This window comes from Idiomarina baltica OS145 (genome assembly GCF_000152885.1).
Taxonomy (GTDB): domain Bacteria; phylum Pseudomonadota; class Gammaproteobacteria; order Enterobacterales; family Alteromonadaceae; genus Idiomarina; species Idiomarina baltica.
This window is the reverse complement of sequence record NZ_CH672405.1, coordinates 162,658-220,328: the sequence shown is the minus strand read 5'-3', so window position 1 is coordinate 220,328 and position 57,671 is coordinate 162,658. Positions and strand designations below refer to the sequence as shown.

At 47.1% G+C, this 57,671-nt stretch carries 54 protein-coding genes (1 of these 54 running past the window's edge); 34 read left to right on the top strand and 20 right to left on the bottom strand.

Annotated features, from left to right (window positions below):
* Positions 1-56: the start of a M16 family metallopeptidase gene (locus OS145_RS06905; protein ID WP_006955553.1), read on the bottom strand. Its footprint begins 2,722 nt before the window's first position; the window shows 56 of its 2,778 coding nt (coding positions 1-56); the start codon lies at positions 54-56; the stop codon falls past the left edge of the window.
* 189 nt (positions 57-245) lie between these two features.
* Here OS145_RS06905 and udk point away from each other — a divergent pair, with 189 nt between their 5' ends.
* Together udk and OS145_RS06895 are read left to right on the top strand one after the other, a co-directional pair.
* Positions 246-878, top strand: coding sequence for a uridine kinase (gene udk / locus OS145_RS06900; RefSeq protein ID WP_006955552.1), 633 nt, complete (start codon positions 246-248; stop codon positions 876-878).
* Between the two features lie 13 nt (positions 879-891).
* Positions 892-2,100, top strand: coding sequence for a NupC/NupG family nucleoside CNT transporter (locus OS145_RS06895; RefSeq protein WP_006955551.1), 1,209 nt, complete (start codon positions 892-894; stop codon positions 2,098-2,100).
* Positions 2,101-2,168: 68 nt separating this feature from the next.
* Here the strand turns inward: OS145_RS06895 and tesB are convergent, their stop codons facing one another.
* On the bottom strand, positions 2,169-3,029 hold the full coding sequence (gene tesB / locus OS145_RS06890) for an acyl-CoA thioesterase II (protein WP_006955550.1): 861 nt from the start codon (positions 3,027-3,029) through the stop codon (positions 2,169-2,171).
* A gap of 260 nt (positions 3,030-3,289) precedes the next feature.
* Here tesB and acnA point away from each other — a divergent pair, with 260 nt between their 5' ends.
* Positions 3,290-5,965 carry an aconitate hydratase AcnA gene (acnA, locus tag OS145_RS06885; protein WP_006955549.1) on the top strand — a complete coding sequence of 892 codons (2,676 nt, stop codon included), beginning with the start codon at positions 3,290-3,292 and terminating at the stop codon, positions 5,963-5,965.
* 70 nt (positions 5,966-6,035) lie between these two features.
* On the opposite strand, the gene OS145_RS06880 is transcribed toward acnA, so the two are convergent.
* Both OS145_RS06880 and folK read right to left on the bottom strand, forming a co-directional pair.
* Entirely contained in the window at positions 6,036-6,743 is a 708-nt protein-coding gene (locus tag OS145_RS06880) for an SDR family NAD(P)-dependent oxidoreductase (protein ID WP_006955548.1), read from the bottom strand.
* Between the two features lie 2 nt (positions 6,744-6,745).
* Positions 6,746-7,111, bottom strand: coding sequence for a 2-amino-4-hydroxy-6-hydroxymethyldihydropteridine diphosphokinase (gene folK, locus OS145_RS06875; protein ID WP_006955547.1), 366 nt, complete (start codon positions 7,109-7,111; stop codon positions 6,746-6,748).
* Between the two features lie 202 nt (positions 7,112-7,313).
* On the opposite strand from folK, the gene OS145_RS06870 reads away from it, so the two are divergent.
* From OS145_RS06870 to asnB, 5 genes are read left to right on the top strand one after another with little or no spacing between them, the layout of a single operon-like run.
* On the top strand, positions 7,314-7,784 hold the full coding sequence (locus tag OS145_RS06870) for a hypothetical protein (protein ID WP_006955546.1): 471 nt from the start codon (positions 7,314-7,316) through the stop codon (positions 7,782-7,784).
* Positions 7,777-9,198: a sodium:solute symporter family protein gene (locus OS145_RS06865; protein WP_006955545.1), complete on the top strand. Its 1,422-nt coding sequence runs from the start codon at positions 7,777-7,779 to the stop codon at positions 9,196-9,198. The genes OS145_RS06870 and OS145_RS06865 overlap by 8 nt, the downstream gene beginning before the upstream one ends.
* Positions 9,195-9,317: a hypothetical protein gene (locus tag OS145_RS13645; RefSeq protein ID WP_006955544.1), complete on the top strand. Its 123-nt coding sequence runs from the start codon at positions 9,195-9,197 to the stop codon at positions 9,315-9,317. The genes OS145_RS06865 and OS145_RS13645 overlap by 4 nt, the downstream gene beginning before the upstream one ends.
* 4 nt (positions 9,318-9,321) lie before the next feature.
* Positions 9,322-10,389 carry an aspartate/ornithine carbamoyltransferase family protein gene (locus OS145_RS06860; protein ID WP_040487880.1) on the top strand — a complete coding sequence of 356 codons (1,068 nt, stop codon included), beginning with the start codon at positions 9,322-9,324 and terminating at the stop codon, positions 10,387-10,389.
* Positions 10,390-10,406: 17 nt separating this feature from the next.
* Entirely contained in the window at positions 10,407-12,422 is a 2,016-nt protein-coding gene (gene asnB, locus OS145_RS06855) for an asparagine synthase (glutamine-hydrolyzing) (protein ID WP_006955542.1), read from the top strand.
* Positions 12,423-12,427: 5 nt separating this feature from the next.
* Here asnB and msrB read toward each other — a convergent pair whose 3' ends face one another.
* Positions 12,428-13,561 carry a peptide-methionine (R)-S-oxide reductase MsrB gene (gene msrB, locus OS145_RS06850; RefSeq protein ID WP_006955541.1) on the bottom strand — a complete coding sequence of 378 codons (1,134 nt, stop codon included), beginning with the start codon at positions 13,559-13,561 and terminating at the stop codon, positions 12,428-12,430.
* Between the two features lie 49 nt (positions 13,562-13,610).
* On the opposite strand from msrB, the gene OS145_RS06845 reads away from it, so the two are divergent.
* Positions 13,611-14,603, top strand: coding sequence for a hypothetical protein (locus tag OS145_RS06845; protein ID WP_006955540.1), 993 nt, complete (start codon positions 13,611-13,613; stop codon positions 14,601-14,603).
* Here OS145_RS06845 and OS145_RS06840 read toward each other — a convergent pair.
* The 5 genes from OS145_RS06840 to OS145_RS06820 form a co-directional block, all read right to left on the bottom strand.
* On the bottom strand, positions 14,600-16,333 hold the full coding sequence (locus OS145_RS06840; protein WP_006955539.1) for an ExeM/NucH family extracellular endonuclease: 1,734 nt from the start codon (positions 16,331-16,333) through the stop codon (positions 14,600-14,602). The genes OS145_RS06845 and OS145_RS06840 overlap by 4 nt on opposite strands.
* The gene (locus OS145_RS06835; RefSeq protein ID WP_006955538.1) at positions 16,330-16,815 is read right to left on the bottom strand and encodes a MarR family winged helix-turn-helix transcriptional regulator; all 486 of its coding nucleotides are present in this window, start codon (positions 16,813-16,815) and stop codon (positions 16,330-16,332) included. Before OS145_RS06835 ends, OS145_RS06840 begins: the two co-directional genes overlap by 4 nt.
* A 29-nt stretch (positions 16,816-16,844) precedes the next feature.
* Positions 16,845-17,951, bottom strand: a complete 1,107-nt coding sequence (locus tag OS145_RS06830) for a CsiV family protein (RefSeq protein WP_006955537.1) — start codon at positions 17,949-17,951, stop codon at positions 16,845-16,847.
* 16 nt (positions 17,952-17,967) lie between these two features.
* Complete coding sequence (gene mfd / locus OS145_RS06825) at positions 17,968-21,447, bottom strand: transcription-repair coupling factor (protein ID WP_006955536.1); 3,480 nt, start codon at positions 21,445-21,447, stop codon at positions 17,968-17,970.
* Between the two features lie 66 nt (positions 21,448-21,513).
* Positions 21,514-22,128, bottom strand: coding sequence for a hypothetical protein (locus OS145_RS06820; RefSeq protein WP_006955535.1), 615 nt, complete (start codon positions 22,126-22,128; stop codon positions 21,514-21,516).
* Between the two features lie 85 nt (positions 22,129-22,213).
* On the opposite strand from OS145_RS06820, the gene OS145_RS06815 reads away from it, so the two are divergent.
* The 3 genes from OS145_RS06815 to OS145_RS06805 are packed head-to-tail and all read left to right on the top strand — an operon-like array spanning position 22,214 to position 25,345.
* A complete protein-coding gene (locus OS145_RS06815) occupies positions 22,214-23,437 on the top strand; it encodes a lipoprotein-releasing ABC transporter permease subunit (protein WP_040487925.1) in 1,224 nt (407 codons plus the stop codon).
* On the top strand, positions 23,430-24,119 hold the full coding sequence (gene lolD / locus OS145_RS06810; protein WP_006955533.1) for a lipoprotein-releasing ABC transporter ATP-binding protein LolD: 690 nt from the start codon (positions 23,430-23,432) through the stop codon (positions 24,117-24,119). Before OS145_RS06815 ends, lolD begins: the two co-directional genes overlap by 8 nt.
* Positions 24,119-25,345, top strand: coding sequence for a lipoprotein-releasing ABC transporter permease subunit (locus OS145_RS06805; RefSeq protein ID WP_006955532.1), 1,227 nt, complete (start codon positions 24,119-24,121; stop codon positions 25,343-25,345). Before lolD ends, OS145_RS06805 begins: the two co-directional genes overlap by 1 nt.
* On the opposite strand, the gene OS145_RS06800 is transcribed toward OS145_RS06805, so the two are convergent.
* Positions 25,342-25,866 carry a DUF2062 domain-containing protein gene (locus OS145_RS06800; protein WP_040487877.1) on the bottom strand — a complete coding sequence of 175 codons (525 nt, stop codon included), beginning with the start codon at positions 25,864-25,866 and terminating at the stop codon, positions 25,342-25,344. The genes OS145_RS06805 and OS145_RS06800 overlap by 4 nt on opposite strands.
* 87 nt (positions 25,867-25,953) lie before the next feature.
* Here OS145_RS06800 and OS145_RS06795 point away from each other — a divergent pair, with 87 nt between their 5' ends.
* The 5 genes from OS145_RS06795 to kdsB are packed head-to-tail and all read left to right on the top strand — an operon-like array spanning position 25,954 to position 31,967.
* Entirely contained in the window at positions 25,954-28,227 is a 2,274-nt protein-coding gene (locus tag OS145_RS06795) for a DNA internalization-related competence protein ComEC/Rec2 (protein WP_040487875.1), read from the top strand.
* Positions 28,228-28,275: 48 nt separating this feature from the next.
* The gene (gene msbA, locus OS145_RS06790; protein WP_006955529.1) at positions 28,276-30,024 is read left to right on the top strand and encodes a lipid A export permease/ATP-binding protein MsbA; all 1,749 of its coding nucleotides are present in this window, start codon (positions 28,276-28,278) and stop codon (positions 30,022-30,024) included.
* The gene (gene lpxK / locus OS145_RS06785; RefSeq protein ID WP_006955528.1) at positions 30,025-31,005 is read left to right on the top strand and encodes a tetraacyldisaccharide 4'-kinase; all 981 of its coding nucleotides are present in this window, start codon (positions 30,025-30,027) and stop codon (positions 31,003-31,005) included. It begins immediately after the preceding gene.
* Positions 31,006-31,014: 9 nt separating this feature from the next.
* A complete protein-coding gene (locus OS145_RS06780) occupies positions 31,015-31,212 on the top strand; it encodes a Trm112 family protein (RefSeq protein ID WP_006955527.1) in 198 nt (65 codons plus the stop codon).
* Positions 31,209-31,967: a 3-deoxy-manno-octulosonate cytidylyltransferase gene (gene kdsB / locus OS145_RS06775; protein WP_006955526.1), complete on the top strand. Its 759-nt coding sequence runs from the start codon at positions 31,209-31,211 to the stop codon at positions 31,965-31,967. Before OS145_RS06780 ends, kdsB begins: the two co-directional genes overlap by 4 nt.
* 18 nt (positions 31,968-31,985) lie before the next feature.
* On the opposite strand, the gene OS145_RS06770 is transcribed toward kdsB, so the two are convergent.
* Together OS145_RS06770 and gltA are read right to left on the bottom strand one after the other, a co-directional pair.
* Entirely contained in the window at positions 31,986-33,359 is a 1,374-nt protein-coding gene (locus OS145_RS06770; protein WP_006955525.1) for a KamA family radical SAM protein, read from the bottom strand.
* Between the two features lie 226 nt (positions 33,360-33,585).
* A complete protein-coding gene (gene gltA, locus OS145_RS06765) occupies positions 33,586-34,866 on the bottom strand; it encodes a citrate synthase (protein ID WP_006955524.1) in 1,281 nt (426 codons plus the stop codon).
* A gap of 315 nt (positions 34,867-35,181) precedes the next feature.
* Between gltA and sdhC the strand changes: the two genes are divergently transcribed.
* The 8 genes from sdhC (at position 35,182) to sucD (ending at position 45,062) form a co-directional block, all read left to right on the top strand.
* The gene (gene sdhC / locus OS145_RS06760) at positions 35,182-35,556 is read left to right on the top strand and encodes a succinate dehydrogenase, cytochrome b556 subunit (protein ID WP_040487923.1); all 375 of its coding nucleotides are present in this window, start codon (positions 35,182-35,184) and stop codon (positions 35,554-35,556) included.
* Positions 35,550-35,897, top strand: a complete 348-nt coding sequence (gene sdhD, locus OS145_RS06755; RefSeq protein WP_006955522.1) for a succinate dehydrogenase, hydrophobic membrane anchor protein — start codon at positions 35,550-35,552, stop codon at positions 35,895-35,897. Before sdhC ends, sdhD begins: the two co-directional genes overlap by 7 nt.
* A complete protein-coding gene (gene sdhA, locus OS145_RS06750; RefSeq protein WP_006955521.1) occupies positions 35,898-37,664 on the top strand; it encodes a succinate dehydrogenase flavoprotein subunit in 1,767 nt (588 codons plus the stop codon).
* Positions 37,665-37,679: 15 nt separating this feature from the next.
* Positions 37,680-38,393: a succinate dehydrogenase iron-sulfur subunit gene (locus OS145_RS06745; protein ID WP_006955520.1), complete on the top strand. Its 714-nt coding sequence runs from the start codon at positions 37,680-37,682 to the stop codon at positions 38,391-38,393.
* A 108-nt stretch (positions 38,394-38,501) separates the two neighbouring features.
* On the top strand, positions 38,502-41,306 hold the full coding sequence (locus tag OS145_RS06740; RefSeq protein ID WP_006955519.1) for a 2-oxoglutarate dehydrogenase E1 component: 2,805 nt from the start codon (positions 38,502-38,504) through the stop codon (positions 41,304-41,306).
* 13 nt (positions 41,307-41,319) lie between these two features.
* Positions 41,320-42,885 carry a 2-oxoglutarate dehydrogenase complex dihydrolipoyllysine-residue succinyltransferase gene (gene odhB, locus OS145_RS06735; RefSeq protein ID WP_006955518.1) on the top strand — a complete coding sequence of 522 codons (1,566 nt, stop codon included), beginning with the start codon at positions 41,320-41,322 and terminating at the stop codon, positions 42,883-42,885.
* 138 nt (positions 42,886-43,023) lie between these two features.
* A complete protein-coding gene (gene sucC / locus OS145_RS06730; protein ID WP_006955517.1) occupies positions 43,024-44,190 on the top strand; it encodes an ADP-forming succinate--CoA ligase subunit beta in 1,167 nt (388 codons plus the stop codon).
* Positions 44,190-45,062: a succinate--CoA ligase subunit alpha gene (gene sucD, locus OS145_RS06725; protein ID WP_006955516.1), complete on the top strand. Its 873-nt coding sequence runs from the start codon at positions 44,190-44,192 to the stop codon at positions 45,060-45,062. The genes sucC and sucD overlap by 1 nt, the downstream gene beginning before the upstream one ends.
* A 74-nt stretch (positions 45,063-45,136) precedes the next feature.
* On the opposite strand, the gene OS145_RS06720 is transcribed toward sucD, so the two are convergent.
* On the bottom strand, positions 45,137-46,147 hold the full coding sequence (locus tag OS145_RS06720) for an alpha/beta fold hydrolase (protein WP_083773246.1): 1,011 nt from the start codon (positions 46,145-46,147) through the stop codon (positions 45,137-45,139).
* Positions 46,148-46,286: 139 nt separating this feature from the next.
* On the opposite strand from OS145_RS06720, the gene OS145_RS06715 reads away from it, so the two are divergent.
* Genes OS145_RS06715 through OS145_RS06705 form a run of 3 tightly spaced genes read left to right on the top strand, consistent with a single transcriptional unit; the run spans position 46,287 to position 49,378 of the window.
* The gene (locus OS145_RS06715) at positions 46,287-47,525 is read left to right on the top strand and encodes an acyl-CoA dehydrogenase family protein (RefSeq protein WP_006955513.1); all 1,239 of its coding nucleotides are present in this window, start codon (positions 46,287-46,289) and stop codon (positions 47,523-47,525) included.
* Entirely contained in the window at positions 47,515-48,597 is a 1,083-nt protein-coding gene (locus OS145_RS06710; RefSeq protein WP_006955511.1) for a phosphotransferase family protein, read from the top strand. Before OS145_RS06715 ends, OS145_RS06710 begins: the two co-directional genes overlap by 11 nt.
* 13 nt (positions 48,598-48,610) lie before the next feature.
* The gene (locus OS145_RS06705) at positions 48,611-49,378 is read left to right on the top strand and encodes an SDR family oxidoreductase (RefSeq protein ID WP_006955510.1); all 768 of its coding nucleotides are present in this window, start codon (positions 48,611-48,613) and stop codon (positions 49,376-49,378) included.
* Here OS145_RS06705 and OS145_RS06700 read toward each other — a convergent pair whose 3' ends face one another.
* Positions 49,379-49,831: a hypothetical protein gene (locus tag OS145_RS06700; protein ID WP_006955509.1), complete on the bottom strand. Its 453-nt coding sequence runs from the start codon at positions 49,829-49,831 to the stop codon at positions 49,379-49,381.
* Between the two features lie 112 nt (positions 49,832-49,943).
* On the opposite strand from OS145_RS06700, the gene OS145_RS06695 reads away from it, so the two are divergent.
* The 6 genes from OS145_RS06695 to glnS are packed head-to-tail and all read left to right on the top strand — an operon-like array spanning position 49,944 to position 54,811.
* Complete coding sequence (locus tag OS145_RS06695; RefSeq protein WP_006955508.1) at positions 49,944-50,204, top strand: hypothetical protein; 261 nt, start codon at positions 49,944-49,946, stop codon at positions 50,202-50,204.
* 11 nt (positions 50,205-50,215) lie between these two features.
* Complete coding sequence (locus tag OS145_RS06690; protein ID WP_006955507.1) at positions 50,216-50,620, top strand: hypothetical protein; 405 nt, start codon at positions 50,216-50,218, stop codon at positions 50,618-50,620.
* Between the two features lie 13 nt (positions 50,621-50,633).
* Positions 50,634-51,410: a 5-oxoprolinase subunit PxpA gene (locus OS145_RS06685; protein ID WP_006955506.1), complete on the top strand. Its 777-nt coding sequence runs from the start codon at positions 50,634-50,636 to the stop codon at positions 51,408-51,410.
* A gap of 20 nt (positions 51,411-51,430) precedes the next feature.
* Entirely contained in the window at positions 51,431-52,132 is a 702-nt protein-coding gene (gene pxpB, locus OS145_RS06680) for a 5-oxoprolinase subunit PxpB (protein WP_006955505.1), read from the top strand.
* Positions 52,129-53,070, top strand: a complete 942-nt coding sequence (locus tag OS145_RS06675) for a 5-oxoprolinase subunit C family protein (RefSeq protein WP_006955504.1) — start codon at positions 52,129-52,131, stop codon at positions 53,068-53,070. Before pxpB ends, OS145_RS06675 begins: the two co-directional genes overlap by 4 nt.
* 58 nt (positions 53,071-53,128) lie before the next feature.
* On the top strand, positions 53,129-54,811 hold the full coding sequence (gene glnS, locus OS145_RS06670) for a glutamine--tRNA ligase (RefSeq protein WP_006955503.1): 1,683 nt from the start codon (positions 53,129-53,131) through the stop codon (positions 54,809-54,811).
* A gap of 36 nt (positions 54,812-54,847) precedes the next feature.
* Here glnS and OS145_RS06665 read toward each other — a convergent pair whose 3' ends face one another.
* The 5 genes from OS145_RS06665 to OS145_RS06645 all read right to left on the bottom strand — a co-directional run bounded on the left by OS145_RS06665 (position 54,848) and on the right by OS145_RS06645 (position 57,485).
* Entirely contained in the window at positions 54,848-55,891 is a 1,044-nt protein-coding gene (locus tag OS145_RS06665) for a saccharopine dehydrogenase family protein (protein ID WP_006955502.1), read from the bottom strand.
* Between the two features lie 2 nt (positions 55,892-55,893).
* Entirely contained in the window at positions 55,894-56,337 is a 444-nt protein-coding gene (gene fur / locus OS145_RS06660; protein WP_006955501.1) for a ferric iron uptake transcriptional regulator, read from the bottom strand.
* A 61-nt stretch (positions 56,338-56,398) separates the two neighbouring features.
* Positions 56,399-56,926 carry a flavodoxin FldA gene (gene fldA, locus OS145_RS06655; RefSeq protein WP_006955500.1) on the bottom strand — a complete coding sequence of 176 codons (528 nt, stop codon included), beginning with the start codon at positions 56,924-56,926 and terminating at the stop codon, positions 56,399-56,401.
* A gap of 3 nt (positions 56,927-56,929) precedes the next feature.
* Complete coding sequence (gene ybfE, locus OS145_RS06650) at positions 56,930-57,277, bottom strand: LexA regulated protein (protein ID WP_006955499.1); 348 nt, start codon at positions 57,275-57,277, stop codon at positions 56,930-56,932.
* Positions 57,270-57,485 (bottom strand): DUF2788 domain-containing protein, encoded by a 216-nt coding sequence (locus OS145_RS06645; protein WP_006955498.1) that lies wholly within the window; start codon positions 57,483-57,485, stop codon positions 57,270-57,272. The genes ybfE and OS145_RS06645 overlap by 8 nt, the downstream gene beginning before the upstream one ends.
* Positions 57,486-57,671 lie beyond the last annotated feature (186 nt).

Here is a 57,671-nt window from a genome sequence, read left to right as displayed (position 1 = left end):
CCCCCCAGCAATACGGATGCAACGGCCATCGCCGTGAGCGTTTTTACCATTTTCATGTTGTGTCATCCTAATTGTTGTATGTTACATCACTATATTAAACAGCGTTAAATGAACTATGTAGCTTTAGATGTTTAAAAATTGTAACTAAATTAGACAAGATGGATTTTAATGCAAGGGTTTTAATTAGCGGTGGAATCAAGGATAATTGCGCGCGGTCAGAGAGGTTACAAGGAAATGACAGGGTTGTGAGTAAAACGACAGTTATTGCTATTGCGGGGGCATCGGCCTCGGGTAAGAGTCTTTTTGCATCGACAGTTTATCAGGAACTGGTTGCAGAGTTAGGTAGTGACGGCATTGCGATTTTAGCCGAAGATGCATACTACAGAGACCAAAGCCACATGACGATGGAGCAGCGCGTGTTGACGAACTATGATCAACCGTCTGCATTTGAACATGACTTACTAAAGCAGCATATTCGCGATCTGCGTGATGGCAAAGCCGTCGAAATGCCGCAATATAGTCATACCACTCACACGCGACTGCCTGAGAGTATTCCTGTAGCCCCGGCGAAAGTCATTATGGTTGAGGGCATTTTACTCCTGACAGATCCTTCTTTAAGAGAAGAGTTCGATATCTCGGTATTCATGGATACGCCTCTTGATATTTGCTTACTGCGCCGTATTAAGCGCGATATCGAAGAGCGTGGTCGCAATTTGCAATCGGTCACAGAACAATATGAAAAATATGTTCGTCCAGCCTTCTTCGACCATATATTTCCTTCCAAGCAGTATGCTGATCTCGTAGTAACCCGAGGCGGGCGAAACGAAATTGCGATTGATATAATAAAAACAAAAATACGCCAGCTGCTGGCTGAATAACTCACGGTCCTTTATGAATAGTTTACTTGGCATTGCCGTTATTTTCTTCGTTGCTTTCTTATTGTCCACTAACCGCAGAGCCATTCGCTGGCGCACGGTTATTGGCGCATTTTCGATTCAACTTTTACTTGCTTGTTTTGTACTGTATGTACCGGTCGGACGAGAAATGTTATTTGGCTTTGCCCAAGGCGTTTCGACAGTGATTGGCTACACTGGAGCGGGCATTAACTTTCTATTTGGCTCGCTTGCCAGTGAAGACTTTGGTTTTGTTTTCGCGATTCAAGTATTGAGTGTCATTGTTTTCTTCTCATCGCTTATTTCGGTGCTTTACTATTTAGGCATTATGAAGTGGGTTATTAAAATTTTAGGCGGCGGGTTGCAACGCTTGCTTAATACCAGCCGTCCCGAATCGATGTCTGCTGCAGCAAATATTTTTGTTGGCCAGACTGAAGCGCCGATGATGGTGCGGCCATTTATCGGTACGATGACGCGTTCAGAGTTATTTGCTGTGATGGTCGGGGGCATGTCTTCTGTATCGGGTTCTGTATTAGCGGGTTATGCCGGTGTGGGGGTAGAGCTGAAGTATTTGATTGCTGCGAGCTTTATGGCTGCTCCCGCCGGTTTTTTAATGGCCAAGATGATGATTCCGGAAACGGAAAAACCACGCAATGACCTGACCGAAGTCGAGGTTGATGATCAATCGGCTAACGTGATTGATGCGGCGGCAACAGGAGCTTCAAGCGGTCTACAACTAGCGATGAACGTCGGGGCTATGTTGCTGGCGTTTGTGGCACTAATTGCACTGGTAAACGGTATATTTGGCTGGGTCGGTGGCTGGTTTGGTTATCCCGAGCTGACTTTACAAGAAATATTTGGTTATGTATTTCAGCCAGTCGCCTATGTTTTAGGCGTGAGCTGGGATGAAGCACAGCTGGCCGGTAGTTTTATCGGACAAAAGCTGGTGATCAATGAATTTGTTGCTTACCTTGATTTCGTTAATTACAAAGATCAGTTGAGTGAGCATTCGCAAGTTATCATTACCTTTGTTCTGTGCGGTTTTGCTAATTTCTCATCGATTGCTATTTTGCTTGGTGGTCTCGGTGGTATGGCTCCGAGTCGACGTCACGATATCGCACGATTAGGTATGCGCGCTTTATTGGCGGCAACGCTCGCTAATATGATGAGTGCAGCCATTGCAGGCTTCTTTATTGGACTAAGCTAGCATGTAATTGACACGAATTAAGAAGCCGGCTGTTAAGCCGGCTTTTTTGTGTCTAAAGATTAGCGTGGTTAGCTGCGGTCGCGGATCATGCCCTCTTGTATTGTCGATGCAACTAAGGTGCCTTCACGGTTAAATAGTTGACCGCGAACTAAGCCGCGTGCACCACTCGCAGAAGGACTGTCAATCGCATACAGTAGCCAATCATCCATGCGAAAATCACGATGAAACCACATCGCATGGTCGATGGTCGCGACCTGCATTTTGGGTTGGGCGAAACTCTTACCGTGTGGCTGTAATGCGGTGGGCAAAAAGTTAAAGTCCGAAGCGTAGGCGAGTAAGTATTTGTGCACGCGAGGGTCATCAGGCATGGCGCCATTAGCGCGTAGCCAAACGTAACGTTTCGGCTCGTCTTTTTCGGGTTTAAATGGATTGTATGAGGTAACAAAGCGCATTTCGATGGGCTTTTCGCTGATGAATTTGTTACGCAGCGGTGCAGGGATCAGTTCTTCGTGTTCACGATAAATATCAATGTCCGAGACTAACCCTTCAGGACCGGGAACATCAGGCATAGCGTCTTGGTGCTCAAAGCCCTCTTCATGTTGTTGGAACGATGCTGTCATGTAAAAAATTGCTTTGCCGTGTTGAATCGCTTTAACCCGACGAGTGGAAACACTGTTGCCGTCGCGAATAACCTCGACATCATAAACGATAGGTTTCTTTGCATCGCCCGGGCGCAAGAAGTAGCTGTGAAATGAATGACAAAGACGTTCAGGAGGTAAAGTTTCTTTAGCCGCTGATAAGGCTTGACCGATCACTTGACCACCAAATACCGCGCCAAAGCCCAGATCTTGACTGTTTCCACGGTATAAACCTTGTTCAATTGTTTCCAAGCGAAGTAAATCAAGGAGGTTATCCAATACTTGGCTCATTGCCTATTTCCTTTGTTTATGATTAATATCAATGCAGTTAGTTTAACGAAATGATCTGATTTAGTCTTTAATCACTACTTATATAGACACAATTATTCGTAAAAATAGATGGTTATGAGTGAAATTTGAGCGCTTGTTGGTAGCTCTTTACAGCGCAATATGTTTGCATAAATTAAAAGGCTTGGTTGAACCTAGCCTCATTGACTATATTAATAAAAACCTATCAGCTTAACTAACGCAAGAGCGAACGGGAGAGTACTATGTCAGGCAAAGACAGTCTGAATACGTTAAGTACATTGGATGTTAATGGTAACTCGTACGAGTATTACAGTTTACCGAAAGCAGCCAAGGAGCTCGGCAATATCGATAAATTGCCCGCTTCAATGAAAGTACTGTTAGAAAATCTACTTCGTAACGAAGATGGGGAAACCGTCACTCGTGAAGACCTTTCTGCAATGGCGGACTGGTTGAAAGAGCGCAAAATTGATCGCGAAATCCAATATCGTCCAGCACGTGTCCTGATGCAGGATTTTACAGGCGTGCCAGGCATTGTTGATTTGGCAGCGATGCGTGATGCGGTCAGTAACGCAGGGCAGAACCCTGAACAAATCAATCCGCTCTCGCCTGTCGACTTGGTTATTGACCACTCAGTGATGGTTGATAAGTACGCGTCCCCCGAGGCGTTCAAAGAAAACGTTCGCATCGAGATGGAGCGTAATAAAGAGCGCTATGAGTTCCTACGTTGGGGGCAGAAAGCGTTTGAAAACTTCCGCGTTGTACCGCCGGGCACCGGCATTTGTCACCAAGTCAACCTTGAGTATCTTGGTAAGAGTGTTTGGACCAAAGAAGAAAATGGGAAAACCGTTGCGTACCCAGATACGTTAGTTGGTACGGATTCTCACACCACCATGATCAACGCGCTTGGCGTATTAGGCTGGGGTGTTGGCGGTATCGAAGCCGAAGCCGCTATGCTCGGACAACCGGTGTCAATGTTGATTCCGGAAGTTGTCGGTTTCCGTATGACAGGCAAGCTGAACGAGGGCGTGACGGCAACTGACTTAGTGTTGACGGTAACGCAAATGCTACGCGAGAAAGGCGTAGTGGGTAAATTCGTTGAATTTTATGGTCCAGGTTTGGATAACTTGCCACTGGCGGACCGTGCAACCATTTCAAACATGTCGCCAGAATACGGTGCGACCTGTGGCTTTTTTCCAGTAGATGAAGAAACTATCAACTACATGCGTTTGTCAGGACGTGATGAAGAGACGCTGGCGCTGGTTGAGTCCTACTGTAAAGAGCAAGGCTTGTGGCGTAGCAATGACAACGAGCCAGAGTTTACTGATACGCTTGAGTTGGATCTGAGTGAAGTGCGCGCATCGCTTGCGGGACCTAAGCGTCCACAAGACCGTGTGAACATGGAGCAACTGGGTAGCAACTTTGATCTCATCTTAGAGACTAACGGCAAAGCCAACGAAAAAGATAAGTCGGTTCCGGTGAAAGGCCAAGACTTTGAGCTTTCTCACGGCGATGTTGTGATAGCTGCAATTACGTCCTGTACCAATACATCAAACCCCAGTGTGTTGATGGCGGCAGGTTTGCTCGCTAAGAAAGCGGTTGAAAAAGGTCTTATTCGCCAGCCTTGGGTTAAGTCTTCATTTGCGCCAGGCTCTAAAGTGGTAACTGACTACTTGGCGAAAGCCGGTCTAACGCCGTACCTTGAAGAGCTCGGCTTCCATCTAGTTGGCTACGGCTGTACTACATGTATCGGTAACTCAGGTCCGTTAGATGACGAGATCAGTGATGCGATCAACGAGGGTGATTTGACGGTATCGTCAGTGCTATCGGGTAACCGTAACTTTGAAGGTCGTGTTCACCCGGATGTGAAAGCAAACTGGTTGGCTTCACCACCGTTGGTCGTGGCTTATGCTTTATCAGGTACAACGCGTACCGATCTGAGCAAAGATCCGCTCGGTAAAGATAAAGACGGTAACGATGTGATGTTAAAAGACATCTGGCCAAGCAGTTCTGAAATTGCCGAAGCCGTTAAGACGGTTGATAACGAAATGTTCCGTAAGGAATATGGCGAAGTCTTTAAAGGTGATGAAGAGTGGCGTTCTATTAAAGTCGCGGAAGGTAAAACCTATGATTGGCAGGATGATTCAACCTATGTGAAAAATCCACCATTCTTTGACGACATTAATGAGCCGTTGGCTGATCCAAGCGACATCGAAGATGCCAATGTGCTTGCAGTGTTTGCTGACTCGATCACGACTGACCATATCTCACCAGCCGGTTCGATTAAACCGGACTCGCCAGCAGGTCGTTACCTGCAAGAAAATGGTGTAGAAGTGAAAGACTTTAACTCGTATGGCTCTCGTCGCGGTAATCACGAGGTCATGATGCGCGGTACCTTTGGTAACATTCGCATCAAAAACCAAATGCTTGATGGCGTTGAAGGTGGTTTCACCAAGTACATTCCGACTGGCGAGGAAATGTCGATTTACGATGCAGCAATGAAGTACATCGAGAACGACACGCCGTTGGTTGTGCTCGCCGGTAAAGAGTACGGTACTGGCTCAAGCCGTGACTGGGCAGCGAAAGGTACGCGGTTATTGGGTGTCAAAGCCGTGATTGCCGAAAGTTATGAGCGGATCCACCGCTCTAACCTGATTGGTATGGGTGTCTTACCGTTGCAGTTTGAAGACGGTCAAGGCGTTGAAGCGCATGGCTTGACAGGCGATGAAACCATCTCAATCAAAGGTTTAAATAAAGACCTTAAACCAGGGCAGATGCTCGATGTCGTTGCGAAAGGTAAAGATGGCAAGGAAGTAGAATTCCAAGCTAAATGCCGCATTGATACTTCAAATGAGATGAAGTACTACAAAAACGGCGGTATCTTGCATTACGTACTGCGTCAAATGCTCGAAAAGAAATAAGCACTTGATAGCGACAAAAAAGCCGCCCGCACATTCTATGCGGGCGGCTTTTTTATTGAGAATAAGCAGACTAGATGTTCAGTGAACGCCCGCCATCAACCTTAATTGACTCACCCGTAAGGAAAGGATTGTCGCGTAAAAACTTGACCGTCTCTATCATCGGCTGCAAACCGCCTTCAACATTCAATGGTGTTTCGGACATAACCTTCTGACGATGCGCGTCATCGTGGTCGGGTAAAAAGAGAATCGGACCCGGTTGGATGGCATTGACCCGAATTTTGGGCGCTAAAGTTTTAGCAAACCCTTGCGTCATATTCGCTAGCGCAGCTTTGGCGCCGCAGTAAGCAATATAGCTCGGTGAAGGACTGTCAGTGTAGATATCAGTGATATTCACCACCAAAGGGTTATCACTGTGCTCGAGTAGCGACTGAAGTCCAGTAATGAGTAAGTAAGGAGCTACCGCGTGAACATTATAAACGGCCGCTAGTGCGTCGGTGTCGCTATCAACAGTCTCGTTATCAAAAAAGCACGATGCATTGTTGACTAACATATCGAGCGTATCGGTCTTTTTTTTAATCTGCTCAATCAATGACTGTACCGCGCTAGGCTCGTTAAAATCGGCTTGTAGAGGAATCGCACCGCGCTGTTCGAGCGCCTCAACTCCGTTTTTAGAGCTGTTGTAATGGGCGAACACTTGATAGCCCTCGTCAATGAGGTGGTTGGCTAGCTCATAGCCAAAGCGTCGGCCAGCACCAGTAATCAGCACATTCTTTGCCATGATTATCCTTCCTTCAGTTCGTAAGCAATCTCTTGTAAATAAGTAGGCACCTCGGGCTCTTCATCGACAGGACCGAGGATATCAATATCAATTGTACGATCTTTGATACTGCGATTCGGGTCGTCACGGTCACGCCCGAGTTGCTCTTCAATTTCGTTAAAACGTTGTTTTAATTGCTGAGCTGTCAGGGTTGTTTCGATAGTGAATAACGCATTCAGAAAAGGGTGTGGTGTATCGATATCGACGGGACGGGTAAGAATGTCGCGTGTAAAAGCAAGTTCATCAGAAATTTGATAAAGATAGTGCTTAGCGCGAGAAAAGTGGAGTTCTGGTTCGATATTTGAGCCTAAACTACATAAATACTTCATAGATTAACTTTGTGGTTGATTACATTGAAAGATTATACGCAATTCAAAACTAATTGGTTTGTATCAAGTTATCTGATTTTATTGAAATTAGCGAATTGTTAAGAATTATGTATCAATGCGTCATACTCAGCCAGTTAAGTTGAAAAGCCCGAGAACCGCTGATAGGCTGAAATTTGTGTCAAAGATAATAAGAACTCATGCTATGACAAGCTTTCAGGTGTGGCTGAAAAGCTATAACAAAGCGCTATTTGCGTTGTTATCTATATTAATATCTTGTTCGGCGGTGGCGCAGAGCGAGGATGCCGTTGTGCTTTCTGGACCTGTCGAGAAAGTGCGTGCGGGCTATTTCGTTGTTGAGCTCGATCACGTCTCGCCGACATTACGCCCCTTGTCACTCCAAGTGAGTCAATCCAAGTCTTTTGCCAGCTTACTGCAGACCGTGCCAATCATGGGCAACTTCAACCAAGTGACCCTGACAGGGTTCGAATCAGGTCATTATTATATTCGCGCCGTGCATCAACAGCGCGTGGTCAGCCAAACGGCGATTGAAGTCACTGTTGAGCACTATCCGATTTGGCAGGCGTTGACACTGTTTTTGTTGGGCGCATTGCTATTTCTATTATTGTTGCTGACATTAATTATGGGACACAAGAAGGCGGTAGCTAATGACTGAATTTGCGCTGGATACACAGACTGCACTGTTCATTATCGTTGGCTTTGCCTTGGTATGGATTGCTTTTGGTGTTTGGCTCGGGCGAAAGAATAAGTCTCATGAGGACTTTGCGCTAGCCGGGCGGAATGTTGGTTTCGCGTTCGCAGCGGCAACCGCCATGGCGACATGGGTGACGAGCAATACAACCTTGGTGGCGCCTCAACTCACTTATCAGTTAGGTGTATGGGGGATGGTCGGGTACTCCTTTGCTGCGTTGGGATTGTTGTTATTCGCGCCGATGGCTAAACGAATTAAACAATTGCTGCCGCAAGGTTACACATCGGGCGACTTTGTCCGATTGCGCTATGGTCGCTTCGCTTGGGCCGTGTTCTTGGTAATTTCTGTGGTGTATGCCTTTGGTTGGCTGGTGAGCCTCGGTATGGCGGGCGGTATTCTACTCGAAGCACTAAGCGGCTTGGATTATTACATTGGCATGACGATTATTTTGGCGATGTGTGTGGGCTACACGTTATTTGGTGGCTTACGCGCAGTTATTGCTACCGACTTTATTCAAGCCTTAATTATTATCGTCGGTGTTGCTGTCGTGGCTTATTGGTTGATCGATAACGTGGGCTTAACCAGTATACATACAGAGCTGAGTGAAGCGCACCCGCAGCTATTAGATCTGCTATTTCCCGCCGCTGTGATGTTTTTGTTTAATAATATATTTTTCGGATTGGGAGAAATTTTTCACTCAAATGTGTGGTGGTCGCGAGCCTTGTCCTTTCGTAAGGATGTCGCATACAAAGCTTATTTAACCGGTGGCTTGTTGTGGCTACCGATTCCAGTTGTGACTGGATTCATTGCATTGGCCGCGCCACAACTGGGCATATTTCCGGCATCGGCCGATATGATAGGGCCGGCGGTTGCTGCATCGGTGCTCGGCAAAACAGGTGCCATACTGGTATTTATTGTTGTGTTCTCGGCGTTGGCGTCTAGTCTTGACTCTTTGCTGGCGGCCTCGTCTGACTTAGTCACTCAGGATATCTATCATAAATTAATTAAGAAGCACGCATCTGATCAGCAACTGATGCGGTTTAATCGGTACTGCTTGCTCGGCATTGGCGTGATGACCTGGCTCTTGTGCTTGCCGCGAATAGCGACCTTGGGTGCGCTGTTAAACTTTGCGGGAGCTTTTGTCGCAAGCACCATTTGGCCTATCGTGATAGGGCTTTACTGGCGACGTCTGCAAGGGACTTTCGCTGGAATAGCGATGGCGGCAGGTACGATAGCCGGGCTGATCGCTTATTTTTGGATTGGATTTTACGTCGCAGCATTGGTTTCTTGTGCTGTATCAGGCCTGATTTGTGCAATCGGTATTGTATTCAACAAACGTCAGTTTTCGTGGCATGAATTGCAGGAGAATGGACAATGATTATTTCAGAAACTGCATTTTATTTATTGGTCACGGGGGCGCTCATACTCACAGTATTAGCGCCGGTGGTACTCATCGGTCTGTTTTTAAAAGATTATTTTTCTAAATCAATATGGTAACTGTATGAATATAAAGGATGTTTCCTTTGAGCGGGACAGACCTGACGTGTGCGGCGACGCACATCCCAAAGCATTGCTAAGAGCGATTCAAGAGGATGGTGATTACCTGTTGAAACTGGCTAATCAACACATTGTTTCGTCGGATCAGTTTACACAAAATGGTATGTTGCAGTTGTTTCGACTCGCAGCAAAGTACGAGGCCAATCCACGACGTTTTAGCACGTCGTTGCAGGGCAAAATCTTAATTTCTGCCTTCTATGAGCCGAGTACGCGCACGCGACTCTCATTTGAGAGTGCTTGGCACCGTTTAGGCGGCGATATTATGTCGATCACTGATCGCTCTACTACTGGGATTGCTAAGGGAGAATGCCTCGCCGATGTCGCTGAAATGTTTAATAACTATGGCGACTGTGTCGTACTAAGAGATAACAACGAGTCCTCGTTAGAGGAAATGATCGATTCGTTGAGAATACCGATCATCAATGCAGGTAATGGATGTGATGAGCATCCAACGCAGGCGCTAGCTGACCTTTATGCCTTGTTTAAATGGAAACCAGAACTAACGACAGCCGATGCTAAACAACACGCGGTGAGTGTGGGTATTATTGGTGTCCCCAATAGAATGCGAACTGTTAGGAGCCTGATAAAAAGTTTACTCAAATTTCCGGATGCGATTAAAGAGTTGGTCATTATTCATGATGACTCTGTATCAGAGCATCTATTTGCTGAACAGCAAAGAGAGCAGATAGAGCAAGCAGGCATTCATGTGCGGACGTCGACTGATTTGAATGCAACGTTGCCAGATATCGATGTGGTCTACATCAATGCGATATCTTGGGAGGGAGAGACATTCAATACGTATGGTAAGTCGTTTAGTTTGGATGCACAGTCGCCTTTGAAAGAAGACGCTATTATTTTACACCCATTGGCTCGTGGACCTGAGCTAGCAACGGATCTCGATCATACACCGCATAACTGGTATTTCAGCCAAGCTCGAGGTGCGGTGTTTTTGAGGATGGCGCTACTTACGTGTATGGTTCAACGCGCTGAGCGCGTTATCGATGTCGTATAACACAAGGAAAAACGAAGATGTGCGGAATTGCTGGAGTATTCAATCACCGCGTCAATGATCCTATCGACGCTCAGACCTTGGTCAATATGGCTGCGATAATGCATCATCGGGGTCCTGATGGATATGGCTATCACATACAATCGGAGCAGGGGATTGGTTTTAGTCATGCTCGGTTATCGATTATTGACTTAGATGAAGAGCGTGCTAAGCAACCTTTTTTGTCTGCTGATGAACGACTGATGCTAACTCACAACGGTGAGTTTTATGATTTCAAACGTATTCGAGCCGATTTGACGGCACGGGGGGCGCGTTTTAGAACGAAAAGCGATTCTGAAATCGTACTTCATCTATTTGAACGCTATGGCCTCGAAGCCACATTAAAGGAACTACGGGGTGAGTTTGCATTTGGCTTGTATGATAAAGACGAAGATGCACTTTATTTAGTGCGTGACCGTTTTGGTATTAAGCCCCTTTACTGGACTGAGACAGACGAAGGTGTCGTTTTTGGATCGGAGTTGAAAGTGCTATTCGCTCATCCGCAAGTAAAGCGGGCGTTTTCTGCTGAGGGCTTATACCACCAACTGATTCAAGTGATGGTGCCCGGTTCAACGGCATTTGAAGGAGTTCATCAAGTGCAGCCTGGGCAAGTGGTTAAAATCAAACGTAATAATGGCACACTCAATATCGATACGCTGAAGTACTGGGACGTGGATTTTCCTAATGAACACGACTACCCCGGTGATGAGGTCGATGAGACAGAATATGTCGAGGGCGTGCGTGAAAAGCTCTTAGAGGCGGTACAGCATCGTATGACCGCTGATGTACCCGTAGGCTGCTATCTCTCGGGAGGCATCGACTCATGCTCGATCTTGGGTCTTGCATCGGCATCGACCCAAACCTCAGTTAAGGCGTTCACTATTGGATTTGATTCGGACGACTATGACGAGACGCCCATTGCGCGTGAAATGGCCGAGGCGACTGACGCTGACCATCACATTATGGCGCTCAAGGCGAATGATTTGTACGATCATTTTGTAAAAACCCTATGGCATACCGAGCGGACGATCTACAACACGCTGGGTGTTGCCAAGTACCTGATGAGTCAGGAAGTGCATGAGGCGGGTTATAAAGTCGTTATGACGGGTGAGGGCTCGGATGAGCTATTTGCCGGTTATCCAGCGTTTCGCAAGGATATGTTTTTGCATGGCCTCGATCATCTACCCGAAATTGAGCGCCTCGAGTGGCAAAAGCTACTGGAAAAAAATAATCAGTTGTTTAAAGGGGCAATGCTGGCTCGAGAAGAATTCAGCAGCGACGCTTTGAATAAAAAAGTGGGCTTCACGCCGAGCTGTGTACAGCCTTGGCTCTCTTGCAGTAGCGTCGCTAAACCGCTTATTAACAGGGATCTACAGAAGCAATTAGGGAACTATGACCCGGGTCAGGCAATAGCGGATACGCTAGATGAAACTTATTTGGCCGGACGACACCCACTTGATCGCGCACAGTACGTGTGGATTAAAACCATGTTAGAGGGGCAAATTCTAACATGGGGCGGGGACCGCGTGGATATGGCTAACTCAATGGAAGCGCGACCTGCGTTTCTCGATCATCACTTAGCAGAATACGCCTTTACGGTGCCTCCGCATTTACGCATAAAAGGTAACAAGGAGAAATATGTATTGCGTGAAGCGATGAAAGGCTTGTTGCCGGAAACGCTCTATAAACGCGAAAAGTTTGCATTTATGGCGCCACCTGCGCATACCGATCCCGAAAAATGGAAAGCAGTAGAACGTTTAGCGGAGGAGTTTTTGAGTGAGCAAGCGGTAAAGGATGCGGGCTTACTCGATTTTGATGCGGTACAAGCCGTGTTTGCGCGTCACAGCTCAAGTGATGTCACCGCTGAAGAGCAAGTACAGCTTGATGCAGTTATCAACCATATGCTCGGTGTACAAGTGTTACATCATCACTTCGTCGCAACCGATGTTCCAAAGCAAGCTCAACAGCGTGCTCAAGAACTCGGCTGGCACGCTTAACCGTTCTAGTTATCGGCGGTTACATACTTTATGTAATCGCCGTAACCATGTTCTTTCATTTCATCTAAAGGGATAAACTCTAGAGCAGCTGAGTTCATGCAATAGCGTAACCCCGTTGGTTTTGGACCATCGCTGAAAACGTGACCAATGTGATTGTTACCATAGCGGCTGCGAATTTCTGTGCGTGTGTAAAACCAACTGTTATCCTCTTTTTCCACCACCGCATCGGATGTGATCGGCTGGGTAAAGCTGGGCCAACCGGTACCCGATTTGTATTTATCTGTAGATGAAAATAAGGGCTCACCACTTAGAATATCAACGTAAATGCCGGGGCGCTTGTTATCCCAATAAGCGTTATTGAATGGCTCCTCAGTACCATCCTCTTGTGTTACCTCAAACTGAATGTCAGTTAACTTTTGCTGCAACACTTCATCACTCGGCTTGCTGTAACTTTTCCAACGTGCTTGCGCTGCATTCGATTGATTGACTCCATTGGGATTTTGATTGGTGTACTGCTGATAATCGATATCTGAGGTATCTCCCCAGAACTTCTCGATGAAGTCATAACGTCCTGAATTAAACGTATAGACTTTGTAGCGGATCGGATTTTTATCATAATAATTTTGATGATAGTCCTCGGCGGGATAGAAGGACTTAAACCGTGTTATTGGCACAACAATAGGCTTTTTGAATGGTCCGTGTTCGGCTAGATATTGTTTAGTCTGCTGAGCAATTTTACGTTGTTGATCGGTGTGATAAAAAATTTCTGGACGGTACTGCTGACCACGATCGACAAATTGACCTTTATTATCCGTGGGGTCAATGATACGCCAGAATTTTTGCAAAAGGGCGGCGTATGAAACAATGTTAGGGTCATAATAGACTTGTACACTCTCAGTGTGACCTGTTTTACCTGCGGAAACTTCCTGGTAGGTCGGGTTGAGCTCTGTTCCGCCGCTAAAACCTGAAATGACCTCTCGAACGCCGTTCATTTGCTCAAATGCTTCCTCAACACACCAAAAGCAGCCGCCAGCAAAAGTCGCTATTTGCTCGTGAGATTGCTTTTCGTTGATTTCATTTTGTGCCATGCTCAAGTGAGTGAAAAGAACAGCGAGCATGATGAATATATATTTGGACATAAAAGGCCTCCTGCATTACTGCTTCTAATAACAATATAGGTCAGTTGGGATGAAAAAGATTTATGTGAGTGGAATTTTTATGCTCGTGCTATGGACAGCACCTTCCCTTGCACAGGCGCAATCAGATGCGAATGACTCGAGTTCGGTGTCTCAAGAAAATACCTCAGATGGTTGGCTTGAGCAGTTTAGATATGGTTTAGAGACCTCCGTTGAGTCCAGCGCTCGCTGGGTTGACAGTTTTTTTGCTGACCGAGGCATGAACAGTGGTGAACATGAAACTTATGGACGCTTAACAGTCGCGCCGCAGTGGTCGGGTTACCATAAGTTTGAAGTCGATTCACGATTTCGTGCCCGATTTCAGCTGCCACACGCAAAAAAAGATTTCTCGGCTTTTCTAGGCCAAGTCGACGAGGGTGAGTTTTTAGACCAGCAGGACGTGGGTAAGCCTTCAGTGATCAACTCTCCAAATACAGATGATGAGTGGCTTATTGGGCTAGGTTTTAGCCGTCAAGTAAACGAAGCACACCGGTTGACCTACAGTGTTGGGGTGCGGGGCGGTATTAAGCTTGATACCTATGCGCGTGCTCGCTATCGGGTTGATAGCATTTTGTCAGATATCAGTTTAATGCGCTGGGAATCCTCAGTATTTTGGCGCGATAGTGATGGTTTTGGTGTTGCACAACGTATCGATACCGAAACTCAATTAACAACACATGTTGTCACTAAATGGTCCGCGATCGGGACCTTTGCTCAAGAGACGCAGGGTGTGCGGTGGGGCTCATCGGCAACGGTCTATTTTTTAACAGGTAATGATCATGCCTATGCAACAGAAATTTGGTCCGAAGGAGAAAACGAAGCTCCTGTTACGGTAACGGATTATGGTATTCGGGTACTTGATAGGCGCCGAATATACAAGTCGTGGCTGTTGATGGAGACATGGGTGGGGCACCATTGGCCTCGAGAGGAACGTTATGAAACCCGTCGAGGCCACTGGATGCTAGGTGTTGAGTTTGAGCTCAGGTTTGGTAACAAACAGCATTAGAACTCAACATCGATAAACACTGGATCGTGATCCGATGAGCGATAGGGTCCCACCTTGAAGTACTCGGTATCTTGGTAGCTAAATACCGTGGGTTCATCACTATTATAATGAATATGTTGGACATTTTTAACGCTGTCGGTCAAACCCTGATCAATAAACACGTGGTCTAGCGCACCGGCTTGACTATCAAATACATAAGAGTATTCGTCGGCGCGCGAGACGTTACTAAAACCATGGTTCGCTATGTACTGTACCGGGTCTTCTTTGTAGTAGGCGTTGAAGTCCCCTAATAGCACAGGTGCTGGGAATGCATTTTGCTTGACCCACTCGATTAGCGCCGCGGCTGAGTCAAGGCGTTGCTGATTCCAGCAATATTGACCATCATTTTGGTTGGCGTTAGGTCCATTGTCAGGGCATCCACCTTTCGACTTGAAGTGGTTTACGATAACGGTAAATTGCTGCCCGGATTGCTTGTCCTCCAACACTTGCGCTAAAGGTGGTCGGCTACCTGAGCGGAAAGGACCTTGAGTTATTGTATGCGCATGACCAATCGGTTTAACGCGATTACGATTGTAAATGAGACCGACAGCAATTTGATCGTCACCTAATCGTTGAGCTCTTGGCTCGGCGATAACATACGGGCTATCTTGTGCCTCATTTAACTGATTAACGAGCTGTACAATTGCACTGTCGGAGCCGTAACCGTCATTCTCAACCTCCATTAAGCCAAACACATCGGCGTCAATGTCGACCAGCGCTGAGACAATTTTAGCTTGTTGGCGTTGATACGCATCGAAGCTTTTCGCACCGCGTTCGGTCGGGAAACCATTTTTGTCACCATCGCCATTGAACAGGTTTAGCACATTAAAGCTTGAGATTCGTAGATACTCATCCTTTGCCTTGGGTGTCTCTGGCTCGCTAATATGTTTTGCGACTACGGCTTCCGTAGGCTGAATGCGTGCTCTACCACGAAACTCTGTAAGAATGCCAACAATCGGCATCATCGTTGTTCCGCTGCGCATTGAGTTTTGCGCTGAGCTCGTCAGCTGTTCAAACGGAAGTGTGTTGGGTTCTACATCACTGTTATCGTCTACTTGAACACGATTCAATTGGTTGATGCGCATTTGCTCGCGTGCGTCAGCGCCTGGCTCAACAATTTGTGATGGGGTAAACAAACGACCACTGGATACGTCAAAGTAGCCATGACGTGGTAATTGATAATGACCGGAGATTGTTAGTTCTTGCCCACTTTCGGCGACTAATGTAACTAACATATTTTCCAGTTGCTCGCGTTGTTCATTACTTTTAAAAGGCAACTTAACTTCAACGGGCGCGGGTAGCGGGCGTGCTTGAGGGCATGCCGAAAGCGAAGTCACGTCAACGAGACGTGTTTGTTCGTTGGCTTCTGTCACCTGTCCTGTAACAACCACAAAATCGCCTTCTGAAAAAGGTTGTTGGGTTGTTGAGCTAACAAATAAACCTTCAGATGTTCTCGGGTTGTTATCGGGCTCTGTGCTTTGTATGAAAAATCCAGCCAGCTGATCGTTAGCCGTCCATTTTCCTGTGACTGTTCCCGAAGTGGTTACGTTCTGCCCAACTAGAGGAGACTGCCATTCCTCACCTTGAATAGTGGATATCGGGGTAATATCGGCTTGCTTTTCACCACAGTCTTGAGCATAGGCGGCTGTGGTATTGAGTAGCACAGCCATGGCGATAAAAAGTTTATTCATGAATGCTTGTCCATTTTGTGATAACTACCTACTTCCAAGACGGGGGCTGCGTCAAGCCGCTCAGCATCCATCATGGTCGCAATTCGTTGCATTGATGATAGCAGCAAGGATTGCTCCCACTCATCAAGTGCTTGAAACCTCTCAATAAAGTCTTCCTGTAAGGGTTGTGGCGCTTGAGCCAGTAGCGATTGACCTTGCTCGGTAATGTACATCAACACTCGACGTTTATCGGTGTTGCTACGTCGACGATAGATTAAACCGCGATGCTCCATTCGCTCAATAACATTTGAGACCGTTGCCGGGCTTAACGTGATATTTTGCGCGACTTCACTTGCGGTAATACCATCCCGAGCAACAATTTCACGTAGAATGAGTAACTGTGGCGCGGTTAATCCCGAGTATTTGTTGAGTTGTTTGGAGTGCAGATCAATGGCTCGAATGACTTTACGTAACGCGAGTAAAAGCTCTTCATACTTTTCCATTGTCGCTCCTAAAAGTTGAAACCGGTGGTCTAATAGCGTCGCGCAGATAAATCGGTACGACGTATTTGTACAATCATACCCAATTTGGGGTGATCAAAGTAGTGTGTTTCGTGACTAATCACCCGACGTAACTGGTCAAAGCGGTAGCTACGCAAAAATCGCTCTTCCTCAGTTTTATCCTGCGTTGAGGTCAGCAATGTTGACGCTTGTGCGGCAAGATCGCCATTCGGCGGAGCGATGAAAACTTCCTCACGAAGATTAAAATCGCCTTTGATATGTAAATAATTGCCCACTAGAAAGATATGAAGTGTGCCATCGAGTTCCCACACCGGCTTACTATTGGGTTCAGTTTGCAACGGTGCGAGGGACTGTCCGTCCTCATTTGCACCAAAACGGTGTTGCCCCTTTGCGAGAATGTCGAATAATTGCTCTATGTTCTGCATCCGTTGAGAGAGCGGGTCAAGTTCGTTACGAACGGTGCTAGGAGCGAACTTGACTGAATCTTGAGGTTTCATAAAGCCGTTAAACTGATATCGATCAGCAAAGTTTTTACCGCCGTAAAGATGAAACTTGTAACCATCATCACGACCAAACACAGGTTGTCGCCAAGCTAGGTGCAGCAAGGGCTGTGCTAAGCCGCGCTGCTCCAGCGTTTGCTCGGTTTCATTCAGCACCCAGTGGCTTTTAGGGACTAAAAAAGGACTGCGGGCATCTTTGATATCTTTTTCAGGCCCAAAAAAATGAACAGGAAGTTTGACGAGCTGTGAGAGTTTGCTCGGACGGTTGAAAGGACTACCATTTATTTCGATGCTAAGACGTTCGTCCTCATAACTACAGGGCAGGGCATTCCATTGCCAGTTGTGCTCTGCAAGTTCACAAAGTGGTAAATTGGCTCGCAAGTTGTGGTGATTTGCATTGACCACTTGTGCAATCAAGTCGTTTGCATTGGAAGTATCAATTGGTTCAAGATGAAGCGGAAACTGTTCACTGATATCTTGCTCAACTGTGTGTTTGAATAGCAACACTTCAACTTCAAACCAGCGCCAGTATTCAGGGTCCTGCTTGGCTTGTGCTTTGGGTAAAGCGAATAGACTGCTCAGCGTCAGTAACCCAAAAACTAGCCCCTTACACTTCATGTTGTTTTCCTCAGATCTATTTATCACTAGCAAGCTCATCTAAAAGCGACTGTATCAGTTCTAAGCGGCTTTGAGTATCCTCAATCGACTGAGTGACTCTGAGTTTCGTCGGTCCCTCGAGGCGATAATGATTCGGACATTTTTGGATGAGTCCGATAATGGTCTCCGGCTTCACCTTAGTTGTTTCACCAAACTCTATCGTACCGCCTTGATTACCCATATCAATTTTACGTATTCCTAACGCTTCTGAGTGGTTGCGTATGCGTGTTTGTGCGATTAAGTTTTTGCTAGCTTGGGGTAACAAGCCAAACCGATCGATAAGCTCAACCTGAATATCCTCGAGTTGTTCATCATTATTGCAACCAGCAATACGCTTATAAATGTTCAAGCGAATATTAACATCGGCAATATAGTCATCAGGTAACAAAGCAGGAATACGCAAATCAATTTCTGCTCGGTTTCGGGTTAACCCCTCAAGCGTTGGTTCCTGACCATTCTTAAGAGATTCTACAGCTTGCTCTAACATATCAGTGTAGAGTGTAAAGCCAATACTCTCTATTTGACCGCTTTGGTCATCACCCAGTAATTCGCCCGCACCACGAATTTCGAGATCGTGTGTCGCAAGCATGAATCCGGCACCTAGATCTTCTAGTTGTGCGATAGCCTCAAGCCGTTTTAGGGCGTCTTTTGTCATTCGTTTTGGGTGAGGCGTTAATAAATAGGCATACGCTTGGTGGTGAGAGCGCCCCACACGTCCCCTTAGCTGATGTAACTGAGCTAGACCAAGATGGTCTGCGCGATCAATGATAATGGTATTAGCCGACGGCACGTCGATGCCGGTTTCTATGATGGTCGTACAAACCAACACATTAAAACGTTGATGATAAAAGTCGCTCATGATGCGTTCAAGTTCACGCTCCCGCATTTGTCCATGAGCAACTGTGACGCTTGCCTCGGGAACAAGCGCTTCTATTTCTCTTGCCGTTTTTTCAATGGTGTCTACATTGTTGTGTAGAAAGTATACCTGTCCGCCCCGCAACGTTTCCCGTAAGATTGCTTCGCGAATAGTGGCATTGTCGTGTTCTCTAACAAAGGTCTTAACTGCTAAACGCCGCGCCGGAGGGGTTGCGATGATGGATAAATCACGAATGTTGTTCATCGCCATATTCAGTGTGCGGGGAATCGGCGTGGCAGTTAATGTTAATATATCGACGTTAGCACGTAATCTTTTTATCGCTTCCTTCTGACGAACACCAAAGCGGTGCTCTTCATCGACGATCAATAAACCAAGCGCTTTCGCGTTGATGTCGCCCTGTAATAGCTTATGAGTACCAATCAAAATATCGACTTGACCGCTTTCAGTATCGGCAATAATTTGCTTTGACTGCTTAGCGGTCTTAAAGCGTGATAGCACTTCGATACGCACGGGCCAGTCGGCAAATCGGTCTTTAAAGTTGTCGTAATGTTGTTGAGCTAACAAGGTTGTAGGCACCAAAACCATCACCTGACGACTGTCGTTTACAGCAATAAAAGCGGCACGCATCGCGACTTCCGTTTTACCAAAGCCTACATCGCCACAAACCAGACGGTCCATCGGGTGGGGCGCCGCCATATCTTGCACTACCGCATTAATTGCGTTCAGTTGGTCGGTCGTTTCTTCAAATGGAAAACTATCCGCAAAACGTTGGTAGTCGTCTGCATCAATGGTAAAGCCATATCCTTCGTTGGACGCTCGTTTTGCATAAACATCAAGTAATTCTGCCGCTACATCGCGGATCTTCTCAGCCGCTCGTTTTTTGGCTTTCTCCCAACTGTCGTTTCCGAGTTTATGCAGTGGGGCATGGTTCTCCTCCCCCCCGCTATAACGACTCAATACATCCAGGCTTGCCACGGGTACATACAGCTTTGATTGTTGAGCGTATTCGATAGTGACAAATTCAGTGGTGACGTTGCCCGCGTCAAGAGTTGTTAGGCCTTGATAGCGACCCACACCGTGGTCTATGTGAACCACAGGTTGTCCAATTTTGAGTTCGGCTAAGTTGCGAATGAGCGCGTCGGAGCTTTGCGTCGGTTTTTGTTCACGTCGACGTCGTTGTGAGACACGATTGCCCATCAACTCGGTTTCGGTAATTAGATAGATATTTTCTGATTTTAAATGAACCGAATTAATGATGGGGCCGACTGTGAGTGCCAGCGGTTCATTGGATTGTTCAAAGTCACTGAAGTGAACAACACTCGGTGCAGGGTAACCAATGCGCCCAAGTATATCGTGCAGTGCTTCTTTTCGTCCGGCGGACTCGGTGACGAATAGCAAACGTTGCCCCTGATCTATCGCAGTGCTGATCAACTGCTTTAGCTTGGCAAAGGGTTGCTTATTTTGATGTTCCGCAGCGATGTCTGTCACAGGTGCAGTATTGAAGGACACCGCACCGGGTGTTGGTTTACCGCTTGGAATTGCGGCTCGAATGCGACGCATTTGCTTAAAGCGGCTATGAACCTGCTCCGCCAACATGAATATTTCGTTTGGATGTAATAACGGCTTCTGCTGATCGTAGCGTCGTTGCTCATAACGATGATTTATATCGATCCAGAGCTTCTCAAGAGTGCCTTGAATATCGCCAAAGGTAACGAGCAATGCGTCGTTAGGTAGGTAATCAAATAATGTCGCCGTTTGTTCAAAAAACAACGGTAAGTAGTACTCAATGCCACCTGGCGTTTGGCCTTTACTTACTTGCTGGTAAAGTGATTCGCGCTCATGACTTATTTCAAAACGCTCTCTAAAGGCTGAACGGAAATGCTCTATACCAGCCTTCGTTAACGGAAACTCATGAGCCGGGAGGAGTTTGACGGATTCAACCGGTGTCAAAGAGCGTTGTGTTTCAGGATCAAACGGACGGATGCTATCAATTTCGTTGTCAAAGAAATCAATCCGATAGGGGGTTGTACTGCCCATCGGAAACAGGTCTAATATTGAGCCACGACTACTAAACTCACCGTGTTCCATGACTTGCTCAACTGCACGATAGCCATTACGCTCAAGTTGCTCGCGCAACGCAAGGGCATCAAGTTGTTGGTTGACGGTGAGGTTGAGCGACTGACTTTGCACAAACTCGACTGGGGCAATACGTTGTAACAGCGTGTTTAAGCTAACAATTAACGCGCCACGTCGGGCTTGCGGGAGACGGGCAAGCACGCTCAGACGTTCGGAAATGATGTCTTGATGTGGTGAAAAGGTATCATAAGGTAGCGTTTCCCAGTCTGGGAAAACGGTAATATCATCATGATAATCTGTATGCTCACCTGCGAAATAGCGAACTTCCTGTTCCAGCCGGTGCGCTTGATTTGCATCGGCGGTCACGACAAGTACCCGCCCAGGCGTTCTATCTATGACTTTTGCTAGCGCCAATGCAGGTGAGCTTCCGTTGAGATCGGTCCAACTGATGTCTTTCTGAGGCGAGTCTGTGTAAGGGGGATTAAAAACCGAAACTTTAGTCATGACAACCTAATGTTAACTACAATTCTGTGTTGCATTATACTTAAATCACCGGCAATTTGGATGTTATCACTCGGAGTTTTCTGATTTGCTCGACTGTTTGCGTTGCTCTGCTCGCGCTTTGAGGTGACGAGTCTGGCTATGCAAGCTATGACGTATTACGTGTTCATGGTCCTGCTCCCTAATCTGAGCAAATTGGAAGGTCGCTTGATAGTTGTCATCGGATATTGTTTCAGACTCAGTGCACTCGACATAGCAATAGATAGCCAGCGACTCCTCGCGAAATATTAAATTAGCCTGAAAAGTATCGCCCACAGTCCATCTCGTGTCAGAATTGACACGAAACCCACCGCCACCAAATTCATGAGCGGTAAGTGCATACTCGTTACCGTGTGTTTGACTCAATAAATATCCGAGCATCATTCCCATTCTCTGGTTGATGAGTGCTAAGGCATCAACGAGCGCAGGAGAGTTCGGGTTCTCTGAACGCACTCGCTGGAGTGCCGACTGATCACTCCCAGCGAGCTCTGAGCAAAGCTTAAAAAGCTCCGGGATCTCTGACTGAAGTGCCTGTTCAGAAGGAACAGAGTCCACCGCTACAGGCGTCAGTTGCACAGGTAAGCTATCAGCTACAGTAAAATAGTCGCCAATAGGACGTAAATTAATAGACTGATTTGGCTGCATTTTTGTCTCGCAAAGTTGTCAGGCTGCTAACAACTCATTATCCTTGAGCTTTCCTAATAAGCAACTATCATTTCAAGGGCGTCGTTTGCGGTCAATTACACTTTCTATTGCGTTGAGATATAGCCGAACAAAAGCGTACTCGGCGTTCACTCGGTTTATTCAACGATTTGCATTAGGCGGAATCGCTGTCGGAGTGATGGCGTTGGTTGTCGTGATGTCCGTAATGAATGGCTTTGAGAATGAGCTTAAACAAAGGATTCTAGGCGGTGTACCCCACGTTCAGCTCTACGGTGATCATGTGCTTGCTGAGCTTGATGATGTAACCGAAAAACTACCAAAAGGCGCGCTGCAGTCGGTTTCTCCTTATGTGTCTACCGAAGCGCTTGTGCAAGTGCCGGGTAATCTTGCCGTCGTGACGTTACAAGGTTTTGATACCGGTGATTCGGCTCATCGCACGATTCCGACAGCGCTCGAGCAGGCATTAATAGCGGGACAGTGGAGTCGACTTGCAACGGGTGAATACAATATTATTTTAGGTCAAACGCTTGCAAATCAACTGAAGTTAGCGATTGGTGATAAGGTACGTATCGTCTCATCGAAGGGGGCCGTCTATAGTCCACTCGGTATGCTCCCCTCACAGCGAACTTTTCGACTGGTGGGGATTTTTGCAATGCAATCTGACTTAGACAAGCACTTAGCGGTCGCAAACATTGATGATGTAGCCCGTTTAATTCGTGATCCCCGCGCAGCACAAAAGCAAGTTCAGCTCCAGCTCAATGATGCCTTCAATGCGCCGAAAGTAGCTTCAATCATTCGTTCGAATAGCACATTGTCCGTGACGGATTGGCGACAACGTTATGGTCAACTGTTTGATGCGGTCGGTATGGAAAAACGTATGATGTGGTTGATGCTCGCACTGATCATTGCTGTTGCCGCATTTAATACACTGTCGGCGTTGGCGATGGTGATTGATGATAAACGCCATGATATCGCAATTTTACAAACCATTGGCTTAACTCAGGCTCAAGTGCGTCGAGTATTTCTTATTCAGGGCTGTTATATAGGGGTTGTGGGTACCTCGGTAGGGTTGTTGCTAGGTATCCTTTTGGCGCTGTTTATTAACCCTATTTTGCAAGCACTGGGAACGCATTTTGTTGCCGGTTTAGGACAACAGCTCCCCGTTCAATTTGAGTGGACGCAGGTCTGCTTCATCGCTTTTTTCGCACTGATACTCGCCCTTGTTGCCGCTTTCTACCCAGCAGCCAAAGCGGCACAAACTGAACCTTCCGAGGCGTTAAGATATGACTAATGATTTGATCACAGCCCACAATGTGAACAAGACTTTCCGAGATGGTGATAACCAGGTAACAGTGTTGAAGCACGTTAACCTTGAAGTTAAACATGGCGAGGTGATGGCAATAGTTGGCAGTTCAGGTTCTGGTAAAAGTACATTGCTTCATATATTGGCCGGCTTAGATGTCCCATCATCCGGTGAGGTGTATTTTGAGGATGCTGAAATTACACAGTTAACGGGCTCACAAAAGGCTCAGCTTAGAAACCAAAATATTGGCTTTGTGTATCAGTTTCATCACTTGTTACCAGAGTTTGACGCATTGGAGAATGTTGCGATGCCGCTCCGTATCTCGGGTGAGACTGAGAGCATTGCAACTGAACGTGCGCAGCTTTTACTTGAACGAGTGGGTTTATCCGAACGAATGCATCACCGTCCCGCGCAGTTGTCTGGTGGTGAACGTCAGCGAGTGGCGATCGCTCGCGCATTCGCCAATAAGCCCAAACTCGTGGTTGCGGATGAGCCAACGGGTAATTTGGATGGGCAAACGGCAGAGTCGGTGTTTGAGTTGATTCTTGAAATGAATAAAGAATTTGGTACGGCATTTATTATTGTTACGCATGATATGGCGCTTGCTGAGCGGATAGGCTCGGTTTATCGACTCCATGATGGCTGTTTAACTGCTGTGGATACGATTTAATGCTTACATTTAAATTAGCTCAACGCTTTTCTGAACGCCGCAGTCGTTCAGGTTTATTCGCCTTTATTGCATCATCATCGACGGTGGGCATTGTGCTCGGTTGTGCTGTGTTGATAGCGAGCCTGTCAATGATGAATGGCTTTGAGAACGTGTTAGAACAGAAGTTACTTAAAGCGGTTCCTCATGCTTCATTTACCAAAGTAGAAGGCACCTTTGATAACTGGGCACGTATCGTCAAAATCGCCAAACGTGATAGCCGAGTCGCTGAGGCTTATCCGGTGATCAAACAAACTGCGATGCTTCGTTCGGGTGATCAGTTCAAAGGAATCATGTTAGAGGGTATCGCACCTAATGGTCCTCATCCGAGTGCCACTGAGTTTTTTACTGACGGTGCGCGAGCGCAACTCAATCAACTCAACACCATCGTGTTGGGTCAGGGTATTGCGCACACTTACGGTGTTGAGGTGGGTGATACATTAGAACTGTTGGTTGCCGATAAAAGTAGTCAACAGTTTCGCTCGCCGCAACGTCACCGTTTGAAAGTCGTCGGACTATTTGAGTTCGGTGGTGAACTCGATCATCAAATGGGCTATGTCAGTCTTGATACGGCTCGCGTTATTGGTGAAATTAAACACGGTGTCTCGACGGTAGAATTAAAAGTAACTGACGTTTTTCAAGCGCCTCAGGTGGCGAATTCAGTGGGTAATCAGTTACCCGAGTTGGTGTATGTCGATCACTGGATGCGTACGCAGGGACACCTTTACCGTGATATTGAGCTCGTTCGCACGGTGATTTACTTGGTTCTCGTACTCGTGATGGCGGTTGCATGCTTTAATATTGTTTCCACATTAGTCATGACAGTGACAAAGAAGCGACCGCAGATCGCAATGTTGAAAACAATGGGATTAGATAATCGTCGTATTGTTGCTACGTTCTTTTGGCAAGGCACGTTGAGTGGATTGAAAGGTGCATTTTGGGGGAGCCTATGGGGCGTTGCATTGGCCTCTGCGTTACCGCAAATCATTCTTCTACTGGAGCAAGCATTACACTTTCAGGTTTTATCCGACGACGTATACTTCGTCAGTGAAGTACCGTCTGTGTGGTGTTGGATTGATGTCGTGCTGGTGTGTTGTGTCGCAATTACGATGAGTGCGATTGCCACACTTTATCCTGCGTGGCGAGCAACACAAATAGAACCTGCGCAAGCATTACATGAACATCATTAATTGCGCTGTTTACCACGATGTTGGCGCGCCTCCCAGGCGCGCACAACGGATACACGCCACATAACACGAATGGTAATGTAACTCACCAAACTTGTTAGCGTGCCCATTATAAAACAGCCGAGTAAAAATGCGGGACCGATGGTCTCGATACTATAGATAAGCCAGTCCCAACTTAATTCAAAATTAAAAGGATGCGCGGGTGCAGAAAGGACCACGCGACCAACTTCGTAGCAGAAATAAAACAGGGGTGGCATGGTAATGGGGTTAGATACCCAGACTAAGCCAACTGACAGCGGAAGGTTGACCCGAAACATAATGGCGCCTGCTGCGGCTAGAAGCATTTGAAACGGAACCGGGATAAATGCACAAAATAACCCCACCGCAAACGCACCTGAGGCAGAGCGGCGATTTAAGTGCCACAAGTTAGCATCATGCAATAATGAACCAAATACCCTCAGTGCGCGTGTTTGGCGAATTTTTTCATGATTCGGCATCCATTTTTTGATCATGCGTCTTGCCATTGCAATTCCCGTTTACATCTAATTGTGCGACTGAACTGGAAACACCGAATGGGATACAGCTCGTTAACTTTGCTCGCCGGAACAGTAATGGCGCTGTATTCTACTCACTTAATCGAAACGTGGCTAGTCGCATTCGTGATTGTTGTGGTGAGTTGCCTTGTACCGTTTTGTTCCCACTTTCGACGATTTCTTGTCCATTTTATTTTACTTCTTATAGGAATACTGTCAGGAACTTATTTTGTATCAAACCTGGCTGAGCAACAGAGCCAACTGCCGGACCGCGAGTGGTTGTTGGTTCACTTAAAAATAGAGCAAGTTGATTACCACGGTGATGAGAGAAGTCGCTTTGTTGCCGAATTGTCCCGAGTCTCGTTTGCGGGGCGCGTCCTCGTCGAGGACTGTCAATGCCGGGTGCAATTATATTGGTATGGCGACTCGAAGAGGTATCAATTAGCACCTGGACAGCGTTATAGCGCCGAAATCAATTTAAAAAATCCAACCACATATTGGAATCAGGGAGGTGAACGGCCGGCGCGTTACCTGTGGGCTAAGCAGCTCGCAAAGCAAGGTTACGTGCGCGCTATGAAACTAAATCAGGTAGCGCCATCCCTCCGTTGGCGTATCTACGATTCGTTTCAACACGCTGATCTTGAGTTTCGCGGCTTACTGCAAGCGTTAGCAATCGGTTATAGAGGTGACATCCCGCAGGCGCAACGCGTGGTTTGGCAACGTCATGGTTTGCAACATCTCATGGCGATTTCTGGGTTACATATCAGTTTGGTTGCGGGACTTGTTTTTTTATTGATTAGGCAGTGTCTATCGGTGTTTCCTCACCGTGGATTCTTACTGCGTAACCGAGAGCGTTTAGTCTTGAACCCAGTCGCTGCAGTTATTGCGTTGTTGGGTGCACTTATATACACCGCATTAGCTGGCTTTGCTATTTCAGCACAACGCGCATGGCTTATGTTGTTGCTTTTTTGGGGGCAGCGATGGCTCGGTTTAACGACCCGCTCATGGAAAAGGCTTTGGTATGCCGCGATTATCTTGGTCGTAAGCGACCCGGGTAGTTGGCACGATATTGGTTTTTGGTTTTCAATTTTAGCTGTCACCGTCATTTTATTGTGCCAGTGGAGTTGGCGAAATAAGCCATCTGCATCGTGGGTAACACGTATCTGGCAGACCTTCTACCTGCAATTATTATTCTTAACCCTGATGGGGCCGATATCGCTAGCGTTGTTTGACGGCGTGTCATTGATTGCACCGTTTTCCAATCTATTCGTTGTGCCTATTATTGCTATCTGGGTGCTTCCCTTAACGCTTCTGGGCGCAATAGCAGCGATGTGTTGGTCAGATAGTTTTGCAGCGAATCTCTGGTGGCTAGCCGAACAGCCGTTAATAGCGATTCAGCCATTACTAACAACGCTTGCTGATGTGCCGCTAGTATGGTTTTCGAGCACATTACCGACAGTCACTGGCACGATCTTTTGGTTATTCGCGCTGGCGCTGCTGTTGCCGTATTGGCTACCGCGGTATTTCTCGATAGGAAGTGCTGTGTTGGCGGCTATTGCAAGCGGTTATTATTTCTTGGAACGAGGGCAAAAAGCGGATGTTATGTTTCATGTGTTGGATGTCGGTCAAGCGCAGGCGCTGGTCATTGAACGGCAACATAAGGCTTGGCTTATCGATTTGGGACGAAGGTTCTATCGTGGACGTGGTCACTTTGAGTCAGTGATTGAACCCTTTCTTAAGCAACGTGGCTTGACGGTAGAACGGGTTTCTATTACTCACAGTGATTCAGATCACAGTGGCGACTGGCGTTTAGCACAAACGCGGCTACCCAATGCGCAATGGTTTGGCACGATGACTCAGCAGCCGTGTCAAGTTGGGCAGCGCGGACGCTGGCGCGGTATTTCTTGGAAGGTACTGTGGCCAAACCGCGTCGATGTTAAAAATAGTAACGCGGCGTCGTGTGTTTACCAATTTAGCTATGGTGCCATTGACTGGCTAATAACGGGCGACATCGGTTTTGCCGAAGAGCGTATGATGGTTGAAGAGCAATTAGTTGGGCCTGTTGAAATACTGGTGGCACCGCATCATGGCAGTGCTTTTTCGTTAGGGTCGTTGCTACTTGAGGCGACTCAGCCTGACGTGACCTTAGTCAGTGTCGGACGTTCCAACGCCTATGGAATGCCCGATATGTATACTCAACAAAGAGCGCTAGATTTCGGCAGTGAATGGGCGACGACGGCAGATTGGGGGCAGTTATCGATTGCTATCAAAGACCGTGTGTGGCGCTTAAAAACACCCGCGTTATTCGACAAAACGAATGCAAAGTCCTACAGTTCGACTAGCCAACCGTGATATAAAGCAGATAAAATAGCTGGGATTTTCAGAAACTAATGGCATTGCATGGATTCTAACAAGGAACAAACGAGCTCACTTAAGCGGCTCGCATCTTATATAAAGCCTTACAAATCTGCCTTTATCGTCGCTATCATCGGTATGTTGGGCTACGCAGGCGTCGATACTCTCTTTTTCTCACAAATTGAAACACTCATAGACGAAGGTTTGACTCAACAAGACTCAAGTGTCTTGCTGTGGGGGGCCGTATTCGTGCCGGTGTTTTTTATTGTGCGCGGGTTATTCAACTTCATTTCTACCTATTTCTTAAGCTGGGTGGGTTTTAAAGTGGTAACACGCATGCGTCAGCAACTGTTTGAGCACCTCATGAAGCTACCGGTGGCGTTTCATGACAACCATTCTACGGGTGACTTAATATCTAAAATCACTTACGACACCCAACAGGTGGCCGAAGCAAGCAGTCGTGCTTTACTGATCTTAATCCGTGATGGCGGATTTGTAGTCGGTTTGTTGTGTTTGATGTTTTATCAGAGCTGGCAGCTTAGCTTGGTTTTCTTGGTGATTGGGCCCGTCATTGCTAAATTTGTCGGAGTTGTATCGAAACGTTTTCGTGTTGTCAGTGGGCGTATTCAGACTGCGATGGGGAACGTCACGACCACTGCCGAACAAATGATCAACGGGCACAAAGTTGTGGTCATGCATGAAGGTCAAAAGCTCGAGTCAAAACGCTTTGGCGAAATCAACAACATCACTCGCAACCAAAACATGAAACTGGTGAGCACGCGCGCGATCAGCACATCGGTGATCCAGTTTATTGCGTCGTTGAGCTTGGCGATGGTCCTCGTTATTGCCAGTTTTCCCGAGATGTTGGAAAACTTATCGGCGGGTGCGTTTACCACGTTATTGACATCAATGATTATGTTGCTGCGACCATTGAAACAGTTGAGTAACGTGAATAGTGATTTTCAGCGCGGCTTAGCGGCCGCCTCAAGTGTATTCGAGATTCTCGACCAGCCCATTGAAGTTGACAAGGGCACACATATGGTGGAACGAGTTAAAGGTGATATTGAGTTTAATCATGTGACGTTTCGCTATAATGAACACGAAGACCCCGCTTTGGACGATATCAGCTTTGCGGTGGGAGAAGGTAAGACTCTCGCTTTAGTAGGGCGCTCGGGGAGCGGCAAATCAACGATTTCAAATCTATTAACTCGCTTTTATGACGTAACTAACGGCGAGGTGACGATTGATGGGCGGAACATACAAGATTACCGTTTAAAATGTTTACGTCGTCAGATTGCGTTAGTGTCGCAGCATGTCACACTCTTTAACGATACTATTGCCAATAATATTGCCTACGGAACATCAAAGAATGTTTCGCGAGAAGATATTATTAAGGCCGCAGAGCAAGCTTACGTCACCGAGTTTACCGACAATATGAGTCACGGCTTAGACACCATGGTGGGCGAAAACGGCGTCATGCTATCAGGTGGACAACGCCAACGTATCGCTATCGCGCGTGCGTTACTGCAGGATGCACCTATTTTGATACTCGATGAGGCGACGTCAGCGCTTGATACAGAGTCTGAGCGTCATATTCAAAAAGCATTGGGCGTGTTACGTACCAATCGAACTTCAATTGTAATAGCACATCGTTTATCCACGATTGAGAATGCCGATGAAATATTAGTCATGGATAACGGGCATATTGTCGAGCGTGGGGATCATCAGTCGTTATTAGCGAACGAGGGACCTTATTACCAGCTACATAACCTGCAATTTAGTGGAGTTAATTAGATGTGGCTCGAGCGACAATGGTATCGCAAACGCTTACACCCGTTATTGTATCTTCTTACGCCATTGTCGCTGCTGTTTTGGCTGCTGACCAATTTGCGACGTTCGTTTTATCGTATGGGGTTGATACGGTCATTTAAGGCGCCTGTACCCGTGCTTGTGGTCGGCAACATTAGTGTGGGCGGTACCGGCAAAACACCAACGGTCGTGGCTTTAGTTGATATGCTTAAATCTGAGGGCTACACACCGGGCATTGTGAGTCGAGGTTACGGTGCTAAAGCTCAAAGTCCGCATCATGTGGCGGTCGACGATACTGCTGAGTTAGCGGGCGATGAACCGCTGATGTTACGTCAGATTACCGGTGTACCTGTGGTTATTAGCCCCAACCGCGCCGACGCGACTAAACACCTTTTAGCCGAACATCCGAACATTGATTTCGTTATTAGCGATGATGGTATGCAACACTATGCGCTGGGTCGTGACTTAGAAGTAATTTTGGTCGATGCTGAGCGAGGTCTAGGTAATGGTTGGCTGTTACCAACAGGTCCATTGAGAGAAGGACCTTGGCGTTTGCGTGGAGCGCGTTGGGTATTGTCACTCTATGCTCAACACCCGTTTGCTCACTATGTGGGCGAGGTGAAAGCACAGGCTTGGCGACGTGTCATTGATGACGAAGTGGTTGAGCTGCCAGAACATGGCGCATTTTACGCGTTGGCCGGCATTGGTAATCCAGAGCGGTTTTTTACTAGTTTACGTCATCAAGGCATCGAGCTTGCCAGTACGCAAGCGTTTCCTGATCATTACCGGTTTACAGCCGACGACTTGCAGGTGTTCAAAGATAAAACGCTACTGATGACTCAGAAAGATGCCGCGAAGTGTCGTGGCATGGCGACAGATAATTGGTACTATCAACCGATATCTGCACAATTTCCTGATAAATTTAAGGCTGATTTGCTTGAGGCAATTCGGCATATTCATAAATGAGGTTTAACCGTGAGTTTTGATAAAGGTTTACTGAACATAATTGCCTGCCCTAGCTGTAAAGGCAAGTTAGTGTGGCATGAGGCCAAGCAGTGGCTCGTTTGTCGAGGCGAACAATTAGCATTTGAGCTGGAAGAGGGCATCCCTGTGCTTATGAGCGAAAAGGCTAAAACGTTGAGTTCGGATGAGATGGAGCAGGTACCTTTATGAGTTTTACTGTAATTATTCCTGCGCGTTACCCATCGAGCCGTTTACCAGGTAAACCTCTAGCCGATATTGGCGGCAAGCCGATGATTCAACATGTTTACGAGCGCGCTTTGCAAAGTGGTGCGGCTGAAGTGATTATTGCTACAGATGACCAGCGTATTGCTGACGAAGTGGAACGTTTTGGTGGACGCAGTATGCTGACCTCGAGCGAACATCAATCGGGTACAGAACGGCTGGCTGAGGTCGTAGAGCAGTTGGCTTTGTCCGAAGATCAAGTCGTGGTTAACGTACAAGGTGATGAGCCTTTTATTCCGCCTGAAATTATCCGGCAGGTGGCTGATAACTTGGCGAATCAACGTGTTGCACCGATGGCGACATTAGCAGTGCCGATGGCGACCTCCGATGAAGTGTTCAACCCGAATGCAGTAAAGGTGGTATGTGACTCGGCAGGATACGCGCTTTACTTCAGTCGAGCGCCTATTCCTTATAACCGTGAACAATTTAAGTCATTGAACGATCAGCAGCCTGAACAGGTCGATGGTTACATGCGGCATATCGGCATTTATGCCTATCGTGCGGACTTTATTAAACGCTATGTAGCTTGGAATGAGAGTCCGCTTGAGCGGATTGAATCGTTAGAGCAATTACGCGTGCTGTGGCATGGCGAGAAAATTCATGTTGCTGAGGCCATTATGCCCCCAGCCGCAGGGATTGATACGCCAGAGGACTTAGAACAAGCCCGCCAGCGTATAAAATAAAGCGCGCAGCAGCGATGGTTAGTCCATCGCTGCCATCTGCGCATACTCATCTTCGAAAAAGAACTTGTCCTCACCAAAGGCCGGTTTCAATTGATGTAACCAAGTTGCGTCTGGGTCATATTTAGCAAAGAATGGACGCTGTACCCAGTCTGGATTACGGCCTTGAATGAAGCGTAACGCGAAGACTTTTTCGCCTGCCACTTCAGTCACACCTTGTACCTCAACTTTACCAGGACCTGCACTCATCGATGGACCTCGAACTGTGCGCGCAATACCCGATACTTGTTGATAAGCTTGTTGGAATACTTCCCATGTACGCTCGAGCGGTACTTCAAAGTAACGTTTAGCACCCGTGTCACGCTCGACAAACATATAATAGGGGATCATGCCGAGCTGAACTTCGCGCTCCCACATATCCGCCCATACTTTAGGGTCGTCATTAATGTGGCGCAATAAAGGCGCCTGACAGCGTATCTGTGCGCCTGTGGCACGTAAACGACGAATTGCTTCTTCGCAGACTTCGGTGCGTAATTCGTTGTGATGGTTCAAATGCGCCATAATGGAGACATGTTTCCCCCCACGCACAAGCTTCTCAAGCAAACGCATTAATTCATCAGCGTCGGGGTCCGTAATGAAGCGGTACGGCCAAAATGTTAGCGCTTTGGTGCCAATACGGATCGTTTTAATATGGTCGAATTCAGGCTGCAGTAGCCCCTCTAAATAATGCTTCAACTTACGTGTACGCATGACCATTGGGTCACCGCCTGTAACGAGTAAGTCAGTCACTTCTTTATGCTGTGCCAGATAGCGATGTAGTTGATCGGCATCATTGGAGTTGAAGCGTGTCGCTTTACCGACGAACTGAGCCCAGCGGAAACAAAAGGTGCAATAGCTATGGCAGTACTGACCTTGAGCAGGGAAAAATAAAACCGTTTCGCGATACTTGTGCTGCATGCCTGGCAATGGTTCGCCATCGACGTGAGGTACGTTCATCTGCATTTGCCCGGCTGGGTGCGGATTCATCTCTTGGCGCAACTGAGTAGCGAGGTCAAAGACTTCATTGGTCGTATGCTTGCCTGACATCAAATCAGCCATACGTTGGAATGCACTGGGATCGAGCATATCCTTTTGTGGAAAGGTGAGCTGAAACAGCGGATCGTTAGGTACGTTTTCCCAGTCGATGAGCTCATTAAAAACATACTCGTTGACTCGGAACGGTAATACGTTCGCGACCACTTTCATTTCGAATCGAATATCATCGGGTACGCGTTTAAGTGCTTCAATCTTATCCAACTGACGATGTTGGTAAACTTTGAAGCGACGCGGAGTAATTACGGGTTGCTGTACGTAACTACTTGCTGCATAAGCCTCTCTATATGTTGTAAGTGCCATTAGCGGCGCAATAGACAAAATTGCGCTGTATTATAATGAAATTACCCTGTGGTTGCACGTAAACCGTGGGATTTAATCGTATGTACTCTTAATAAAATCGATTGTGGCAATCGCTCAAACCGGTACAGTGATGGGGAATTAGAGGCGCCTTTATCCTGTCATCGAGCACAAAAAAAGCGCCCCTCGGGGCGCTCTGTATGTCTTTGCAGGTCACTTACGATACCACTTACTTCTTGATTGGTTTGAAGTCGCGCTGCGTGTGGCCTGTGTATAATTGGCGAGGACGGCCAATTTTTTGGCTCTCTTCGCTCATCATTTCGTGCCAGTGTGATACCCAACCGACCGTACGCGATAACGCAAAGATTACGGTAAACATGTTGGTTGGAATACCAATCGCTTTAAGTACGATACCTGAGTAGAAATCGACGTTCGGGAACAACTTCTTCTCTACAAAGTAGTCGTCTTCAAGCGCGATGCGCTCAAGTTCCATAGCAACATCCAACAATGGATCGTCACGTTTCAATTCTTTCAGTACTTCGTGGCATGACTCACGCATGACCGTCGCACGTGGGTCCATGTTCTTATAAACACGGTGACCAAAGCCCATAAGGCGGAACGGGTCGTTCTTGTCTTTTGCTTTTTCGATGTACTTAGGAATGTTTTCTACTGAACCAATTTCAGCCAACATACGCAAACATGCTTCGTTGGCACCACCGTGTGCAGGACCCCATAGCGATGCAACACCTGACGCGATACATGCGTATGGATTAGCACCTGAAGAGCCCGCTAAACGAACAGTCGACGTTGAAGCGTTTTGTTCGTGGTCGGCGTGAAGGATAAAGATACGGTCCATTGCTTTTGCAACAGCAGGACTAATTTCATAATCCTCTGCAGGTACAGAAAACATCATGTTCAGGAAGTTTTCCGCATAGCCTAAGTCGTTACGCGGATAAACGAACGGTTGACCGATGCTGAACTTGTAAGCCATCGCTGCGATTGTCGGAATTTTCGCAATCAAGCGGTAGGCGCTACGTAAGCGTTGATCTGGATCATGAATGTCCAAATCATCGTGGTAGAACGAAGACAAAGCGCCCGTAACAGCACATAGCATTGCCATTGGATGCGCGTCGCGACGGAAACCATTAAAGAAATTGTGCAAGCCCTGATGAACCATCGTGTGTTTGGTGATGGTTTTACGGAAATCTTGGTATTGCTTTTCATCAGGTGCTTCGCCGTGAAGCAACATGTAGCAGACTTCTAGATAATCCGCTTGGGTGGCGAGATCGCCAATAGGGTAACCGCGGTGCAATAAGACACCGTTTTCACCATCAATATATGTGATCTTAGACTCACATGAGCCGGTTGCTAAAAACCCTGGGTCAAAGGTGAAATATCCGTGTTTGCCTAAGCTGCGGACATCTACGACATCCTTACCAGCAGAAGGGGATAAAACGGGTAACTCAATTGACTGTCCATCGATCTGTAAAGTGGCTTTACGATCAGCCATAAGGACTTCTCCTTGCATCTACTTTTTAAAAAGTGCGCTAATTTAACTCGAAATGCGTGCCAAATGTCAATTTTTGTAAAGGACATGGCAACTCACTCTCGATCATTATACGTGCATAAAGTGAATACAGGATTACATTTTTATGCGAGATACAACTTTAGTCTTAATCCAAATTCTTTCGATGTCCGTTATAGGCATTGGACATTGTAATTCAATGCTATGGTCGATATACTCACATACGTCGAGGTGGCATTAATTAACAGTGCTCCGGGCATTCTTTACATTTCTTGGTGCTTTATTGAAAGGCAATCTATCGTGAAAAAAGAAAGACCTGTAAACTTAGACTTATCTACCATTCAGTTTCCTGCCGCTGCCAAAGCATCTATCCTGCATCGGGTTTCCGGTGTCATTATGCTTGTGTCACTGGCCTTCTTGATTTGGGCGTTCGCAACGTCTCTCAGTGGTCCTGAGGGATTTGCTCAAGTAGAAAGCATAATGACTAGCTTTATCGCGAAGTTCATTGGCTGGGGTATTTTGACAGCGTTAGGATTCCACTTAATCATTGGTATTCGTCACTTGATCATGGATATGGGCTTCTGGGAAGAGCTTGATTCAGGCCGCGCCAGTGCCACTGCATCCATCGTGATTTCGATTATCGTGTCAGTTTTAGTAGGGGTGTGGTTATGGTAAGAGAAGCTGGAACCTTTGGACGTAGCGGCCCGCATGACTTCATTTTGTTGCGTGCTTCAGCAGTCGTTATGTTGCTATATGTCTTGTTCATGGTGGGCTTCTTTGCGTCAACAGCGGACGTAACCTACGCCAACTGGACGGGCTTATTTTCGAATTTGTGGATGAAAGTGTTCACGTTGTTAGCGCTTACCGGCGTGTTAGTACACGGCTGGATTGGTATCTGGCAAGTACTTACGGACTATGTTAAAGCCTCGGGTGTACGCGCTTTTATTCAGTTCGTATTCAGCGTTGGGCTCATCATCGTTTGGCTCACTGGCTTGTTTGTACTGTGGGGTGTGTAAGTGAACGTAAAAACTTTAGAATTTGATGCCGTTGTAATCGGCGCGGGCGGCGCAGGTATGCGTGCTGCGTTGCAAATTTCCCAAGAAGGTATGAGCTGTGCGTTGATGTCCAAAGTGTTTCCAACGCGTTCTCACACTGTTTCTGCGCAGGGTGGTATCACCGTTGCGTTGGGTAACGCCCACGAAGACGATTGGCAATGGCATATGTTTGATACCGTCAAAGGGTCAGACTATATCGGCGACCAAGACGCAATTGAGTACATGTGTAAGAGCGGTCCAGAAGCGATCTTAGAGCTCGAAAACATGGGCTTGCCATTCTCTCGTTTTGAAAATGGTAAAGTGTATCAGCGTCCTTTCGGTGGCCAGTCAAAAGAATTTGGCGGCGAGCAAGCGGCGCGTACAGCGGCTGCCGCGGACCGTACCGGCCACGCTTTGCTACATTTATTGTACCAGCAAAACGTGAAAAACAAGACTACGGTATTCTCTGAGTGGTATGCACTCGACATCGTTAAAAACCAAGACGGCGCTGTGTGCGGTGTCACGACGATGAATATTGAGACCGGCGAAGTCTACTATGTGAAAGCTAAAGCGGTCGTGTTGGCGACCGGCGGTGCAGGGCGTATTTATGCCTCTACAACCAACGCGCACATCAATACGGGCGATGGCGTAGGCATGGCATTACGTGCCGGTGTACCTGTACAAGATATGGAAATGTGGCAGTTCCACCCAACCGGTATCGCAGGTGCAGGTTGCTTGGTAACCGAGGGTTGCCGTGGTGAAGGTGGTTACTTGCTTAACAAAGATGGCGAGCGCTTCATGGAACGCTATGCGCCAAACGCAAAAGATTTGGCATCGCGTGACGTCGTTGCACGTTCAATGATGACCGAGATTCGCGAAGGTCGAGGTTGCGATGGCCCTTGGGGTACGCACTTGAAATTGAAGCTCGATCACTTGGGTAAAGAGACGCTTGAAAGCCGTCTACCGGGTGTATGCGACTTATCACGCACGTTTGCTCATGTCGATCCGGTTAAAGAACCGATTCCGGTTATCCCAACCTGTCACTATATGATGGGTGGTATTCCAACAGACGTGAACGGTCAAGTATTGGACATCGATAGCGATGGTCAATCAAAACCAGTACAAGGTCTGTTTGCTTGTGGTGAGATTGCCTGTGTATCGGTACACGGTGCGAACCGCTTAGGTGGTAACTCATTACTTGATTTGGTCGTATTCGGCCGTGCGACGGGTATGCACTTAGGTGAACACTTGGCTGCGAATGCGGAAGCACGCGAAGCGTCAAAAGACGATGTTGATGCAGCGCTAACCCGCTTTAACCGTTGGGAAAATACCCAGAAAGGTGAAGATCCTGCGCAAATTAAGAAAGACTTGCAGCAATGCATGCAGATGAACTTCTCGGTATTCCGTGAAGGCGATGCGATGGCTGATGGTCTTAAAGAGCTGGCAGAAATCCGTGAGCGTCTGAAAAATGCACGTTTGGATGATACATCTAAAGAGTTCAACACGCAGCGTGTTGAGTGCTTGGAGCTCGATAACTTGATGGAAACAGCTTATTCTACTGCTGTGGCGGCCAACTTCCGTACGGAAAGCCGTGGTGCGCACAGTCGTGCTGACTATCCTGACCGTGATGATGATAACTGGTTAGTACACAGTGTGTACCGTCCAGAAGACGAGCAGATGGTTAAGCGTGAAGTGAATATGGCACCTAAGCTACGTGAAGCTTTCCCTCCGAAAGCACGTACTTATTAATAAGGGGTTAAAACGATGAAAACAGTTAATATTTCGATTTATCGTTACAACCCGGATGTTGATGACGCACCGTATATGAAAGACTATTCTCTTGAAATTGAAGAGAATCAGGATCTGATGGTGCTGGATCTTTTGATTAAATTGAAGGAAAAAGATCCGTCGTTAGCGTTCCGGCGCTCATGTCGTGAGGGCGTGTGTGGCTCTGACGGTTTAAACATGAACGGTAAAAATGGTTTGGCCTGTATCACGCCAATGTCATCTTTGAAAGGTGGCAAGATCGTGATTCGTCCGTTACCTGGCTTACCGGTCATCCGTGACTTGATTGTAGATATGAGTCAGTTCTACAAACAGTACGAGAAAATTAAGCCGTATCTTATCAATGATGAGAAAACGCCACCGGCGCGTGAACGTCTGCAATCGCCAGAAGAGCGTGCGAAGTTAGACGGCTTATACGAGTGCATTCTCTGTGCTTGTTGCTCAACTTCGTGCCCATCATTCTGGTGGAACCCAGATAAGTTTATCGGTCCTGCCGGTTTGTTGCATGCATACCGTTTCTTGATCGATAGTCGTGACACGGCGACTGAACAGCGTCTTGATGATCTTGACGATGCCTTCAGTGTGTTCCGTTGCCACGGCATCATGAACTGTGTGAATGTTTGTCCTAAAGGGTTGAACCCAACTAAGGCAATCGGTCACATTAAATCGATGTTGCTGAGCCGTGCAGTTTAATTGCAGCGCCTTAGCAAGAAATCGTTATAATTGATGCTGAAGATGGCCATCCGGCTCACGGATGGCTATTTCTTATAGTTTGAACAAATTGAGTGTGAAGGATACGCAATGCAAGAGGGTGTAATGCGTGAATGGCTAGAATCATCGCATCTAGCCGGAGGCAATATCGCTTATATCGAACAAATGTTCGAAGCTTACCTCGATGATCCTACTGCAGTGAGTGATGAGTGGCGAAATATGTTCGACTCATTGCCAACCAATGACCATGCAGTAGATGCTAAATTAAGTGACGTACGGGAACAGTTTCGTACGCTTGCGAAGAATAAACTCAAGCAAGCTGGCGGTCAGTCGTCAGTAGCGGATCAGAAACAAGTACGCGTTTTACAGCTCATTAATGCATACCGTTTCCGTGGTCATCAACACGCTAACCTCGATCCTCTTGGCTTGTGGAAACAAGAAGAGGTACCCGACCTTTCACTTGCTTTTCATGACTTAACTAAAGACGATTTGGACCGTGAGTTTAACGTTGGTTCGTTAGCCGTTGGCAGCGAAACGATGAAGCTCAAGGATATTCACAAAGCGTTAGAAGATATTTATTGTGGCCCGATTGGTGCAGAATATATGCACATCGTGTCGACAGAGGAAAAACGTTGGATTCAGCAGCGCTTAGAAGGTGTTCGCGGTAAGCCAAGCTTTGATAAAGAGCAGCAGACCGGCATCTTACGTGAACTGACTGCTGCCGACGGTTTAGAAAAATACCTAGGCTCTAAGTTTCCAGGTGCTAAGCGTTTCTCACTCGAAGGTGGCGATAGCTTAGTTCCGCTATTGAAGTCATTGATTCGTCGCTCAGGCGAGCAGGGCACGCAAGAAGTCGTTATTGGCATGGCCCACCGCGGTCGTCTAAACGTGTTAGTCAACGTGCTCGGTAAAAAGCCACAAGATTTGTTTGACGAATTTGCCGGTAAACATGCGGCAAACAAAGGTTCAGGTGACGTTAAATACCACATGGGCTTCTCGTCAGATTTTGCAACGCCCGGTGGCGATGTTCACTTGGCGCTAGCCTTTAACCCATCACACTTAGAAATCGTTAATCCAGTGGTTATGGGTTCGGTGCGTGCGCGCATGGATCGTCTACAAGATCCGAAAGGCGATAAAGTACTGCCGATAACCATTCATGGGGATGCGGCAATTGCTGGTCAAGGTATCGTACAAGAGACATTTAACATGTCTAAAACGCGTGCTTATCAGGTCGGCGGCTCGGTACGTGTCGTGGTGAATAACCAAGTTGGCTTTACCACATCGAAGCAAGAAGACGCGCGTTCAACTCAGTACTGTACTGATATTGCAAAAATGGTCCAAGCACCGATTTTCCATGTTAACGCAGATGACCCTGAAGCTGTGGTCTTTGTAACGCAATTGGCATTGGATTTCCGCAATACCTTTAAACGTGACGTTGTAATCGACTTGGTGTGTTACCGCCGCCACGGTCACAACGAAGCAGACGAGCCAAGTGCTACACAACCATTGATGTATGCGAAAGTGAAAAAGCACCCAGTGCCGCGTGAAATCTACGCAGAGCGTTTGTCAAAGGCTAACGTGGTCAGTGAAGACGACGCTAAACAATGGGTGCAAGACTACCGTGATGCCTTAGATAAGGGTGAGGTCGTCGTCGAAGAACACCGTCCGATGCGTAAGCATTCGGTCGATTGGAGCCCGTACGTGGGCAACGATTGGGACGTCGACTATGACTATAAAGTGTCAAAATCGACGCTTGCGACATTGGGTGAGAAGATTGCTCAGTATCCAGAAGAACATAAGCTGAACTCTCGCGTTGCTAAGGTCTATCAAGAACGCATGAAAATGGCTAAAGGCGATAAGCCGATGGACTGGGGTTTTGCAGAAACCTTAGCTTATGCCACCTTGTTGGATAAAGGTATCCATATCCGTTTGACCGGTCAGGACTCGGGTCGTGGTACGTTCTTCCATCGTCATGCCGTGTTGCACAACCAAAAAGATGCATCGACTTACATGCCATTGAATCACATTAAAGATGATCAAGGTGTGGTAGAAATCTACGATTCGGTCTTATCGGAAGCGGCGGTAGTTGCGTTCGAATATGGTTATGCGACCGCTGAGCCCAAGTCATTGGTCATGTGGGAAGCGCAATTTGGTGACTTTGCCAACGGTGCTCAAGTCGTGGTTGATCAGTTCTTAAGCTCCGGTGAGCAGAAGTGGGGCCGTTTATGTGGTTTGACTTTGTTGCTGCCGCACGGCTACGAAGGACAAGGTCCAGAACACTCTTCTGCACGCCTTGAACGCTTCTTGCAGCTATCAGCTGATCATAACTGGTCAGTTTGTGTGCCTACGACACCTGCGCAAGTGTTCCATATGATTCGTCGTCAGCAACTGCGTCCGGTGCGCCGTCCGCTTGTGGTGATGACACCTAAATCGTTATTACGTCACCCATTAGCTATCTCTGAAATGAGTGACTTAGAGAATACTGGTTTCCAAAATGCCATCGCTGAAATTGATGACTTGGATCCGAAAAAAGTAAAACGCGTGGTCTTGTGTTCAGGTAAAGTTTACTATGATCTGTTACAAGAACGCCGTAAACGCGAACAAGATGATGTGGCTATTATCCGTATCGAACAGCTTTATCCGTTCCCTGCGGAAGAAGTCGCAGAGATTATGAAAGATTATCAGCACGTCAAAGATTTTGTTTGGTGTCAGGAAGAGCCCCAGAACCAAGGTGCTTGGTACAGTAGCCAACATAACTTCTGGGCGGCTATTCCATCAGGTGCTCAATTAACCTATCGAGGCAGAGCCGCATCAGCTGCTCCGGCAGTCGGTTATTTATCTGAGCATAATAAACAGCAACAAAAACTCGTTGACGAAGCGCTAACCATTAAATAGGTGAAGATGAACCATGGCGATTGATATTAAAGTTCCTCAATTACCCGAATCTGTTGCCGATGCCACCATCGCAACTTGGCACGTAAAACCAGGTGACAAAGTGTCGCGTGACCAGAATCTGGTTGACATCGAAACCGATAAGGTAGTGCTCGAAGTTGTCGCTGAAGCCGATGGCGTCATTGGCGAAATCATTGCTGACGAAGGCACTACGGTGACTGCTGAAGAAGTGATTGGCAAAATCGAAGAAGGCGCGGGTGACGATAGCAACGACGATAGCGATAGCAAAGATTCGGCTGAAGAAGATAAGAAAGAAGAAAGTTCGTCAAAAGACGACAATGCTTCTGAAAAATCAGGCTCGGGCGAAGGCTCAGGCGAAAAAATTGAAGTCAAAGTACCGCAGTTACCTGAATCTGTCTCTGATGCAACCATTGCAACTTGGCATGTGAAAGCAGGCGACGCTGTTAAGCGCGACCAAAACCTTGTCGATATTGAAACTGACAAAGTGGTTCTTGAAGTTGTCGCGCCAGCCGATGGTGTCTTAGCTGAAATCACGCAAGACGAAGGCGCGACAGTGGGTGCTGACGATGTGATTGGCACGGTTGAAGCGGGCGCAGCTGCATCAGGCTCTGCTGATAAATCCTCGGCAAAGTCTGAAGAGACTTCAACTGAGCAGAAAGACGAAGGCGACAGCGAAGTCGCAGGTCCGGCCGTACGTCGTTTGTTAGGCGAGCATGGTCTGAAACCGAGTGACGTAAAAGGCACTGGCAAAGGTGGTCGTGTGACCAAAGAAGACGTTGAGAAACACGTTAAAGGCCAACAGTCTAAGTCAAGCTCTAGCAGCAGCCAGAGTGCGTCTCAGCAGCCGCAAGCGGCGGGTGACCGTGACCAAAAACGCGTACCGATGACGCGTTTACGTAAACGTATCGCCGAGCGTTTATTACAAGCTAAGAACGACACGGCAATGTTGACGACGTTTAACGAAATCAACATGAAGCCGATTATGGACCTTCGTAAAAAGTACAAAGATGTGTTTGAAGAAACACACGGTACACGCTTAGGTTTCATGGGCTTTTACGTTAAAGCGGTCACAGAAGCATTAAAACGCTTCCCTGATGTCAACGCATCGATTGACGGTGATGATATCGTTTATCACAACTTCTTCGATGTAAGCATCGCGGTTTCAACACCACGTGGGTTGGTTACGCCTGTGTTACGTGATACTGACAAAATGTCGATCGCAGACATGGAAAACGGTATTCGTGAATTGGCTATCAAAGGACGTGATGGAAAACTCACATTGGAAGAAATGCAGGGTGGAAACTTCACAATCACTAACGGTGGTGTGTTTGGTTCACTGCTTTCAACTCCTATTTTGAACCCACCACAAAGCGCGATTTTGGGTATGCACAAAATCCAAGAACGCCCCATGGTGGTGGATGGTAAAATTGAGATTTTGCCAATGATGTATTTGGCATTGTCTTATGACCACCGTATTATCGACGGCAAACAATCGGTTGGCTTTTTAGTCACGGTTAAAGAGCTGTTGGAAGATCCTCAACGTCTTATCCTGGATATCTAAAGACGCTGAGCACTCAGCCGTAAGTTGGATTCCAGCTTACGGCTGTTATTTTTGCGCCGTACGCGTTAGAATTCGGCGCGGTATTCGGGTAGGCAGCATTTCGCTGCTTTTGTTGTTTCAACGAATCGGAAGAGCATCATGAATTTGCATGAGTATCAGGGTAAGCAACTCTTTAAAGAGTTTGGTTTGCCAGTATCTGAAGGTTTTGCGTGCGATACTGCTGATGAAGCAGTTGAAGCGGCAAAACGTATTGGTGGAGACACTTGGGTTGTTAAATGTCAGGTTCACGCTGGCGGCCGCGGTAAAGCGGGCGGTGTGAAGTTGGTAAAAAGCACTGACGAAGTTCGCGCTTTTGCTGAGCAGTGGTTAGGTAAAAACTTAGTAACTTTCCAAACCGACGAAAATGGTCAGCCGGTTGCTAAGATTTTAGTTGAAAGCTGCACTGACATTGCAGACGAGCTTTACCTAGGTGCAGTTGTAGACCGTGGTTCACGTAAAATCGTGTTCATGGCATCAACTGAAGGCGGCGTTGAAATCGAGAAAGTCGCTGAAGAAACACCAGAAAAAATCTTGAAAGTTGAAATCGATCCGACCGTAGGCGCACAGCCTTTCCAAGGTCGTGAATTAGGTTTCAAATTGGGCCTTTCTGCAGATCAGGTGAAGCAGTTCACCAAAATCTTCTTAGGCTTAGCGAAAATGTTCGAGCAATACGACTTGGCATTGCTTGAAATTAACCCGCTCGTTATCACTGACGAAGGCAACTTGCACTGCCTAGACGCTAAAGTAGGCATCGATAGCAACGCATTGTACCGTCAGCCAAAAATCCGCGAAATGCACGATCCGTCACAAGACGACGCGCGTGAAGCAGAAGCGGCTAAGTGGGAACTAAACTACGTTGCACTCGACGGCAACATCGGTTGTATGGTTAACGGCGCTGGTTTGGCGATGGGTACGATGGACATCGTTAAGTTAAGCGGTGGCGAACCTGCAAACTTCCTTGACGTTGGTGGCGGTGCAACTAAAGAACGCGTTTCTGAAGCATTCAAAATCATCTTGTCTGACAGCTCTGTAAAAGCCGTACTGGTTAACATCTTTGGTGGTATCGTCCGTTGTGACATGATCGCTGAGGGTATCATCGGTGCCGTCGAAGAAGTGGGCGTTAAAGTACCGGTTGTTGTTCGCCTTGAAGGTAACAATGCTGAACTAGGTACGCAGAAATTGAATGAAAGTGGCCTAAACATTATCGCAGCAGAAAGCCTTTCTGACGCTGCTGATAAAGTGGTTGCTGCGGCAGGAGGTCAATAATGAGCGTTTTGATCGATAAAAACACCAAAGTTATCTGCCAGGGTTTCACTGGTGGTCAAGGTACGTTCCACTCTGAGCAAGCAATTGCGTATGGTACGCAAATGGTTGGCGGTGTAACACCGGGTAAAGGTGGCCAAGAGCATTTAGGTCTACCTGTCTTCAACACTGTTAAAGAAGCGGTGGAAGCGACTGGCGCAACAGCATCAGTTATCTACGTACCGGCACCTTTCTGTAAGGATTCAATCATCGAAGCTGCAGATGCGGGTATCGAACTGATTGTTTGTATTACTGAAGGTATCCCAACATTGGACATGTTGTACGTTAAGGAATACTTGACGCACAAAGGTGTTCGTATGATTGGTCCAAACTGCCCAGGCGTTATCACTCCTGATGAATGTAAGATCGGTATCATGCCAGGTCACATTCACAAGAAAGGTAAAGTCGGCATCGTATCGCGTTCAGGTACTTTGACTTATGAAGCCGTTAAGCAGACTACTGACGAAGGTTTCGGTCAGTCTACTTGTGTTGGTATCGGTGGTGACCCGATCCCAGGCTCTAACTTCATCGACATCTTAGAGTTGTTCGAGAAGGATCCAGAGACCGAAGCTATTGTCATGATCGGTGAAATCGGTGGTACTGCAGAAGAAGAAGCTGCAGAATACATCAAAAACCACGTGACCAAACCTGTGGTTTCTTACATTGCAGGTGTCACTGCGCCTCCAGGTAAGCGTATGGGCCACGCCGGTGCGATCATCGCAGGCGGTAAAGGTACAGCAGACGAGAAATTTGCTGCACTTGAAGCAGCTGGCGTTAAGACTGTACGTAGCTTGGCTGATATCGGTAAAGCAGTACGTGAGAAAACAGGTTGGTAATCAACGTTGTTTAAGCTCATAAAAAGCCCGGCCTTGCGCCGGGTTTTTTGTATCTTATGTTTAACTTAATGTGTTTAAGGTAATTTTCTCTTTTCAAACATTACAAGCCATTCGGATAGCTGCTTATCGATCGTATTGTCGTATACCATCATTGCTATATGTGGGCGGTCGGGTAGGGTGATGACTTTAACGTTTGAGTTGTCATCAAACGAGGTAAAGGTTTCCTTTTTACTCAGTTTATCAAGTTCACCAACAAAAATGAGTGATGGGGGCCAGCTGGCTTGTTGTAACTGATTAGCCAATATACGTGCGGTATTGGCCTTCTCGACATTCGCTCCGACTGAAGCGGCAGCGCGTTCAATACCTGCGGTAATATAATCATCGCTAATAAACTGGGTTAGCCAAGGCGAATTGCGTTTTGTCTCGATAAGCGCAGCTTCGGTAAAGTTATTCATCGGAGCAATGCCGATGAAACCATCGATCTTGCCATGCTTCGCGATATATTGTGCAGCTACGCTTGCACCATAGGATTTTCCGTACAGCAACAGCGGCAAGTTTGAGTTGTCACGGATCATAGTGACTAATTGATCTAAACGTTCAACATCCGCCGGACCAAAACTCATCGGCTTATCGCTTGCACGCCCATGACCATTCAGGTCGAACAACAACACGTCGTACCCTTGCGCCCGGAGTGCTCGACTATCAATATAAAGTGAACGGCTATCGGTGCTGTAGCTGTGCAGCATAATAACCTGACCGCGCGGCTCACTTTGCTTTGATAGTTTACGCGCATGGCTGTCGTCATAGTGATATTGGGTTGTCGTGGTGGTGCCTGTTTTGCTGTTGGTCAGCGCCACATTAATGGTGCTTTCAAACGCCGTTTCTTGTTGAGCAAATCCAGCGGCAGGTGCATAAAAATAGTCCAGGTTACCGACCTTACGGGGCTGCAGGTGAAAGATATCTAGAGCTGATTGTTCATCGGAAAAGTTTAGATTCATTCCATGGGGGTGAGCCACTTGGTCAGCAACGAGGGCTGTACAGCCTGTTAACTGCAAAAGAAGAAAGGTGACTATTATTATGCGCATAGATTAATTTTTCTATTTTGTTTTTAACCGTAATAAAAATTTGACTCCAGTGCAAGCGGAGTAATCGATTTAAACTGGTTGTACCAGAAAATCATTCATGCCTACAATGTGGTTATTGGGCATTTAAAGGAAATGTAGAATGGACTTTTCACTTTCAGATAAAAGTTGTGATTATTTGTCACGCGTACAAGAATTTATCGAACAGCATATCGTCCCTTATGAGTCTGATTATCGTAAAGAAAACCAACGTCTTAATGCCGGCCCTCACTGGCGTGAATGGCAGGTGCCACCCCATGTAGCTGAATTAAAAGCCATGGCTAAGAAGGCGGGGTTATGGAACCTGTTTTTGCCCGACGCTGAGCTTGGGCAGGGACTAACAACTCTTGAGTACGCGCCTATCGCCGAGTGTATGGGGCACAGCTTGTTGGCGCCGGAAATCTTTAATTGTAATGCACCGGATACCGGCAATATGGAGGTGCTGTATCACTTTGGGAGTGCCGCGCAAAAGACGCAATGGCTTGAACCTCTCCTGGCAGGGGATATTCGTTCGGTCTTTTGTATGACGGAGCCTGATGTGGCGTCATCTGATGCAACGAACATGCAAACCACGATTACCGCTGACGGCGATGAGTGGGTGATAAACGGACGTAAATGGTGGAGCACAGGGCTTGGGCATCCCGACGCTCAATTTGCCATCGTGATGGGTTTGACGGACGCGGATGCTGATAAGCATAGCCGTCATTCGATGGTGATTGTGCCTTTAAATACACCCGGCGTGCATATTGAGCGCATGCTCCCTGCGCTGGGCGAATACGATGCGCCTTATGGTCACGGTGAAGTGATATTTGACGATGTGCGTGTACCTAAGGACCATATCATCGTCGGACCGGGCGCCGGATTTAAAATAGCGCAAGGACGTTTAGGTCCAGGCCGCATTCATCATTGCATGCGCGCCATCGGTGCTGCTGAACGGACGCTCGATATGTTTATCGAGCGCGGTACATCCCGTATTGCGTTTGGGCAACCTTTATTAAAGTTGGGTGGCAATACAGAACGTCTCGCAGATTTACGGGTTGCCATTGATCAAGCGCGTTTACTCACGCTTCATGCGGCATGGCAAATTGATAAGATGGGTGCAATGAAGGCGATTAAAGCGATTTCATCAATTAAATTGGTCGCGCCGCAAGTCCTGCAACGTGTGGTGGATGAAACCATGCAACTGTATGGTGGTGCCGCGATGTGTCATGATACGCCTTTACCCGATTTATTAGCGGTCGCTAAATCATTGCGTATTGCCGACGGCCCTGACGCAGTGCATCGTGCAACCATTGCTAAAACAGAAGTAAGAGCTTGGCAGGAGCGAATGAATGAGCGTTGATGCAAACAGCGTACTTGACCAGTCTTCTCCGGTTAGAACGGAAGAGTCGTTACCCATTGAACAGCTTGATACGTGGCTAAAAGCCGAATTGCCCGACGTATTCAGTGATGTTTCCGGGGACCTGATGGTCACTCAGTATACAGGGGGCGCATCTAATTGGACGTACCGGCTTGATTATCATGACGTCGCTCTCGTTTTACGTCGTCCTCCCGATGGCACTAAGGCGAAGTCGGCGCACGACATGGGGCGCGAGTATCGTTTTCAAAAAGCGCTTAAGCCGTATTTTCCAGAGGTGCCGGAAGTGCTTGCACACTGCAAGGATGAGTCGGTTATTGGTGCTGAATTTTATGTGATGCGTCATATAGAGGGAATTATTCCGCGTCGTCACTTTCCCCGCCAACTGGAGTTAAGTGAAACACAAGCGCGGCAATTATGTTTAAACGCGATTGACCGCCTTGTCGCGTTACATAATGTAGATATCAATGCATCGGGTCTAAGACGGTTAGCGAAAGGCAAAGGCTATACCCAGCGGCAGGTAGAAGGGTGGTGCAATCGATTTGAGCGGGCGAAAACATGGAACGTATTTGGCGCTAAAAGCATCATGCGCTGGATTCGAGAAAACCAACCGAGCGACGAGACCATTTGCATGACGCACAATGATTTTCGTTTGGACAACTTAGTATTAGATGCTGATAACCCGACTCACATCATTGGCATTCTTGATTGGGAGCTCGCGACGCTCGGTAACCCGCTGATGGACCTGGGTAATGCGTTGGCCTACTGGATTCAATCTGACGACGACAAAATTGCCCGGGCGACGAAACGACAACCGAGTGATTATCCAGGTATGTTAAATAGAGCAGAAATCATCGACTATTATTGTCAGCAGACGGGCGTAGCGGTGGCTGACTTTAAGTTCTATGAGGTGTTTGGTTTATTCCGCCTCGCCGTAATTGCTCAGCAGATTTATTATCGTTATCACCATAAGCAAACGAATAATCCAGCGTTTAAAAACTTCTGGTTTTTGGTCAACTACTTGTTATGGCGTTGCCGTCGCAAAATAAAACAATAAATGGACGTGTATTATGCAAAAACAACAAACCGTATTAATAACGGGCGCCAGTTCTGGACTGGGCGAGGGCATGGCAAGGGAATTTGCCAGTAAAGGGTATCATTTGTGCCTGTGCGCACGGCGCATTGAGCGTTTAGAAGCATTGAAAAGTGAAATCGAGCAAGCTTACCCAAAAGCTAACGTATACATTGCAGCGCTTGATGTTAACCAACACGATGATGTATTTGACGTGTTTGAGCGGTTTAAATCAGAGGCAGGCGCGATTGATAAAATCGTTGTTAATGCTGGGATGGGTAAAGGCGCTTCGTTAGGCACAGGGTACTTTGCCGCTAATCGAGCCACGGCTGAAACGAACTTTGTTGCTGCGTTGGCCCAATGCGAGGCGGCTATGGGTATTTTCAGAGCACAAGAGCGAGGTCATTTGATCACCATCGCCTCGATGAGTGCATTGCGTGGCATGCCGCGTGCAATGACGGTATATGCGGCAACCAAAGCCGGTTTAGCATCGATGTCTGAAGGGATCCGCGCTGATTTGCTTAAGACCTATGGCAACAACAGTCCTATCAAAGTCACCACATTATTCCCGGGTTATATTCGCTCGGAAATTAATGAAAAAGTAAAGAACACACCCTTTATGATTGGCACCGAAGAGGGCTGTCGTAAAATGGTAAAAGCCATAGAGAAAGCGCCCGTCAAAGCCTATGTACCCGGTTGGCCGTGGTGCGTTATTGGTTTTTTAATGAAGCGCTTACCGCTGAGTTGGGTGCTCAAACTGACCTAATTAATCATCGCATGCCGTTGCTTGGTTATCGATTGCGACAGCCAAGCTATGGCTTGTGCCTTCTTTATCCTTGTAGATAAAGACCGGTTCAGCGAGGTTAAAATCGAGCTTGTTGCCCGCATGGGAGACCGTTAGACGACGCTCGTTGAGGCGAATGCGCACACAGGGTTCGCCTGCAACGGTTAACATCCGCTGCCACTCTTCAGTCAAAGGTTCATAGAGCCATATCTCGGTACCCTGCCAAGTGGTTTCTGAACCGCGAGTACATTGATAGGTGTGCACTTCAGCAGCACGATCTTGAGTTTGTTCGAGTTGTTGTAACTGACAGTCACCGGCATGGGGTAGGTCAGGTGCCATGATGGTGTATTGGTATACGACGATACTTATTACGATTAAACCAAAGGTCACGCCAGCGGCCGCAATGATCAGCGCCATTCGTTTAAATATCTGCATGTATTGTTCAATCCCTGTCAGCGTAGGCTCTAAGGTAACATATTCTTTTTTGTCTGTTAAAAAAGCGTTATGGTGGTATTCGACCAAAGCATAATAATAACGAGGTGAATAAATGTGGCAACGTGTTACTGCAATAGTACTGCTGATTGTAGGTTTACTTTTAGCTGTACTCGGAGTCGTAAGCGAGTTTGATACTACCATTCGGCTAACGGGCGCAGGCTTAATGCTGGTGGCTTTAATTTGGCTGTATCGGTTGCCCACGTTGAATAAGCTGAATGAACAAAGTAAACAGCCGCTCAAGTGGTATCAGTCTCCAATTGTTTGGGTGCCCGTGATAGGCATTATTATTTATTGTGTGAGCTTAGCGCTGTAAGGAAAGCAGGCATGAATCTTTTTAAGCGAATTGTCATTTTAGCGGGCGCGGTGGGTCTATTTTTTTATACCGCTTCACAAGACCAATTAGTCGCTGCAATTGCTGACTATCAATTGAGTTGGTATCAATTGGGAGTGCCGATTGCATGGGGCATTATTTTGGGTGGTTTACTCGCATTGTTGCGTATTCAAAAGCTATTGAGTTGGCTGCCTCCGATTACTTTGATAGCAAGCGGCTTAACGACGATGGGGCTCGTGGGTGCTGTCGCTATTTTCGCTAAACACCAGCTAGTCGTGCTGGCTTTACCTGCCCTGCAAATTGCCAGTATCGGTGTCGGGTTGTATTTGTTTGCAGTGAGCTACACTCGATTAACAGGTGACATTACCGCACGTAAACAAGACAAAACCAAATCATGATATACTTTGTCGTATGAATACGCATACGATTAGAAAAATTACACTCAACTGTGATATCGGTGAGAGCTTTGGCGCTTATAAGATGGGCGAGGATGAACTTATCATGCCGCACATCGACTGCGCTAATATTGCATGTGGCTTTCACGCATCCGACCCACTGACGATGACTCAGACGGTGGCACTGGCAGCACAACACCAAGTCAAGATTGGGGCTCACCCGAGCTATCCAGATCTTGTTGGTTTTGGGCGGCGGCATATGGACTGCTCAGAGCAAGAAATTATTGCTCTCATCATGTATCAAGTCGGTGCACTTAATGGTATCGCCGCACGTTACGGCGAATCGGTTGCTTACGTTAAACCACATGGCGCACTTTATAATGATATGCTACGGGACAGTGAAATATTTAAAGCGGTATGTAAGGCAGTTAGTTACTTGCAAACCCAACAACGTCAACCGTTACCATTGATGGTTATGGCAACGCCGCAAAACTCTGAGTGGCAGGCATTAGCATCTAACTATGACGTTTACTTATGGTTTGAGGGCTTTGCAGACCGTCGCTATAACCACAAAGGTCGGCTTGTATCACGAAAGCAAAGCGGCTCGGTGCTGACCGAGGAAGCCGATGTACTTGAACAAGCGAACCGGTTTGCTCGACGCGAGCCTATTATTGACAAAGATGGTAACGAGCGAATGATTAGTATCGACTCACTGTGCGTTCACGGCGACAACCCATCCGCGGTCGAAACCGTGTCGAAAATACGTGAGTTACTCCACTCGATACCCGAATAACAACAAGAGGGAAACTGAGCGTGAAACCTTCCATAGTCAATGCGGGTGCTGATGCGGTGATCGTCTATTTTGCAGATGTGATCAGCATCGAGGCGAACCAACGCGTACTGCAACTTGATTCAGCGATAGCCAGCAGCGATTTAGCGATACTCGAAACCGTACCGGCATACTCATCGCTCATGGTTTATTACGATATTACCCGACATTCAGATACCGATATACGTGCCTCGATCAAAGCTATCATTGAATCCTTGCCCGAACTCCAACAGGTCAACGCTGAACAGGGTCAAACACACGTCATTCCTGTTTATTACGATGAGACGGTCGGACCTGATTTAGCACGTATTGCGGAGCTCCACGGATGCAGTGCCGAGGAGGTTATAGAGCGCCATTGCCGTGATAGCTATCGAGTATATGCGTTGGGGTTTGCACCGGGTTTTGCTTACATGGGCGAAGTCGCCGAAGATTTACAGGCACCTCGGTTGGATTCACCTAGAACACGAATCCCAGCGGGGAGTGTTGCCATTGCTGAACGGCAAACAGCGATTTATCCCTTAGCATCGCCTGGCGGCTGGAACATCATTGGCCGCACGACCTTTCCATTATATGAACCTCAGAAAGGCATTCTGAATCAACTTAACTCGGGTGATACGGTGCGATTTAAGGCGATTTCAAAGGATGAGTTTATCGCGGCTGGCGGCTCAGTGGAGGCATTCGAATGATTGAAGTGATTGAACCCGGCATGTACGCCACTATTCAGGATTTTGGTCGCTTAGGCTACTTAAAAAAAGGCTTAACGCGCGGCGGACCTATTGATGAGAATGCCTTTTTATGGGGCAACTATCTGCTAAAAAATGAGCCGGGTGCCGCTCAGATTGAAATTGTATTGGGGGGCTCAAAGTTTAAGTTTTCCACCGCTGCTGCAGTCGCCGTCTGCGGTGCAGATGTCAGCTTAAAACTGGATGACGAAGAGCGCAGTATTTGGGAAACGTTTCAGGTTGAAGCTGGGCAGGTGCTGAGTATTGGGCCTGCACGTAGCGGATTACGGGCCTATTTAGCTGTTGCAGGTGGAATACAGGTCAAGCCGCAATGGGGTAGTTGCGCGACGGTTAAGCGTGAGCAATTAGGCGGTCACCGCGGTGATGGTAGTGCGCTGCAAAAAGGCGATACATTGGCTATTGAGTCTTCAACCTGTGAGTTAACGCAACGTATTCCATGGCGTTACCGTCCTGATTACAGTAAGCCACCGGTCTTAGGTCTGATACCCGGGTTTCAGTACGACCAGTTTGCCATGGCTGAGCGCGAAAAGTTGAGTTTCCACGAGTATAAAATTAGCCAGCAAAGCGATCGGATGGGCATTCGACTCGAAGGGCCTGCCATTGAGTATGCGGGCAAAGGTTTAGTGTCAGAGGGAATCAATATTGGCTCAGTGCAGGTGCCACCGAACGGCCAACCTATTATTATGATGAACGATCGCCAAACGTTGGGGGGGTACCCTAAGCTTGGTAATATAAGTCCACTGGATCTGTCACGTTTGGCACAATGTCGACCGGGTCAAACCGTGCAGTTTACTCGAGTTGAAGTTGCTAAAGTACAACAGCAATTAAAGAACTATTATGACTTTTTTGGCATCACACCTGCTTGCCAGACGGATCATTAATTGCGATCATAAGTAATATCCTTTTTTGAGCTCAAAAGTTGTTGGAGAACATACACGCATGTCAGAAACTGAGCATCGTCCAAGTAATTTTATTCGCCAAATTATTGATAAAGATTTGGCAGAAGGAAAGCATACGTCAGTACATACTCGGTTCCCACCGGAACCGAATGGTTTTTTGCACATTGGTCATGCTAAATCAATCGTGTTGAACTTTGGTATTGCCGAAGATTACCAGGGTACCTGTAACCTGCGATTTGATGATACCAACCCATTAAAAGAAAAAGTTGATTACGTCGAGTCGATCAAACGCGATGTTGCTTGGTTAGGTTATCAGTGGGAAGGTAAGCCTCGTTATTCATCGGGGTACTTTGATGAGTTACACGGGTTTGCGATGGAGCTCATTGAAAAGGGACTCGCGTACGTGGATTTCTCTGACCAAGAGACCATGCGTGAAATGCGCGGCACGCTGAAAGAGCCGGGCACCAACAGCCCTTACCGGGACACGTCGGTCGAGGAAAACCTTGATCTGTTCAAGCGCATGACTGCGGGCGAATATAAAGATGGCGAGTGTTGCTTGAGAGCTAAAATTGATATGGCATCACCGTTCATGTGCATGCGTGATCCAGTTATCTATCGCGTGCGACACGTGCATCACCACCAAACCGGTGACAAGTGGTGTGTGTATCCAATGTATGACTTCACACATTGTATTTCTGATGCGTTAGAGGGCATTACGCATTCATTGTGTACTTTGGAGTTTCAAGATAATCGCCGTTTGTACGACTGGGTTTTGGATAATATCAGTATCGACTGTCATCCTCAGCAAATCGAATTCTCGCGCTTGAACTTGCAATATACCGTGATGAGTAAACGCATCATCAATAACTTGGTTGAGGAAGGCAAAGTGTCGGGTTGGGATGACCCTCGTGTATCGAGTATTGCGGGTTTGCGTCGTCGTGGCTACACGCCATCGTCTATCCGTGAGTTCTGTCGTCGTATTGGTGTCACCAAAATGGATAACCAAGTTGAAATGGGTATGCTTGAAGCCTGTATCCGTGATGACTTAAACGAGAATGCGCCGCGTGCGATGGCGGTAATGGATCCGATTAAACTGGTTATCGAAAACTATCCAGAGGGTCAGCAGGAGCTACTTGATGCGCCTAATCATCCGAATAACCCGGATATGGGGTGCCGCCAAGTGACTTTCTCTCGTGAAGTCTACATTGAACGTGAAGACTTCCGTGAATCGGCTAACAAGAAGTTTAAGCGACTGGTGTTAGACAAAGAAGTTCGTCTCAGAAATGGCTATGTGGTTAAGGCTGAACGCTGTGATGTTGATAGTGACGGGCAAGTAACGACCGTATACTGTACCTATGACCCTGATACTTTGGGCAAAGATCCAGCCGATGGTCGTAAAGTGAAAGGCGTTATCCATTGGGTTTCGGCAGATACAGCGAAAGAAGCTGAGTTTCGTATCTATGACCGTCTGTTCCGTGTGCCGAATCCTGCTGCGGAAGATGACTTATTCGCTGCGCTAAACCCTGACTCACTCGTGGTTAAGCACGGCTTTGTTGAAGCCAACTTAGCCGAGGCGAAAGTTGAGCAACCGTACCAGTTTGAACGTTTAGGTTATTATGTGTTGGATAGTGACGCTGAGAAAGAACAGCGCCTTATCTTTAACCAAACCGTGGGTCTACGTGATAGCTGGGCTAAAATCGAACAGCAGGGCGATGCTGCATAAGTGCTTATCAAAAAAACCGGCTCATCAGCCGGTTTTTTAATGTTCAATGAACTGATCAAGTAGTTTAGCGCCACATAGTCGGGATGGCGTGTAATAGCCACCTGGCAAAGCTTCATGTTGTAAAATATAAAGTGCGACTTCAACGGCTCCTTCTGCTGTGACGGTATAGCCATTTTTTATTTTGAAGCGCATAGATTTCGTGTCTCCACGTTTATTTTTGACCTCTCCCCAAATATAGGTCGGGTTGGCTTTACGTGCGTCTTCATCTGGACCCGCGCTACTGCGCTGATCGACTTTTGCTTTCAGTTGGTTCTGTACCCAGCGTGACTTAAACAACCATCGTAACCAGTTCACTCTACGAAGTCGTTTAATTAACTTAGGTGGGGCTGGAATATAAACTTCAATGTTGGGTATCGATGTGGTGTAAAATGCAGTCGCCACATCGCCCCATGGAATGGTCATCGCCGACTTAACACCGTTACCAAAGTCAATGCGGCGCTCTTTCCATGCCAATGGCACTGAGCTGACAATACCGTCGATGCGTGCTGCGCCTCCATGTCCTAAACGCTCAATACTTGTTTTAGCTGTGCCGCGGCTCATTCTTGAGGCCGAATCAAATCCCAACGCGAGATGTGTTGCGTCAGGCATTTGTGCATACAGACGTGCAGCCAAGCAATCCGTAGGAATGACATCGAAGCCCACACCTGGGCAGAGCACGATACCTGCTTTTTTAGCAGCCTCAGACTGCGAGTGTGCATATTCAAACACGTCAATCTCGCCAGTAATATCAAGATAATGCGTAGCGGTGCTAATACAGGCTTGAATGAGCGGGGCGGCCGTTTTGCTGAAAGGACCTGCACAATTGATAACCAGATCGATGTCAATCAGTTGCTGTTTGACCTGTGACGGATCTGAAAGGCTGAAAACACGGTGCTGGAGCTGAAGCGCCCCAGCGAAGTGTTCGATTTCGGTTGCGTTACGTCCTGCAAGTACAGGGTGATAACCTCGTGCGACGGCTTTATGAGCAATGAGTTTACCTGAGTATCCATTTGCACCATAGATAAGCCAACGCAGTGCCATCGTTAGGCTTCCTCAGCTGCTTTATATTCGCAACCTTCACCTCGTTGACACTCGCCATAAAGATATAAGCTATGATTAGTTAGTTTGATTTTATTTTGCTCGGCAATACGTACCTGACGTTCTTCGATAACATCATCTTCGAACTCAAACACGTGACCGCAGGTTAAGCACACCAAATGATCGTGGTGTTCTTTCGCACTGAGTTCAAAGACCGAACGACCGCCTTCAAAATGGTGACGGGTAATAATACCTGCATCATCGAACTGGTTTAACACGCGGTAAACCGTGGCGAGGCCAATTTCATCCTTTTGCTCAAGCAAAATCTTGTAGACGTCTTCGGCACTGATATGCTGATTATCTGGTTGCTTAAGGATCTCCAAAATTTTTACGCGTGGGGACGTTACTTTAAGACCAGCTTTTTTCAATTGTTCATCATTTGTCGCCATGGTGCTCTTCGCTTTTTGTTTAGTTGTTCAATAGCTTTGCTCAAAATAGCGCAAAACCATCCTAGTTGGCTAGCTCTGCGAGACACATCTCTTCATAAACCTGTTTACACCATTGGGTAACACGGTCTTTTGTCAGTTCTGGCTGACGATCTTCATCGATACCTAAACCCACAAAATGATTTTCATCGACCAACCCTTTTGAAGCCTCAAAGTGATAGCTCTCGGTTGGCCAATGACCAACAATGATTGCTCCTCTTGCTTCAACGATATCGCGCACCATACCCATTGCGTCTAAGAAGTACTCGGCGTAGTCCTCTTGGTCTCCGCAGCCGAAGATGGCGACGAGTTTGTCAGTAAAATCAATTTCTTCTAACTCAGGGAAGAAGTCATCCCAGTCACACTGCGCTTCCCCGTAATACCAAGTGGGAATACCAAATAAAAGAAGATCGTAGCTCGCAATATCTTCCTTACTCGATTTTGCAATATCTTTGACCTCAACAAGCTTTTTGCCGAGTTCTTTTTCAATCATGTGGGCGACCGCTTCGGTATTACCCGTATCACTTCCAAAGAAAATTCCAACAGTTGCCATAAATCAACTTTCACCTGATTTTACTAAATTAACGACAGCTGGCAGCACTTGTTCTTGGTTTGCCAGCGAGATTTTAATCATCGCTTCGACTAAATCGCTGCGGGTGCAGCCCGAGGATGATGCGACTTCGTTCAAATGCTCATGCACTGACTGGTCGACTTTCAATTCTATTCGCTTTCTACCTTGACGTCGGTCTCGTTGCAGTTGCCGACGCTTATTAATTTTTAACTGCTCATTACGTGGTAATGGATTTGTTCGAGGTCGACCTTTACGCGGTTGATCAAGGAACAAATCGATCGTTACTTTATCCGTGTTTTCTTTTGCCATGTGTTTTCGGTCGATTTTAGACACCGACCTCCCAAATCACTTGGATAATGCCTTTAGCAATAAAACCAAAGCAGCCAAGAAACAACACCATCCATACGATAATGCGTCCGAATTTGGGGACCGATGAGCGATTAAGCACATCTCGAATAGCTAAGCCTATTAGTAAGAAAAGTATACCTAGCGTAATATTAGTAACGAGTACTTCTATTTGCTCATAATATTCAGCCAACATCCTTAAGATACCACCCTATAGGCCGACAGAAACGCCTCTTATAATAGCACAGTAGACTGTTAAAGACGACCGTGGCTCGCTAGAAAATCCTTTACAAGACGATTGAAAATGCGCGGTTTTTCGGCATGTAACCAATGGCCTGTGTTTTCAACAACTTTAACCTGCGAATTACTAAAACGCTCGGTG

Excerpts from the sequence above, each read along its gene's own strand:
- OS145_RS06895 (WP_006955551.1), top strand. The coding sequence starts at position 892 with ATGAATAGTTTACTTGGCATTGCCGTTATTTTCTTCGTTGCTTTCTTA.
- tesB (WP_006955550.1), bottom strand. The coding sequence starts at position 3,029 with ATGAGCCAAGTATTGGATAACCTCCTTGATTTACTTCGCTTGGAAACA.
- acnA (WP_006955549.1), top strand. The coding sequence starts at position 3,290 with ATGTCAGGCAAAGACAGTCTGAATACGTTAAGTACATTGGATGTTAAT.
- OS145_RS06880 (WP_006955548.1), bottom strand. The coding sequence starts at position 6,743 with ATGGCAAAGAATGTGCTGATTACTGGTGCTGGCCGACGCTTTGGCTAT.
- folK (WP_006955547.1), bottom strand. The coding sequence starts at position 7,111 with ATGAAGTATTTATGTAGTTTAGGCTCAAATATCGAACCAGAACTCCAC.
- OS145_RS06870 (WP_006955546.1), top strand. The coding sequence starts at position 7,314 with ATGACAAGCTTTCAGGTGTGGCTGAAAAGCTATAACAAAGCGCTATTT.
- OS145_RS06865 (WP_006955545.1), top strand. The coding sequence starts at position 7,777 with ATGACTGAATTTGCGCTGGATACACAGACTGCACTGTTCATTATCGTT.
- OS145_RS13645 (WP_006955544.1), top strand. The coding sequence starts at position 9,195 with ATGATTATTTCAGAAACTGCATTTTATTTATTGGTCACGGGGGCGCTC.
- OS145_RS06860 (WP_040487880.1), top strand. The coding sequence starts at position 9,322 with ATGAATATAAAGGATGTTTCCTTTGAGCGGGACAGACCTGACGTGTGC.
- asnB (WP_006955542.1), top strand. The coding sequence starts at position 10,407 with ATGTGCGGAATTGCTGGAGTATTCAATCACCGCGTCAATGATCCTATC.
- msrB (WP_006955541.1), bottom strand. The coding sequence starts at position 13,561 with ATGTCCAAATATATATTCATCATGCTCGCTGTTCTTTTCACTCACTTG.
- OS145_RS06845 (WP_006955540.1), top strand. The coding sequence starts at position 13,611 with ATGAAAAAGATTTATGTGAGTGGAATTTTTATGCTCGTGCTATGGACA.
- OS145_RS06840 (WP_006955539.1), bottom strand. The coding sequence starts at position 16,333 with ATGAATAAACTTTTTATCGCCATGGCTGTGCTACTCAATACCACAGCC.
- OS145_RS06835 (WP_006955538.1), bottom strand. The coding sequence starts at position 16,815 with ATGGAAAAGTATGAAGAGCTTTTACTCGCGTTACGTAAAGTCATTCGA.
- OS145_RS06830 (WP_006955537.1), bottom strand. The coding sequence starts at position 17,951 with ATGAAGTGTAAGGGGCTAGTTTTTGGGTTACTGACGCTGAGCAGTCTA.
- mfd (WP_006955536.1), bottom strand. The coding sequence starts at position 21,447 with ATGACTAAAGTTTCGGTTTTTAATCCCCCTTACACAGACTCGCCTCAG.
- OS145_RS06820 (WP_006955535.1), bottom strand. The coding sequence starts at position 22,128 with ATGCAGCCAAATCAGTCTATTAATTTACGTCCTATTGGCGACTATTTT.
- lolD (WP_006955533.1), top strand. The coding sequence starts at position 23,430 with ATGACTAATGATTTGATCACAGCCCACAATGTGAACAAGACTTTCCGA.
- OS145_RS06805 (WP_006955532.1), top strand. The coding sequence starts at position 24,119 with ATGCTTACATTTAAATTAGCTCAACGCTTTTCTGAACGCCGCAGTCGT.
- OS145_RS06800 (WP_040487877.1), bottom strand. The coding sequence starts at position 25,866 with ATGGCAAGACGCATGATCAAAAAATGGATGCCGAATCATGAAAAAATT.
- OS145_RS06795 (WP_040487875.1), top strand. The coding sequence starts at position 25,954 with ATGGCGCTGTATTCTACTCACTTAATCGAAACGTGGCTAGTCGCATTC.
- msbA (WP_006955529.1), top strand. The coding sequence starts at position 28,276 with ATGGATTCTAACAAGGAACAAACGAGCTCACTTAAGCGGCTCGCATCT.
- lpxK (WP_006955528.1), top strand. The coding sequence starts at position 30,025 with ATGTGGCTCGAGCGACAATGGTATCGCAAACGCTTACACCCGTTATTG.
- kdsB (WP_006955526.1), top strand. The coding sequence starts at position 31,209 with ATGAGTTTTACTGTAATTATTCCTGCGCGTTACCCATCGAGCCGTTTA.
- OS145_RS06770 (WP_006955525.1), bottom strand. The coding sequence starts at position 33,359 with ATGGCACTTACAACATATAGAGAGGCTTATGCAGCAAGTAGTTACGTA.
- gltA (WP_006955524.1), bottom strand. The coding sequence starts at position 34,866 with ATGGCTGATCGTAAAGCCACTTTACAGATCGATGGACAGTCAATTGAG.
- sdhD (WP_006955522.1), top strand. The coding sequence starts at position 35,550 with ATGGTAAGAGAAGCTGGAACCTTTGGACGTAGCGGCCCGCATGACTTC.
- OS145_RS06745 (WP_006955520.1), top strand. The coding sequence starts at position 37,680 with ATGAAAACAGTTAATATTTCGATTTATCGTTACAACCCGGATGTTGAT.
- OS145_RS06740 (WP_006955519.1), top strand. The coding sequence starts at position 38,502 with ATGCAAGAGGGTGTAATGCGTGAATGGCTAGAATCATCGCATCTAGCC.
- odhB (WP_006955518.1), top strand. The coding sequence starts at position 41,320 with ATGGCGATTGATATTAAAGTTCCTCAATTACCCGAATCTGTTGCCGAT.
- sucC (WP_006955517.1), top strand. The coding sequence starts at position 43,024 with ATGAATTTGCATGAGTATCAGGGTAAGCAACTCTTTAAAGAGTTTGGT.
- sucD (WP_006955516.1), top strand. The coding sequence starts at position 44,190 with ATGAGCGTTTTGATCGATAAAAACACCAAAGTTATCTGCCAGGGTTTC.
- OS145_RS06720 (WP_083773246.1), bottom strand. The coding sequence starts at position 46,147 with ATGCGCATAATAATAGTCACCTTTCTTCTTTTGCAGTTAACAGGCTGT.
- OS145_RS06715 (WP_006955513.1), top strand. The coding sequence starts at position 46,287 with ATGGACTTTTCACTTTCAGATAAAAGTTGTGATTATTTGTCACGCGTA.
- OS145_RS06710 (WP_006955511.1), top strand. The coding sequence starts at position 47,515 with ATGAGCGTTGATGCAAACAGCGTACTTGACCAGTCTTCTCCGGTTAGA.
- OS145_RS06705 (WP_006955510.1), top strand. The coding sequence starts at position 48,611 with ATGCAAAAACAACAAACCGTATTAATAACGGGCGCCAGTTCTGGACTG.
- OS145_RS06700 (WP_006955509.1), bottom strand. The coding sequence starts at position 49,831 with ATGCAGATATTTAAACGAATGGCGCTGATCATTGCGGCCGCTGGCGTG.
- OS145_RS06695 (WP_006955508.1), top strand. The coding sequence starts at position 49,944 with ATGTGGCAACGTGTTACTGCAATAGTACTGCTGATTGTAGGTTTACTT.
- OS145_RS06690 (WP_006955507.1), top strand. The coding sequence starts at position 50,216 with ATGAATCTTTTTAAGCGAATTGTCATTTTAGCGGGCGCGGTGGGTCTA.
- OS145_RS06685 (WP_006955506.1), top strand. The coding sequence starts at position 50,634 with ATGAATACGCATACGATTAGAAAAATTACACTCAACTGTGATATCGGT.
- OS145_RS06675 (WP_006955504.1), top strand. The coding sequence starts at position 52,129 with ATGATTGAAGTGATTGAACCCGGCATGTACGCCACTATTCAGGATTTT.
- glnS (WP_006955503.1), top strand. The coding sequence starts at position 53,129 with ATGTCAGAAACTGAGCATCGTCCAAGTAATTTTATTCGCCAAATTATT.
- OS145_RS06665 (WP_006955502.1), bottom strand. The coding sequence starts at position 55,891 with ATGGCACTGCGTTGGCTTATCTATGGTGCAAATGGATACTCAGGTAAA.
- fur (WP_006955501.1), bottom strand. The coding sequence starts at position 56,337 with ATGGCGACAAATGATGAACAATTGAAAAAAGCTGGTCTTAAAGTAACG.
- fldA (WP_006955500.1), bottom strand. The coding sequence starts at position 56,926 with ATGGCAACTGTTGGAATTTTCTTTGGAAGTGATACGGGTAATACCGAA.
- OS145_RS06645 (WP_006955498.1), bottom strand. The coding sequence starts at position 57,485 with ATGTTGGCTGAATATTATGAGCAAATAGAAGTACTCGTTACTAATATT.